The sequence below is a fragment of the Pseudoalteromonas sp. NZS37 genome (assembly GCF_015864265.1).
In the GTDB taxonomy this organism is placed as follows: domain Bacteria; phylum Pseudomonadota; class Gammaproteobacteria; order Enterobacterales; family Alteromonadaceae; genus Pseudoalteromonas; species Pseudoalteromonas arctica.
This window is the reverse complement of record NZ_JADYXL010000002.1, coordinates 461,374-519,044: the sequence shown is the minus strand read 5'-3', so window position 1 is coordinate 519,044 and position 57,671 is coordinate 461,374. Positions and strand designations below refer to the sequence as shown.

At 38.6% G+C, this 57,671-nt stretch carries 52 protein-coding genes and 2 tRNA genes (2 of these 54 only partly in view); 36 read left to right on the top strand and 18 right to left on the bottom strand.

Translation table 11 applies throughout. The annotated features are described in order from the left end of the window. The 3 genes from hrpA to I6F47_RS05600 form a co-directional block, all read left to right on the top strand. Window positions 1–3,550, top strand: partial view of an ATP-dependent RNA helicase HrpA gene (gene hrpA, locus I6F47_RS05610; protein ID WP_197183490.1) — the 3' portion only. The gene continues 338 nt to the left of window position 1, outside the view; the window shows 3,550 of its 3,888 coding nt (coding positions 339–3,888); the start codon falls outside the window, past its left edge; it ends in the stop codon at window positions 3,548–3,550. 75 nt (window positions 3,551–3,625) lie between these two features. Then, complete coding sequence (locus I6F47_RS05605; protein ID WP_007581064.1) at window positions 3,626–4,006, top strand: response regulator; 381 nt, start codon at window positions 3,626–3,628, stop codon at window positions 4,004–4,006. Between the two features lie 9 nt (window positions 4,007–4,015). Beyond that, window positions 4,016–4,312: a PilZ domain-containing protein gene (locus I6F47_RS05600; RefSeq protein WP_007581065.1), complete on the top strand. Its 297-nt coding sequence runs from the start codon at window positions 4,016–4,018 to the stop codon at window positions 4,310–4,312. A 30-nt stretch (window positions 4,313–4,342) separates the two neighbouring features. Here I6F47_RS05600 and I6F47_RS05595 read toward each other — a convergent pair whose 3' ends face one another. Next, a complete protein-coding gene (locus I6F47_RS05595; protein ID WP_007581068.1) occupies window positions 4,343–5,533 on the bottom strand; it encodes a class I SAM-dependent methyltransferase in 1,191 nt (396 codons plus the stop codon). A 64-nt stretch (window positions 5,534–5,597) separates the two neighbouring features. On the opposite strand from I6F47_RS05595, the gene I6F47_RS05590 reads away from it, so the two are divergent. Together I6F47_RS05590 and I6F47_RS05585 are read left to right on the top strand one after the other, a co-directional pair. Beyond that, window positions 5,598–6,329, top strand: a complete 732-nt coding sequence (locus tag I6F47_RS05590) for an HD domain-containing protein (protein ID WP_206006098.1) — start codon at window positions 5,598–5,600, stop codon at window positions 6,327–6,329. Window position 6,330: 1 nt separating this feature from the next. Then, a complete protein-coding gene (locus I6F47_RS05585) occupies window positions 6,331–6,771 on the top strand; it encodes a VOC family protein (protein ID WP_197183489.1) in 441 nt (146 codons plus the stop codon). Here I6F47_RS05585 and I6F47_RS05580 read toward each other — a convergent pair. Together I6F47_RS05580 and I6F47_RS05575 are read right to left on the bottom strand one after the other, a co-directional pair. Then, window positions 6,768–7,760, bottom strand: coding sequence for a response regulator (locus I6F47_RS05580; RefSeq protein WP_169045026.1), 993 nt, complete (start codon window positions 7,758–7,760; stop codon window positions 6,768–6,770). The two genes, I6F47_RS05585 and I6F47_RS05580, sit on opposite strands and share 4 nt — an antisense overlap. Window positions 7,761–7,763: 3 nt before the next feature. Beyond that, window positions 7,764–11,096: an MHYT domain-containing protein gene (locus tag I6F47_RS05575; protein WP_197183488.1), complete on the bottom strand. Its 3,333-nt coding sequence runs from the start codon at window positions 11,094–11,096 to the stop codon at window positions 7,764–7,766. Between the two features lie 343 nt (window positions 11,097–11,439). Between I6F47_RS05575 and I6F47_RS05570 the strand changes: the two genes are divergently transcribed. Beyond that, complete coding sequence (locus I6F47_RS05570) at window positions 11,440–12,072, top strand: M48 family metallopeptidase (protein ID WP_442960271.1); 633 nt, start codon at window positions 11,440–11,442, stop codon at window positions 12,070–12,072. Window positions 12,073–12,205: 133 nt separating this feature from the next. Here I6F47_RS05570 and I6F47_RS05565 read toward each other — a convergent pair. Further along, window positions 12,206–12,290: transfer RNA gene (locus I6F47_RS05565), tRNA-Tyr, on the bottom strand. Window positions 12,291–12,382: 92 nt separating this feature from the next. Further along, a tRNA-Tyr gene (locus I6F47_RS05560) sits at window positions 12,383–12,467 on the bottom strand. Window positions 12,468–12,579: 112 nt separating this feature from the next. Between I6F47_RS05560 and I6F47_RS05555 the strand changes: the two genes are divergently transcribed. The 3 genes from I6F47_RS05555 (at window position 12,580) to I6F47_RS05545 (ending at window position 14,700) form a co-directional block, all read left to right on the top strand. Then, window positions 12,580–13,107 carry a VC2046/SO_2500 family protein gene (locus tag I6F47_RS05555; RefSeq protein WP_197183487.1) on the top strand — a complete coding sequence of 176 codons (528 nt, stop codon included), beginning with the start codon at window positions 12,580–12,582 and terminating at the stop codon, window positions 13,105–13,107. Between the two features lie 179 nt (window positions 13,108–13,286). Next, window positions 13,287–13,589 carry a DUF6172 family protein gene (locus I6F47_RS05550; RefSeq protein WP_002961433.1) on the top strand — a complete coding sequence of 101 codons (303 nt, stop codon included), beginning with the start codon at window positions 13,287–13,289 and terminating at the stop codon, window positions 13,587–13,589. Between the two features lie 193 nt (window positions 13,590–13,782). Then, entirely contained in the window at window positions 13,783–14,700 is a 918-nt protein-coding gene (locus I6F47_RS05545; protein ID WP_024598317.1) for a GGDEF domain-containing response regulator, read from the top strand. 74 nt (window positions 14,701–14,774) lie between these two features. Here I6F47_RS05545 and I6F47_RS05540 read toward each other — a convergent pair whose 3' ends face one another. From I6F47_RS05540 to I6F47_RS05530, 3 genes are all read right to left on the bottom strand, one after another. Next, complete coding sequence (locus I6F47_RS05540) at window positions 14,775–15,254, bottom strand: YchJ family protein (RefSeq protein ID WP_165722458.1); 480 nt, start codon at window positions 15,252–15,254, stop codon at window positions 14,775–14,777. 38 nt (window positions 15,255–15,292) lie between these two features. After that, window positions 15,293–15,727 (bottom strand): SulA-like leucine-rich domain-containing protein, encoded by a 435-nt coding sequence (locus tag I6F47_RS05535; protein WP_007583705.1) that lies wholly within the window; start codon window positions 15,725–15,727, stop codon window positions 15,293–15,295. A gap of 298 nt (window positions 15,728–16,025) precedes the next feature. Continuing rightward, entirely contained in the window at window positions 16,026–16,490 is a 465-nt protein-coding gene (locus I6F47_RS05530) for a tetratricopeptide repeat protein (RefSeq protein WP_007583707.1), read from the bottom strand. A 118-nt stretch (window positions 16,491–16,608) separates the two neighbouring features. Between I6F47_RS05530 and I6F47_RS05525 the strand changes: the two genes are divergently transcribed. Next, window positions 16,609–17,901: an NCS2 family permease gene (locus I6F47_RS05525; protein ID WP_010555089.1), complete on the top strand. Its 1,293-nt coding sequence runs from the start codon at window positions 16,609–16,611 to the stop codon at window positions 17,899–17,901. A gap of 75 nt (window positions 17,902–17,976) precedes the next feature. Here I6F47_RS05525 and I6F47_RS05520 read toward each other — a convergent pair whose 3' ends face one another. Further along, entirely contained in the window at window positions 17,977–18,735 is a 759-nt protein-coding gene (locus I6F47_RS05520; RefSeq protein ID WP_007583833.1) for a hypothetical protein, read from the bottom strand. Window positions 18,736–19,059: 324 nt separating this feature from the next. On the opposite strand from I6F47_RS05520, the gene cysB reads away from it, so the two are divergent. Continuing rightward, window positions 19,060–20,037: an HTH-type transcriptional regulator CysB gene (cysB, locus tag I6F47_RS05515; RefSeq protein WP_002961670.1), complete on the top strand. Its 978-nt coding sequence runs from the start codon at window positions 19,060–19,062 to the stop codon at window positions 20,035–20,037. Between the two features lie 77 nt (window positions 20,038–20,114). Here cysB and I6F47_RS05510 read toward each other — a convergent pair whose 3' ends face one another. The 3 genes from I6F47_RS05510 to pabB all read right to left on the bottom strand — a co-directional run bounded on the left by I6F47_RS05510 (window position 20,115) and on the right by pabB (window position 23,535). Then, window positions 20,115–21,491: an L-serine ammonia-lyase gene (locus I6F47_RS05510; protein ID WP_010555091.1), complete on the bottom strand. Its 1,377-nt coding sequence runs from the start codon at window positions 21,489–21,491 to the stop codon at window positions 20,115–20,117. 103 nt (window positions 21,492–21,594) lie between these two features. Continuing rightward, the gene (locus tag I6F47_RS05505) at window positions 21,595–22,170 is read right to left on the bottom strand and encodes an NUDIX hydrolase (protein ID WP_024590991.1); all 576 of its coding nucleotides are present in this window, start codon (window positions 22,168–22,170) and stop codon (window positions 21,595–21,597) included. Window positions 22,171–22,176: 6 nt separating this feature from the next. Then, window positions 22,177–23,535: an aminodeoxychorismate synthase component I gene (pabB, locus tag I6F47_RS05500; RefSeq protein ID WP_024598320.1), complete on the bottom strand. Its 1,359-nt coding sequence runs from the start codon at window positions 23,533–23,535 to the stop codon at window positions 22,177–22,179. Between the two features lie 155 nt (window positions 23,536–23,690). Between pabB and I6F47_RS05495 the strand changes: the two genes are divergently transcribed. From I6F47_RS05495 to I6F47_RS05475, 5 genes are all read left to right on the top strand, one after another. Next, window positions 23,691–25,217, top strand: a complete 1,527-nt coding sequence (locus I6F47_RS05495) for a fumarate hydratase (RefSeq protein WP_007583843.1) — start codon at window positions 23,691–23,693, stop codon at window positions 25,215–25,217. Window positions 25,218–25,647: 430 nt separating this feature from the next. Continuing rightward, a complete protein-coding gene (locus I6F47_RS05490) occupies window positions 25,648–26,688 on the top strand; it encodes a Leu/Phe/Val dehydrogenase (protein ID WP_024598321.1) in 1,041 nt (346 codons plus the stop codon). A 185-nt stretch (window positions 26,689–26,873) separates the two neighbouring features. Continuing rightward, entirely contained in the window at window positions 26,874–27,512 is a 639-nt protein-coding gene (locus I6F47_RS05485; protein ID WP_024598322.1) for a CatA-like O-acetyltransferase, read from the top strand. A gap of 165 nt (window positions 27,513–27,677) precedes the next feature. Beyond that, window positions 27,678–28,502, top strand: a complete 825-nt coding sequence (locus tag I6F47_RS05480) for a M90 family metallopeptidase (protein ID WP_197183486.1) — start codon at window positions 27,678–27,680, stop codon at window positions 28,500–28,502. A gap of 105 nt (window positions 28,503–28,607) precedes the next feature. Next, entirely contained in the window at window positions 28,608–31,787 is a 3,180-nt protein-coding gene (locus I6F47_RS05475) for an amidohydrolase family protein (RefSeq protein ID WP_024598324.1), read from the top strand. Window positions 31,788–31,984: 197 nt separating this feature from the next. Here I6F47_RS05475 and I6F47_RS05470 read toward each other — a convergent pair whose 3' ends face one another. Beyond that, the gene (locus tag I6F47_RS05470; protein WP_002961684.1) at window positions 31,985–32,326 is read right to left on the bottom strand and encodes a hypothetical protein; all 342 of its coding nucleotides are present in this window, start codon (window positions 32,324–32,326) and stop codon (window positions 31,985–31,987) included. Window positions 32,327–32,476: 150 nt separating this feature from the next. On the opposite strand from I6F47_RS05470, the gene I6F47_RS05465 reads away from it, so the two are divergent. After that, complete coding sequence (locus I6F47_RS05465; protein WP_024598325.1) at window positions 32,477–33,229, top strand: Nif3-like dinuclear metal center hexameric protein; 753 nt, start codon at window positions 32,477–32,479, stop codon at window positions 33,227–33,229. 80 nt (window positions 33,230–33,309) lie between these two features. Here I6F47_RS05465 and I6F47_RS05460 read toward each other — a convergent pair whose 3' ends face one another. The 3 genes from I6F47_RS05460 to I6F47_RS05450 all read right to left on the bottom strand — a co-directional run bounded on the left by I6F47_RS05460 (window position 33,310) and on the right by I6F47_RS05450 (window position 37,798). Further along, a complete protein-coding gene (locus I6F47_RS05460) occupies window positions 33,310–34,074 on the bottom strand; it encodes a YdcF family protein (RefSeq protein ID WP_197111518.1) in 765 nt (254 codons plus the stop codon). A 54-nt stretch (window positions 34,075–34,128) separates the two neighbouring features. After that, window positions 34,129–35,016 carry a LysR family transcriptional regulator gene (locus I6F47_RS05455; protein WP_002961689.1) on the bottom strand — a complete coding sequence of 296 codons (888 nt, stop codon included), beginning with the start codon at window positions 35,014–35,016 and terminating at the stop codon, window positions 34,129–34,131. A gap of 412 nt (window positions 35,017–35,428) precedes the next feature. Continuing rightward, window positions 35,429–37,798: a GGDEF domain-containing protein gene (locus tag I6F47_RS05450; RefSeq protein WP_197183485.1), complete on the bottom strand. Its 2,370-nt coding sequence runs from the start codon at window positions 37,796–37,798 to the stop codon at window positions 35,429–35,431. 290 nt (window positions 37,799–38,088) lie between these two features. Here I6F47_RS05450 and pyrC point away from each other — a divergent pair, with 290 nt between their 5' ends. The 9 genes from pyrC (at window position 38,089) to I6F47_RS05405 (ending at window position 46,968) form a co-directional block, all read left to right on the top strand. Continuing rightward, complete coding sequence (pyrC, locus tag I6F47_RS05445) at window positions 38,089–39,141, top strand: dihydroorotase (RefSeq protein ID WP_197183484.1); 1,053 nt, start codon at window positions 38,089–38,091, stop codon at window positions 39,139–39,141. Window positions 39,142–39,581: 440 nt separating this feature from the next. After that, entirely contained in the window at window positions 39,582–39,785 is a 204-nt protein-coding gene (locus I6F47_RS05440) for a cold-shock protein (RefSeq protein WP_002961702.1), read from the top strand. Window positions 39,786–40,890: 1,105 nt separating this feature from the next. Continuing rightward, window positions 40,891–41,661, top strand: coding sequence for a DUF3450 domain-containing protein (locus tag I6F47_RS05435; protein ID WP_010553386.1), 771 nt, complete (start codon window positions 40,891–40,893; stop codon window positions 41,659–41,661). 6 nt (window positions 41,662–41,667) lie between these two features. Beyond that, window positions 41,668–43,032 (top strand): MotA/TolQ/ExbB proton channel family protein, encoded by a 1,365-nt coding sequence (locus I6F47_RS05430; protein WP_007583865.1) that lies wholly within the window; start codon window positions 41,668–41,670, stop codon window positions 43,030–43,032. Beyond that, window positions 43,032–43,556, top strand: a complete 525-nt coding sequence (locus I6F47_RS05425; protein ID WP_002961709.1) for a MotA/TolQ/ExbB proton channel family protein — start codon at window positions 43,032–43,034, stop codon at window positions 43,554–43,556. Before I6F47_RS05430 ends, I6F47_RS05425 begins: the two co-directional genes overlap by 1 nt. A gap of 14 nt (window positions 43,557–43,570) precedes the next feature. Continuing rightward, window positions 43,571–43,975, top strand: a complete 405-nt coding sequence (locus I6F47_RS05420) for an ExbD/TolR family protein (RefSeq protein ID WP_007583867.1) — start codon at window positions 43,571–43,573, stop codon at window positions 43,973–43,975. Continuing rightward, entirely contained in the window at window positions 43,975–44,592 is a 618-nt protein-coding gene (locus I6F47_RS05415) for an energy transducer TonB (protein WP_197111512.1), read from the top strand. The genes I6F47_RS05420 and I6F47_RS05415 overlap by 1 nt, the downstream gene beginning before the upstream one ends. Before the next feature lie 11 nt (window positions 44,593–44,603). Next, window positions 44,604–45,863 (top strand): tetratricopeptide repeat protein, encoded by a 1,260-nt coding sequence (locus I6F47_RS05410; RefSeq protein ID WP_165725919.1) that lies wholly within the window; start codon window positions 44,604–44,606, stop codon window positions 45,861–45,863. A 61-nt stretch (window positions 45,864–45,924) separates the two neighbouring features. Continuing rightward, a complete protein-coding gene (locus I6F47_RS05405; RefSeq protein ID WP_197183483.1) occupies window positions 45,925–46,968 on the top strand; it encodes a hypothetical protein in 1,044 nt (347 codons plus the stop codon). A 16-nt stretch (window positions 46,969–46,984) separates the two neighbouring features. Here I6F47_RS05405 and I6F47_RS05400 read toward each other — a convergent pair whose 3' ends face one another. Further along, window positions 46,985–47,311, bottom strand: a complete 327-nt coding sequence (locus I6F47_RS05400) for a TraR/DksA C4-type zinc finger protein (protein ID WP_024590816.1) — start codon at window positions 47,309–47,311, stop codon at window positions 46,985–46,987. A gap of 61 nt (window positions 47,312–47,372) precedes the next feature. Next, on the bottom strand, window positions 47,373–48,353 hold the full coding sequence (locus I6F47_RS05395; protein ID WP_007583877.1) for a tRNA-dihydrouridine synthase: 981 nt from the start codon (window positions 48,351–48,353) through the stop codon (window positions 47,373–47,375). A gap of 225 nt (window positions 48,354–48,578) precedes the next feature. Here I6F47_RS05395 and I6F47_RS05390 point away from each other — a divergent pair, with 225 nt between their 5' ends. The 10 genes from I6F47_RS05390 to I6F47_RS05350 all read left to right on the top strand — a co-directional run. Next, window positions 48,579–49,112, top strand: a complete 534-nt coding sequence (locus tag I6F47_RS05390) for an HvfA family oxazolone/thioamide-modified RiPP metallophore (RefSeq protein ID WP_197183482.1) — start codon at window positions 48,579–48,581, stop codon at window positions 49,110–49,112. A 67-nt stretch (window positions 49,113–49,179) separates the two neighbouring features. Then, window positions 49,180–50,037 (top strand): HvfB family MNIO-type RiPP peptide maturase, encoded by an 858-nt coding sequence (locus I6F47_RS05385; protein WP_197183481.1) that lies wholly within the window; start codon window positions 49,180–49,182, stop codon window positions 50,035–50,037. A 36-nt stretch (window positions 50,038–50,073) separates the two neighbouring features. After that, window positions 50,074–50,826, top strand: a complete 753-nt coding sequence (locus tag I6F47_RS05380; protein ID WP_197183480.1) for an HvfC family RiPP maturation protein — start codon at window positions 50,074–50,076, stop codon at window positions 50,824–50,826. A gap of 72 nt (window positions 50,827–50,898) precedes the next feature. Continuing rightward, window positions 50,899–51,021, top strand: coding sequence for a hypothetical protein (locus tag I6F47_RS20665; protein WP_002962301.1), 123 nt, complete (start codon window positions 50,899–50,901; stop codon window positions 51,019–51,021). 170 nt (window positions 51,022–51,191) lie between these two features. Continuing rightward, window positions 51,192–51,737 carry an adenine phosphoribosyltransferase gene (gene apt, locus I6F47_RS05375; RefSeq protein WP_007584093.1) on the top strand — a complete coding sequence of 182 codons (546 nt, stop codon included), beginning with the start codon at window positions 51,192–51,194 and terminating at the stop codon, window positions 51,735–51,737. A 3-nt stretch (window positions 51,738–51,740) separates the two neighbouring features. After that, complete coding sequence (dnaX, locus tag I6F47_RS05370; RefSeq protein WP_197183479.1) at window positions 51,741–54,266, top strand: DNA polymerase III subunit gamma/tau; 2,526 nt, start codon at window positions 51,741–51,743, stop codon at window positions 54,264–54,266. Window positions 54,267–54,326: 60 nt separating this feature from the next. Next, entirely contained in the window at window positions 54,327–54,653 is a 327-nt protein-coding gene (locus I6F47_RS05365) for a YbaB/EbfC family nucleoid-associated protein (protein WP_002962306.1), read from the top strand. Window positions 54,654–54,660: 7 nt separating this feature from the next. Further along, window positions 54,661–55,269 (top strand): recombination mediator RecR, encoded by a 609-nt coding sequence (recR, locus tag I6F47_RS05360; RefSeq protein ID WP_008165968.1) that lies wholly within the window; start codon window positions 54,661–54,663, stop codon window positions 55,267–55,269. A gap of 296 nt (window positions 55,270–55,565) precedes the next feature. Further along, window positions 55,566–57,467, top strand: coding sequence for an MFS transporter (locus I6F47_RS05355; protein WP_197183478.1), 1,902 nt, complete (start codon window positions 55,566–55,568; stop codon window positions 57,465–57,467). Window positions 57,468–57,471: 4 nt separating this feature from the next. Continuing rightward, a protein-coding gene (locus I6F47_RS05350; RefSeq protein ID WP_197183477.1) for an RluA family pseudouridine synthase crosses the window boundary here: on the top strand, window positions 57,472–57,671 show its start. Its footprint extends 526 nt past the window's final position; only the first 200 of its 726 coding nucleotides appear in the window; its start codon is at window positions 57,472–57,474; its stop codon lies off the right edge, out of view.

Below are 57,671 nucleotides of genomic sequence, written 5' to 3'. Positions count from 1 at the left end.
TCGTGGTGTTGATGGCTTAATAGGCCATACTCAACCACGCCGACTCGCTGCGCGAACGGTGGCTAACCGTATTGCTGAAGAAATGAAGTGCGAACTTGGTCAGCAAGTCGGTTTTAAAATTCGTTTTAGCGATCAGGTTTCTAATAATACGTACGTTAAACTCATGACTGACGGTATTTTACTGGCAGAAATTCAGCAAGATCGATTTTTAAACCAATACGACACCATAATTATAGATGAAGCGCACGAGCGTAGTTTAAACATCGACTTTATTTTAGGTTACTTAAAAAACCTACTTCCAAAACGTCCCGATCTAAAAATAATAATTACGTCTGCAACCATCGATCCTGAGCGCTTTTCAAAGCATTTTGATGATGCGCCCATTATAGAAGTATCGGGCCGTACTTTCCCTGTTGATGTACGTTACAACCCAACGGCCGATATTAATAAAGAAGATATGGAAGCCGAGGGCGATCAGCTACAAGGTATTTTTGATGCTGTTGACGAACTGTGCGCGGAAGGTCCTGGTGACATACTGATATTTTTAAACGGTGAGCGTGAAATACGCGATACCGCTGATGCACTTAGCAAGCGTAATTTAAAACACACAGATGTATTGCCACTTTACTCGCGCTTATCTAACGCAGAGCAAAACCGTATATTTGCGCCACATTCTCGTCGTCATATTATTTTATCGACCAACGTAGCCGAAACGTCACTAACTGTGCCGGGTATTCGTTATGTCATAGACCCAGGTACTGCGCGTATAAGCCGCTACAGTTATCGTACAAAAGTTCAGCGCCTGCCAATAGAACCTATATCGCAAGCAAGTGCTAATCAGCGTATGGGTCGTTGTGGACGTGTTGAAGCGGGTATTTGTATTCGCTTGTACTCTGAGGATGATTTTTTATCGCGCCCAGAGTTTACCGACCCTGAAATACTGCGTACTAATCTTGCCTCAGTTATTTTGCAAATGTTGGCACTCGGGCTTGGTGATATGGCGCAATTTCCGTTTGTGCAAGCGCCAGATAGCCGTAATATAAGTGATGGTTTATCGTTATTAGAAGAACTACAAGCAGTAAAACCAGACAAACGTGATAGTAAAACGAGTTTAACCGCTTCAGGTAGAGAACTCAGCCGATTACCGGTAGACCCTCGTTTAGCTAAAATGGTGCTCACAGCTCACAAACTTGGCGCATTGCGTGAAGTGATTGTTATTGTGGCGGCGTTGTCGATTCAAGATCCACGCGAACGCCCGCAAGAAAAACGTGCTGCAGCCAATGAAAAACACGGTCGCTTTGACGACCCAGATTCAGACTTTATCGCTTTTTTGAACTTATGGAATTACTTAGAAGAGCAGCAAAGCGAGCTGACTAACGGCCAGTTTAGAAAGCTGTGTCAAAAAGATTTCCTAGCCTATATGCGCCTGCGTGAGTGGCAAGATATTGTTTATCAAATAAGTACTGTGTGTAACGAAATGGGCATGAAAGCAACCAGCCAAGCGGCTGATGGCGAACTTGTTCATAAAGCGTTATTAAGCGGAATGCTGAGCCATATTGGCTTTAAAGATGAGAAGCAAATATACAAAGGTGCACGTAATAGTCAGTTTCATATTTTTCCGGGTTCAGGTTTATTTAAAAAGAGCCCTAAATGGATCATGTCAGCGGAGCTGGTAGAAACCAGTAAATTATATGCCCGCACAAATGCAAAAATAGACATTAACTGGGTAGAACCATTAGCGCAGCATTTAGTAAAACGTAGCTATACAGAGCCACACTGGGAGAAAAAACCAGGTGCGGTAATCGCGTTTGAGCAGCAAACTTTGTACGGCTTACTTGTCGTAAATAAACGCCGCTGTGTTTATAGCAACATAGACCCTAAAGTGAGCCGAGAGCTTTTTGTGCGCACTGCATTAGTTGAGCAAGAGCTGGGCTTAAACGAGGGCTTTTTAGCATTTAACAGTGAGCTTATTGAAGATATTCAAGTTCTGGAAAATAAGTCGCGTCGTCGTGATATTTTAGTTGATGAGCAAACGTTATTTGAGTTTTACGATAAAAAAATACCCAAAGAAATTAATAACCGCGCTGCATTTTTAAAATGGTATAAAACACAAAAACAACAAAATAAGCATTACCTACACATGACTCGTGAAGAGCTAATGCAGCATGGTGCAAGTAATATCACTGAGTTTGACTACCCTGACACATGGCAGCAAGACAATATTATACTGCCGCTTGCTTATCATTTTGACCCAGGCCAAGCAGTTGATGGCGTTGCGGTACAAATACCGGTAGCACTTTTAAATCAAGTACAAGAGAGTGGTTTTGACTGGCATATACCTGCATTTAGACATGAGCTAATAAGTGGGCTTATAAAGTCATTACCTAAATCGCTTCGCCGTAATTTTGTGCCAGCACCAAATTACGCAGATGCAGTACTTGCAGCTATTGAGCCAATGCAAGGTAGCTTAATTGATGCTTTAGCTATGCGCTTATTAAGAATGACAGGTGTGAGAGTTGATATGGAGGCGTGGGATTTAACCGCGCTTGCACCGCATTTACGATTGCAGTTTGAAGTACGTGATGAACACGATAAGTTACTTGCTCGTGGACTTGATTTAGCCAAACTTAAAGCAGAGCTGCAAGGTGAAGTAACCGAAACACTGTCTAAAGTAGCCGATAAAGGCATTGAAAAATCAGACCTAACACAATGGGACTTTGGTGAGCTGCCAGCGTCATATGTTAAAAAACAAGGTCAATACGAAATAAAAGCATACCCTGCGCTGGTGGATAAAAAATCAGCCGCTGCAGTGGAGCTTTTTGATAGTGAAGCAAAAGCGCAGCAAGCGCATCAACAAGGTTTGCGCCGTTTAGTATTGTTAAATGTGCCGTCGCCAATTAAGTACTTACAACAAAACTTACCGAATAAGGCAAAGCTGGGTTTGTACTTTAACCCATTTGGTAAAATAGCTGATTTAATTGATGACTGTATCGCCGCAGGTGTTGATAGCTTATTAGTGAAACACGGCGATATACGCGATGAAAAAGTATTTGAAACAGTAAAAGAGCAAATACGAGGTGAGCTCGGTGATGCCGTTGTATCGATTGCAACGCAAGTTGAGCAAGTATTAAGTATTGCGCACGCACTGCATAAAAAAATGAAAGGGCGCGTTGATTTAACCATGATAACTGCGCATGGCGATATAAAATCACAGCTTGAGTCACTTATATTTAAAGGTTTTGTGAGCGCGCATGGCGCAGATAAAATAACGGATTTAATTCGTTATTTAAAAGCGATTCAAAAACGTTTAGAGAAGCTGCCTGTGGATCCAAATCGTGATAGGTTATGCGTACTAGAGCTGGATAAAGTTGCTCAAGAGTACAAAAAAGTAGTTAATAAAACGCCTAAAGGCTTGCCTATTCCACAAGAAGTAACCGCTATTTTTTGGATGCAACAAGAGCTTAGAGTGTCGCTATTTGCTCAAACGCTTGGAACTCCTTACCCAATTTCGGCTAAGCGAGTACTTAATGCGATAAAAGAGATAGAATAAAACTTGCATTTTCTATTAAGCTTAGTACCTTAATAGGAGGATTTATTTTTGTTTTGAAAAGGAAGTGACATAGTTATGTCCTCATCGATTGAACATAAAACAAAGCGACTTTTAGTGGTAGACGACGAGTATTTTAATTTTGAAATGCTCAAAGCAGCACTCGCGTCGAAATTTGATGTTAGTTATGCAGATTCAGGGCAAAGCTGTCTTGCATCGGCAATTGCGAGTCCGCCAGATATAATTTTGCTTGATGTTTGTATGCCTGGTCTTGATGGTTATGATACATGCCGAATGCTAAAACACACACCTGAAACAAAAAATATTCCTGTTGTTATGGTATCGGGCCTAGAGTCTCCATCTGAAAAACAAGCAGGGTTTGACGCTGGTTGTAACGCATATGTTGTAAAGCCATTTTCAGTGGGTGCTTTGTTGGAAGAAATTAACACGGTTTTTTAGAGGTAACGTATGTTTACTGATGATAAGCGAAATTTTAGACGCATGCAGATCAATACACCTGCAAATTTAACAACGATAGAACCAATAGCGGGTTTAAGTTTTGCCGCAGAGTGCGTAGATTTAAGTGCAACAGGTTTATCAATTCATTTAGATGAATTACTTGAACCTAATACATTATTGACGGTGAACATTGATTCGACTCACCCAAGTATTGCGCCTTTAAATGCAACAGCTAAAGTAATACGTGCCAGCAAAGAAGATGATGGCACGGTAACAGCAGGTCTTGAAATCATTCAGTTTAACTAAGTTGAATCCAGTTAAACTCAATAGTAGATATTAAAAAACCTTACAGATTAAGCCTTTTAAATAAAAGCCTTCAGGGTAGCTGCCAGCAATTGGGTGATCAGCTGCCTGGTTTAATCGCTCCATTATAAGTAGGTCTTTACCTGCATCAAGTGCTGCATCGGCTACTACTTTTTGAAATAAGTTTTGTTCCATTAAACCAGAGCATGAGAACGTTAGTAATGTTCCACCTGGCTTTAGTATTTGCATAGCAATCATGTTGATATCTTTGTAACCACGACACGCACCGGTTAGCTGCGCTTTATTATCAGCAAACTTTGGTGGGTCCATTACGATGGTATCAAACTGTCTACCTTCGTCGCGGTATTGGCGTAGTAACTTAAATACATCCTGCTTAACAAAACTTACTTTATTTAAATCTAAGTTATTATGCTCAACATTACGTTTTGCTGTATCTAAAGCGGGTTGAGATACGTCTACGTTAGTTACATGCTCACATCCACCACGCAGGGCGTACAGCGAAAATGTACCTGTATAACTAAAACAGTTAAGTACCGTTTTACCCTTTGAAAAACGCTCAAGTGCGGCGCGGCTATCGCGCTGGTCTAAATAAAAGCCCGTTTTATGTCCATCAATTATATCGACTTCAATTTTAAAACCGTTTTCCTCAATAAGTACCGGCTGTGTTGGTTCGTTACCCCAAAGAGCGCCTTTTATTGGCTCTAAGCCTTCTTTAGTGCGTACTTCTACGTCTGAGCGCTCGTATATGCTAGAACCCGGGAAAATAGACATCAACGCGCCAACAATCTCGCCTTTATGACGCTCAGCACCCGCACTTAGTAGCTGACATACTAATACGTTATCAAACTTATCGATTGTAACGCCTGGTAAGTAATCAGACTCCGCAGCACATAATCGAAACCCTGTTAATCCGCCTTCTTCTATTACTTGGCTACGTGCTTCTAATGAGCGACGTAAACGGCGTTCAAAAAAGTTTTGATCGATTACTTCTTTTTCGTCAAAGCTCCAAACACGTGCGCGAATTTGTGAGTGAGGGCTGTAAGCAGCAGTTGCTAAAAACTTACCTTCGCTATCGTGAATCGTTACTGTGTCGCCTAATCCAGGTTTACCTTTAATTTTTTTGATGGCTTTTGAAAATAACCAAGGGTGTTTTCTTTTTAATGATTTATCGCGACCAGCTTGTAGGTAAACGGCAGATGACATAAGGCTTCTCAGTAGTAATAAATAAGCGCTGTATTTTAGTCAAGCAAGGAGCAACATACAATGAATGTTTTGCAAGGGGGGCATAAAGCACGGTAAAGTACGGATAATTTACCGATTCATTAGCTTTTGGAACCTAATAGTGCCTGACGCCGTTTTAAGCCCCGATTTAAAAATACTTAATTCACAATGTAGAGAATTTATAACTTCTTTAGTGCATGCCGATGTAGCTCACGATATTACCCACATAGAACGCGTGGTGCGTGTTGCGATACAGCTATGTAATGCAGAGCAGGCAAACATGTCGGTGGTATTACCTGCAGCGTGGATGCACGATTGCGTGGCAGTTGCTAAAAATCACCCTGATCGCGCAAAAGCCTCTACTATGGCAGCCGATAAGGCATTGGAATTTTTAAAATCTATTAATTATGACGAGTCACTTTTTGATGAGATTCATCATGCCATTGCCGCTCATAGTTTCAGCGCAAATATAAAAATTAAAACAGTTGAAGCGCAAATAGTACAAGATGCTGACAGAATGGATGCATTGGGCGCTATTGGAGTGAGTCGATGCATGAAAGTAGGCGGATCAATTTCTCGGTTATTGTATAACCCAGAAGACCCTTTTTGTATTGAACGCGAGGCTGATGATAAAACATACACGCTTGATCACTTTTTTATAAAGTTATTACATATTGCCGATAGTATGAATACGCCATCTGCTAAAGCAGAAGCGAACAGGCGTACAAGGTATATGCATGACTTTTTAGAGCAATTAAAGTCAGAAATAGGTGAGTAACGTGAATAATACAAGCATACCTAAATTATCTGGGATTGATCATTGCCATTTAAATGTTGATAACTTGGTTGATGCCGTTAAGTGGTATGAGCGTGTTTTAGGTTTTAGTGTAGTACCCGAGCTTGCCTTTTGGGATGAGGACGGACGCGGCCCTTTAACACTTGAAGATGCGAGTTCAACAACTCGTTTAGCACTTTTTGAAGGTGAGGGGCGTAGTAAAGGGATTGCATTTTTGGCCTCAGGGGATCAATTTATTCAATGGCGTATTCATCTTGAGAGTTTAAATATAAAAGTAGTTTTAGCAGATCATGGTGTAACGTTTTCTATGTACTTTAAAGATGAAAGTGGCAATAGCCATGAAATTACGTCACATGACTATCGTTATATAAAATCTTGTTACCCAAATGTTGAGCTTGGCTCTCACAGTGCTAAAAAGAATTAGCTTTCTTGATTTGAATTTTTTATAGCAAGAATATCGTCTAATTCTTTCACAAATAGTTCGATTAGAGCGGGATCAAAATGAGCTCCTGCTTGCTCTTGCATATGCAAAACTGTTTTCTCTACACTCCATGCCTCTTTATAAGGGCGTTTTGAAGTCAGAGCATCAAAAACGTCAGCAACGGCAACAATTCTACCTTCAATTGATATTTCTTCGCCTTTGATCCCGTTAGGATAGCCTGAACCATCCCATTTTTCGTGGTGTTCAATAGCAAGTTTATGAGCGAGTTGTAATAATGGCGATGAAGAATTTGCTAATATTTGTGCACCAATTATGGCGTGTTTCTTCATATGTTCAAACTCTTCAGAAGTTAACTTGCCTGGCTTGAGTAAGATAGCATCAGGGATACCTATTTTCCCAACATCGTGCATTGGGGCGGCTTGGCGTAAAAGCTCTGCACTTTGCTCATCCATACCTAGCGCTAATGCTAATACTTTGCTGTATTGGCTCATACGCACTATATGTTCGCCAGTGTCAGTATCTTTATATTCAGCAGCACGGCCTAGGCGTTGTACTAAATCTACATGTGCTTGTTTTAATTGCTCAGCTTGCACTAGCGATAAGTGAGTTTTAACTCTAGCTCTTACAATAGCAGGGCTTATTGGCTTAGTAATATAATCTACGGCACCAAGTTCAAAACCTTTAAATTCATCATTTTCGTCCCCCAAAGCTGTCACAAAAATAATGGGGATATGAGACGTTTTAGGATTGTTTTTTACCCGCTGGCAGACTTCAAACCCATTCATATCTGGCATCATTATGTCTAGCAAAATTAGCTTTGGTAGTTCTTTTTCAAGTAGTGCCAATGCGGCATCACCCGATTTAGCAAACGACATACGATATTGATTACCTAACACTTCGCGCATTACTTTTAGATTTGCAGGCTCATCGTCAACAATTAATACTCGTGGCCTATCTGTTGTAAAATCCATTAATTAATACTCATTGTTTGTTAGTTTTTCAAGTAAGGTTTCTAGTATTACGTGTGCTTTATCAAAATCAAATTCATCAAAGGCCTCGGCTATATCATCAACTTCATTTTTATAGATTGAAGGTATGCCGCGTTGCAGTTTTGCTAGTAGCTCATCATTTAATTCTGCATTTTGTGCATCTTGATTAAGCGTCTTACACAGTGACTTAATTTCATCAATTGATAGCGTGTCAGAACTATTATCTTCAGGTTTACTACTTGGCTTATCGCAAGTATTAGATGACAGCAGTTGTGAGATGACAAGTAGCTCGTTTTTTATATCGTCTAAAGTACTAATAACTTTAGCGTCACTTTGTTTTTGCTCTAAATCGGTTAATAACTTCATTAATGTTATTAGGCCTAAGTTACCAGCAACACCTTTAAGTGTGTGAATGGTGCTATCGACATCTTTTATGTTTGATAATTTATCACTGAATAATGTTTCGAACCGTTTATTACTGTCACTAATAAATTTAGTAATCTCTGTAAGTTGCTTACATTTAGAACCCCAAAGGGCTAACCCTTTTTCAAAATCTATATGCTGCGCTTTAGGATCGCTTTGCGATATAACCATTTCTTTTGCAATACCAAGACCAAGCACTTGTGCTATTTCTTGGTTTAGCTGATTTATATCGACGGGTTTATTTGCAAAGCCATTCATGCCTGCTTTTTTAGCCGTAAGCTTATCTTGTTGTAATACACTGGCTGTGAGCGCGATAATTGGCGTGTATTTAATTTGTCTTTGATTTTCTATTGCTCTTATTTTTTGTGTTGCCTCTATGCCATCACACAATGGCATATGTATATCCATTAAAATGACATCAAAGTCTTGTTCTTCAAATACTTTAATCGCTTCAAGTCCGTTAGATGCCTTGGTAACTGCATGTTGATCGCGTGACAGGAGTAAAGAAAGTAGTTCTGTATTTTGCTCTATATCGTCAACTACTAACACCCTAAGTGCAGGCAGTTGTGTGTGTAGACCATCAAAATGATCTATTTTAGTTTCGTCACCTAAAGTAAGCGGCAATGAAAAGTAAAAGCAGGTGCCTTTACCTAGCTCACTTACTAAGTTTATTGTTCCGCCCATAAGCTCTACAAGTTGTTTGCTTATGGTAGTACCAAGACCTGTACCACCAAAACGGCGAGTAGTAGTACCATCGGCTTGTTCGAAAGGTTGAAACACTGCTTGAATACGATCTTTTGCAATACCAATACCGGTATCTTGCACTTCAAAAAACAGATGCTGATTTTGTGTTATAGCAACAGTTACGGTAACAGAGCCTTTTTCGGTAAACTTAATAGCATTACCAATTAAATTAGTAAGTACTTGCCTGAGTCGATCTGGGTCACCGTAATAAGTAGCACTTACTGATTCTTTAATATGAAGTTTAAGTTCTAAATCTTTCTTTTTAGCTTCTAGCCAAAAAGTAGAAATAATACTGTCTATTACTGGCTTTAAACTAAAGTGTATTGGCTCAATAGTGAGCTTACCGCGATCTAGTTTTGCGGAATCGAGAATTTCATTTAACAATCTAAGCAATGAACGCGCTGCATTATTTACGGTAACTAAATGCTTTTGTTGTTCTTGATCAAGTGGGGTATCCATTAACAAGTCACTAAAACCTATTATAGAATTCATTGGGGTGCGTATTTCATGGCTCATATTAGCCATAAAAGATTGCTTTGCATAAGCAGCTTCTTCAGCTTTAAATTTAGCTTGCTCTAGTTTTTCTTCATATTCTTTGCGTTCTGTAATATCGACTAAAACACCATCAATCCACTTTGCTTGGCCTTGGGTATCAAAGTCGATGCTGCCTTTATCTAAAAGCCATAAGATTTTACCGCTTCTGTGGCGAATTCTGTATTCGATTGAATACTGACGTTTCTCTTCTACGGCTTTTGTGACGGCATCTACAATAGGTTGCTGGTCTGATTTTAAAACTAGATCGTTAAATTCAATGCAATGTTCAGTAAATTCATTAGGGTTATAACCCGTTAACTCGTTGATGCTCGGGCTGATAAAAAGCATAGTCCAGTTATCATCAAATTTACACCTAAAAGCCACACCTGGCATGTTATCCATTAAAGAGCGGTATTTTTGCTCTTTTTCTTCAAGGCTTTTTTGTAAAGCTCGTTGCTCTGATAAGTCGGTTATGAAGCCTACGTATAGAGGATTTTGCCCTGGCTGATTAACTTCTCCAATCCCCAAACGAATCGGGAATAAGTGGCCATTTTTATGCTTTGCAAAAATTTCACGGTTAACACCGATTACTTTACCTAAATCAATATTTTTAGCTTTAGAAAGGTAGCTATCGTGATGCATCGCGATAGCATCATCCATTAGCATTTTAATATTATGATTTTGTACTTCATTTTCGTGCCAGCCAAAAATTTTACTGGCTGATTCGTTAAAGCTCAAAATAATGCCGGTGTGATCAATCGTTACGATTCCATCAATGGCTGTGCCTAAAATTGCGTTTAAGCGAGACTCGTCGGCTGACTTTTCTTCAAGTAACATTTTATATCTGACCATGCCATTAAGTACCGCTACTACGCTTGTAATGGCAATTGTTGCAGTTGCAACCGCGATGGCTACAAAAGTGAGCCCAGCAGAAGCATTTGCGTCGTCATATAAAAGAGGAGATGTTGCAACAAAGCGTGTAGATGCCATGCCCATATAATGCATAGCAGCAACAGCAAAGCCTAATATTATAGCGCTGATGGCTCTATTTTGTAGGTATGATAGTTTTGGAAAAAATTTTTCAAGATTAAAGCGGCTATATAACGCTATAAACGAAAGAGCGACAGCAACTAAAATTGAAAGGCCAAAGGTCAGTGGGTCATAGCGCAACATTGGGGAAAGCTCCATTGCAGCCATACCGCTGTAATGCATTGTACCAATACCAGCCCCTAGTAAGATGGAGCAAATGCTGAGCACTCTAAAGTTTCCATCACTATTTACAAGTATTGATACCGCATACTGACATGCTAATAAAGCAGGAAGAAAAGAGAGTAGTGTGATTGTTGGATCGTAGCTTATATTAGTACATAGCGAAAAAGCTAACATACCTATAAAGTGCATACTCCAAATACCAGAAGAAAATACAGTTGCTGCAGTTATATTTGCTAAACGTTGATAACGAGGGAATTTAGTCTCTTTTGCTAAATCAATGAGCTTAGTAGTAAAAAAAGCAGCAAAAATGGCTATTAATACAGACATTGAGACTAGAAGAGGGTCGTAAACCCCATTGAGTATTAGGCTTGGATCTTGGTCTGTAATGAAGAAAGCTGATAGCATAACGGCTCGAAATATAATCTTTATTTTACAAGTTTAATCTAATTTACTAATAAATGAACCGTTATTTCTAATCGCGCCATAAAGTGACGAATTTTAACCAAGTTTATTTATTTTTTGTTATTGAAGTAAATAAAATATTTTAACTTTCAATTCAAATAAAACAGACGGCTCAATCTATAGCTTATTATAATAAAGTGGATTAGGAGTTAGGTGCGACTGTATGCCTAAGAGTTTAAAATTGATGGTAATATGGATTATATAAACGGATGCTATATTTAGAGTTTAAGTCGTGTTTGAATATCAACTAAAAAAGAGTACTAGACGCAAAACAGTCGCAATAAAAGTGCATAGTCAAAAGGTAACTGTGTATGCGCCACATTTTGTCGCAAAAAAACACATTGATACTTGGTTATTTGACAAACAAGAGTGGGTTGCAGAACAATTAAAAAAACAATTGTCAATTGATGACACTAAGCAGTACCCTTTTGAATCTAAAAAAATAAGTGTTTTTTCAGAAACTATTTATTTGAAATTGGACTCAGGCCAAGATTCCAAAGTAACCCCGTATGATGACCACTTACTTATTACAATATCTCCTCGAGTTAAAAACACTAATCAAAAGTATCGACAGCTATTAGAGACTTATTTAAAAGAGCAGCTTATTGCATACATAGAGATGCGTTTAGCGTATTTCTGTACTCAAATGGGTGAAGAGTTGCCAAATGATTTAAAAATAGGTGTTTATAAACGAAAGTGGGGGAGTTGTAATAGCAAGCGAGAACTCACTTTTAATTTACATCTTATAGGTGCTCCTTACCACGCTATAGATTATGTGATTGTTCATGAGCTTGCCCACTTAAAGTATTTAAATCATAGCAAAGCTTTTTGGCAGCGAGTAGAGGCGTTTTTCCCCGATTACAAAACATCATCTAATTGGTTAAAACAAAATGGTATGAGTTTACAGTGGGTGTTTTGATGTTGCTGAATATAGGAATATAGGAATATAGGAATATAGGAATATAGGAATATAGGAATATAGGAATATAGGAATATAGGAATATAGGAATATAGGAATATAGGAATATAGGAATATAGGAATAGTAGAGAAGTGGTGGAGGGAGCTGGATTCGAACCAGCGAAGGCTGAGCCGTCAGATTTACAGTCTGATCCCTTTGGCCGCTCGGGAACCCCTCCACACTAATTTTATTGCATTTGGCCCCACTTAACTTAGCGGTAAGAAAAGTGGTGGAGGGAGCTGGATTCGAACCAGCGAAGGCTGAGCNAAGTGGTGGAGGGAGCTGGATTCGAACCAGCGAAGGCTGAGCCGTCAGATTTACAGTCTGATCCCTTTGGCCGCTCGGGAACCCCTCCAATGCAACGGCGCTGATAATAGCAAATTGCGTATTTAAGTAAAGAAAAAAGCTAAAGAAAATTGAAATAAAGCCGATAAATATCTATCAGTTACCACAATCGGCTAAAGACTATGCAAATAGATGATTTGTTAATCACAGAGAGTCAGTTAAACAGTAGACTCAATAATAGTGTGCATGAAAATCGCCGTGGCGAATTTGCACTATTATTAGCGATGCTGTCACATGACGCACTCGACTTTAGTCAATTTCATTTACCAAAAACTGAAACAGATAATTTAGTTATAGAAGAAGAGGCGTTAAGAAAGCAATTTGGCGCAGGTCCAAAGCAACTTTTAGCCCCTGATGCATATAATATGTTGGTTGGACAATTCAATGCATCATTAATATCTCAAGAAGGAGAGCACTGTGGTATGGCTAGTATTAAGTTAAGACAATGCTTAAGCCCTGAACCACTTGCGATTAGAAATGATGATAAGCATATTCCACTTAATATAATAGATAACTGTGAGCTTGCCGTCAGAAGAAGAATTAAAAGCGAACAAACCCAACTAGCTAATCCCCCTATAGATGCAGCTGCTTTTTACGACAGCCTTAATAATGATGCATTACATCAACCACTTCAGCTCATTGCGGTGTGATATATGATTGTAATAATCACCAGTTAATATATGCTTTATAACGGGTCTGCTTTATATATTTGCTAATAATTGATTTAATGAAAAAAAAGCATCCAAAAATTAAATGCAATTGCTATAATGGCGTCAAATGGTATGACATGAAATGCCATTATCATTAAACCAAGGTAATTAGGAACGTAATGAAGAAAACATTCACGCTAAATCACGAGAAAATCAAATACCCTCGTATGGTTGATGCTGCAAAGCACGAAGTGAAAAAATATTTGAAAAGAGAGCGTAATAAAACGCTACCTGAAGATGCTGACTATTGGGCATTTGACTGTAAGTTTGGTAACACAGCTGAAGATGCGCAAGTTGTGCACGTTGCTGAATTAAGTAACCAAATTGGCGAAATTGAAAAGCAAGGTTTGACCTCTTTCTATGTAGAGATTTTAGCTCGACCTGCTCAACGTCAACAGTTAGATTTAGATGATGACGAATAACACTTAATTTAATTAAGTGTTCGAAGTTTTAAAATGAGCCCAAGTGGCTCATTTTTTGTTTTTATGCATTAAAGATTCACCTTAAATCATTTTTATTAATAACTAATAAGTAGAATTTTACTTTATTAACATTTGCATAACAAAATGTAGTGATATAGGGTGTGTTTAATTAAAAAAACAAAACAGTTGTACCATGCCGATAAATTACTCTGACCACCAATTGAAATTAAGCTTAAAGAGCTCTAAGGTACTTGTCGTTGACGATCAGCTATTAAGCTTAATTGTATTAAAAAAAATATTATCAGAGCATTTTAGTGTAACAACAACGAGCTGTGGTGAGGATGCGATTGAAATTTGTAAACATAATCCGCCAGATATAATACTACTCGATATTAATATGGAAGGAATGAGTGGTATTGAAACATGTCTAAAATTAAAAAATATATCTGAAACACAAGATATCCCCGTTATTTTTGTAACCTCATCTGAAAATCAAGAAGAAGAGTGCTGGGAAGCAGGGGCTGTAGATTTTATAAAGAAACCAACTAACTCGGAAACTTTATATAGAAGAGTGCGCGCCCATATTACGATGAAACTGCAACATGACTTACTCAATCAAAAAGTATTTCTAGATGATTTAACAAAGGTATTCAATCGTCGTTATTTTGATGCGCATTTTTCTAAAATGGAACGAAGCGCCTTACGAGAAAAAGTCGACTATGCACTATTACTCATCGATATAGACTACTTTAAGCAATACAACGATCTTTATGGTCATGTGCAAGGCGATACGGTTTTAAACCTTGTTGCACAAACTATTACTAATAGTTTGCAAAGGCCAACCGATTTTGTTGCGCGTTACGGCGGCGAAGAGTTTGTAGTTGTTCTACCGCATACAAGCACTGAAGGTGCAATTTGTGTTGCTGATAAAATTAAACAAAATGTGGTCGATTTAGGAATATTACACAGATATTCAGAATATGACTTTGTGACTATTAGTATTGGCGGTGCAACCCTACAACCGTACGTAAATAACAAAAACACCTTGCAGATCGCAGATGAAAAAATGTATGAGTCCAAAATGCAAGGGCGTAACCAAGTGTGTTTTTAAGTTTAGCTAGCTAATAAATCACTTTGCCACTTAAAAACACCTTGTAGGTGATAAATATTAAATAAGATTATTTATTACACGCTATGACATTTTTTGTACTTTTTATTGCTACCACATGGGCAGTCATCATTTCTGCCCACTTTAATATCTTCAACAGGATATATAGTGCCATCTAAATAACACCATTGAGTATTTTCTTTAATAAACTGCGATTTTTCGTGAAGCTCACAAAATAAGTTTTGATAAAAATATTGGGCTTTAAATTCTACAGTGCCGGTATCTCCATCATGGCTTGACCCAATTACATCAAGATTTATAAATCGACAGCTGTTAGCAAAATCATTGATTTCTTTAACCGGATTTTCAGCTTGTTTTTCTTTTGCGTAGGTTTGATAAACATATTCTGCATTTTTAATAACATAAGCACTGAATCGTGAGCGCATAAGTTGTTCAGGAGAATCAGCTTGCTTAACAGATAAGTGAAGCGGCTCACAGCAATCGGCATAATTGTGCCCACTGCTGCAAAAACATAATGTGGTATTGAGTGAAGTCATAATAATAATACAAAGTCTAAAACATTAGTTTAACAAGCTTATTGGGCGAGTGATATCTCTGTTGTTTGAGACTTTTTAGTAAAACAGTATAGTTTTGTATTCGTTTTACTTAAATCGAACGATAGATTCGTAAGTAGTTGGTTATTAACTATATCGGTCCAGGTAATTACCGCTGCAAAGTTTCCGTTATGTAATGCAGAATTTAATACATACTCTAAATTTACTAGGTGCTTTTGTCTAATAACAAGTAATTTACTTGTATCAATAGAGCATGAGTCAAGTAAAGCTTTGCTAGGTACATGATCTGGAGCAATTAGTAACGTCCATGCATTAGAGCTATTGTATTGGTGTAATACTTTTAAAAGCTCAAAGGTCGCTGAAATTTCATCTTCAATTTGAATCAAATTCACGCAATCGCTTTGCTCATCTTGTTGGTAACTTTTAACTGTTCTTACGGTAATAGGCTGTAACATAATTTCACTCACTGGGTTTTTATACAGTATTCATATACAGTAGTTTATACAGTGCTTTCGTGCAAGCCTTTTATGCTATTTATTTGTACAGTTATTCAGCTTTTGATCATTGTTTTTATTTTTTTAATTTATAATTCTTTATTAATCAGATTGTTATGGAATTATTTTTGAGAGGGTATTCTAAAAATAAATTTTTGAGCAGTGTCTTCATTTTGGGGTTTTATACTGTATAGGATTATCTTTGTAACCATATACAGTATTTTTTTACACTGCATACAGTACTTCTATCATAGTTAGCTTATGTGTTTTCACTCGTGCGAGGGATCATATGAGAAAACTGGAGTTGGTGGATTTGTTCGTACAAACTTGCCGCATAACATTGAGCATCTTTAAATCGCTTAGTTTCGATATGTTTGCGTATATCTGTAACCGCTGCAGTGGCAGGGGCGTACCCTTGGCTACTTGCTAAGCTTAACCAAGCTACAGCATGAAATACACTTTGTGGCACGCCTTCACCTTTCACAAAGAATAAACCTAAATAAAACTGTGCTCTATGGTTTCCCGCCATTGCAGCAAGTCGCATCCATTTTGCAGCCAATGGAGCTTGATTATTTTTTAAATAATATAGGGCTTTATTTAACGTACTTTGCTCATCTTTTTTATTATCAACGGGCACAGAGGTATTTTCGGGTTGAGTAACAAAACCTAAAATATTATCTAGCTGTTGCTCTAAGTCTTGCTCACAAGGTGTTGTTTTAAGCATATTGGTTCATTTATTATTTTAACTACTCTAACAGTTTAGTATATAGCAAGGTAAAATGTCCTGTAAAAGATAATTTTTATGTTAAAATCTCGCCACTTTTTACTATCACAAGTTTATTATGTTCGAAGCCTTATTTAAACTGAGCGAAAATAATTCAACAGTTAAACGCGAATGCGTTGCTGGCCTAACTACCTTTATAACTATGGTATACATTGTATTTGTAAACCCGGCTATGCTCGCAGAGGCTGGGATGGATCAAGGGGCTGCATTTGTAGCGACATGTATAGCAGCTGCGATAGGCTGTTTTATAATGGGTTTATGGGCTAACTATCCATTAGCATTAGCGCCTGGTATGGGACTAAATGCCTTTTTTACGTATGGTGTCGTATTAGGAATGGGTTATACCTGGCAAGCCGCGTTAGGGGCTGTATTTATGTCCGGTTGTATATTTTTGTTTTTAAGCTTATTTAAAGTCAGAGAGTGGATTATTAATGCCATACCTCTGGTGCTCAAGCGAGCAATCGCAACGGGTATAGGTGCTTTTTTAGCATTAATTGCCCTTAAAAATGCAGGCATTATTGTCTCAAGCCCGGCAACATTAGTACAGTTGGGCGACATTACTTCTCCAGGACCGTTATTGGCTATATTAAGCTTTTTTGTAATTGCAGCGCTTTTATACCGCGATTTTAAAAGTGGCGTGCTTATTAGTATTTTATTAGTGACTGGCATTGCTTTAAGTTTGGGGCTTGTTGAATATCACGGTGTTATGGCTATGCCACCATCAATAATGCCTACTTTTATGCAGCTAGATTTTGCAGCCGCTTTTGATATATCAATGATGAGTGTTATTTTTGCTTTCTTGTTTGTCGATCTTTTTGATACTTCGGGTACATTAGTTGCGGTAACTCAAAAAGCAGGTTTAGCTGATGAAAAAGGTAACATGCCTCGTTTAGGGCGCGCATTAAGTGCTGACAGCTCAGCAACAATTGCAGGTGCGATGCTAGGTACGTCTACGACCACATCGTATATAGAATCGGTTGCTGGTGTATCTGTTGGCGGACGTACTGGCTTAACAGCTGTAGTTGTAGGCATTTGCTTTTTACTAATGATGTTTTTTGCACCGCTTGCACAAATGGTACCGGCTTATGCTACGGCAGGCGCTATTTTATATGTCGCTGTGCTGATGCTGCAAAATTTAAAGTTTGTAAACTGGGATGATATGACCGATGCAATTCCTGTTACTGTGGTATTACTAATGACACCATTAACGTTTTCGATTGCGCACGGTATTGCACTTGGTTTTATATCTTATACGGCGGTTAAAGTCTTGTGCGGTAAGCAAGATCAAGTCAGTATTAGTGTTTGGATATTAACAGCCTTGTTTGTTTTCAAGTTTGCATTTTTGTCTTAATAGCTAACAAAAAATACAAAAAAGCCTGCACAAATTTTAATTTGTGCAGGCTTTTTTAATGCTTTTATAAAAGCACTACCATTTCTTTTTAGGAGCAAACAGTATATCTAAGTCGTCTTGCTCTTCTTCTGTTTTCTTTTTAAGTGCGCTTGCATTAGAAGCTCTCAGTTCAACACTAATTGCCTCTAAGTAACCCTCAACTTCTAGCCGTTTTGTTGTTACATATTCATCAGAGTAGGTAACTGCGCTGAGTGTTGCCTGCGCTTTTTCAAAGTACTGTCTTGCAGAGCCAACCATACTGGCTGAGCGGGCAGACAAGCCACGTTTTATTTGGCTTTCAATATTAATACGCAGTTGTAGTTTTTCGAGACGTTTATCTTCTAAAACAAAAACTTGGCTATCAATACGACCTTTGCTGTGTTCAGAGCGTAAAATTGAGCGTAATTTTTTAATGCCCTGAATTAGGCCTACAAGTTGTTTGTCATTACTCGGTAGCGTTAAAGCTTCACTGCTATTATCTTGAACTGGATTAGATAAGTGCGTTTTTGCTTCACTTAAGCGGCTTTTAAGTGCTTTAGATGTTTGCGAGTTAGTAACCATTGTATTTAAGGCTTCGTAAATACGGCGCTGTAATGTACGAATTAGATTTTCAGAAAGGGGGATGTTAGCACTATTCATTAGTGCTTCTTCTGTTTCTTCTATTATAGCTTTTTGTTTTGTAAGCTCTTTACGGCGTTCTGCCTCTTGTTTTTCTTTGTGTTGTTGTACAGCACTTACCCAAAGTGCAATCACAATCAATGCAACTATAAGCACTATTATAATAGAAACGATCATGGTGTAATTCTCGGATATATAACCTAATTATTTAATCTTACATTAAATATACGTTAACAGGGTAGCTTTGCGCCGATTAACTTAAAAAATATACCAAAAAATTGATAGGTTGAGCTCTTTATAAACTGCAGTAAGCCTAAGGGCTTATAAACTAAAGCTGAATAATCATCGCTACCTGAAGCATATTTATTATGCTAGCCTTGAGCTCTAATCAGATAATTGCACACCTAAAGACCTAAAGTGCTATTTTACGTAAATAACACTTGGTTTTAAGCGGTATTGCCTTTATAAATAATATGAATAATAACGTTAAAATTTGCAGCCATGAAATTACAACAACTCAGATACATCGTAGAAGTACAAAATCATAAATTAAATGTTTCAGCGACTGCTGAGAGTTTATTTACCTCGCAGCCAGGAATTTCTAAACAAGTACGCATGTTAGAAGATGAGTTGGGTGTGCAAATTTTTGGTCGCAGTGGTAAGCATTTAACGCATGTAACCGGTGCCGGCGAAGATATTATTAATATTTCTCGTGAAATACTCTCTAAAGTAGAAGGTATTAAAGCCGTTGCTAATGAGCATACGCTACCTGATCAAGGTAAGTTAAATATTGCTACAACACATACCCAAGCTCGTTATGCTTTGCCTAACGTAATTCAAGGGTTTATGAAAAAATACCCTGCGGTATCGCTTCATATGCACCAAGGTACTCCACAGCAAATATCGGATGCTGCAGCACGCGGTGATGCCGATTTTGCTATTGCAACAGAAGCACTGCATTTGTATTCAGATTTAGTTATGCTGCCTTGCTACCATTGGAATCGCAGTATTGTTGTCGCTAAAGACCATCCGCTCGCTAAAAAGGCAAATAGTTTAACTGTGGCTGATATTGCTCAATATCCACTTATTACATATGTATTTGGTTTTACGGGCCGCTCAGAGTTAGATAAAGCGTTTAGCGCACACGGGCTTGAACCACACATTGTATTTACCGCAACCGATGCTGATGTTATAAAAACATACGTACGACTGGGTTTAGGAGTTGGTGTTGTTGCTTCAATGGCGATAGATCAAGTAAGCGATACCGATTTAGTGTGTATTGATGCAAGCCACTTATTTGAAGCTAGTACGACCAAAATTGGTTTTAGAAAGGGCAGCTTTTTACGTACTTATATGTATGATTTTATCGAACGTTTTGCACCGCACTTAACTAAAGAGCGAGTAGAGCGAGCAAGCTTATTACGTAACCAAGATGACGTAGATAAGTTATTTGCAGATATAGAGTTACCCGTTAAATAATGTCACTACATTAAACGAATAATAAAAAAGCCGCCTATTTTAAAAATAGGCGGCTTCTTCTTTTTATAGCGAGCTGATTAACATTCGATAATATTAACAGCCAATCCACCGCGAGCGGTTTCTTTATATTTAGTTTTCATATCGTTACCAGTTTCAAGCATGGTTTTAATCACTTTATCAAGTGATACCTTTTGCTCGCCACTGCCACGTATAGCTAAACGTGAAGCGTTAATTGCTTTAATAGCGCCCATTGCATTACGTTCAATACACGGCACCTGTACTAAGCCACCAACAGGGTCGCACGTTAGGCCTAAATTATGTTCCATACCAATTTCTGCTGCGTTTTCTACTTGCACAACATTGCCACCAACAATTTCTGTTAATGCGCCTGCAGCCATAGAGCACGCAACGCCCACTTCACCTTGGCAACCTACTTCGGCACCCGATATAGAGGCATTCTTTTTATATAAAATACCAATAGCAGCAGCGGTTAATAAATAACGCGTGGCTATATCGCGGTCTACTTCTTTCACAAATGTGTGATAGTACATAAGCACAGCTGGTAAAATACCCGCAGCACCATTAGTTGGTGCGGTAACTACACGGCCACCTGCCGCATTTTCTTCGTTTACGGCAAGGGCAAATAAATCAACCCAGTCCATTGCACGAAGCGGGTCGTTACTGACCTCTATATTTAGTTTTAAGTATAAGCTGGGCGCACGGCGCTTTACTTTTAAGCCGCCAGGTAAAATACCTTCGGTGCGCATACCACGGTCAATACAAGCCATCATTACTTTCCAAATATGGAACAATGTGTCTTTTACTTCGTCTTCAGTGCGCAGTGTTTTTTCGTTTTTCATCATCAAGGTAGAAACACTAAACCCAGACTCTTTACACATCTCTAGTAGTTCTTTTGCGCTACCAAATGGGAAGGGGGCTGGATTTTCTTCTCTAATATCGAGGGCCGCCTGTTTTTCGTTTTCAAACTCTTCGTCGGTAACAATGAAGCCACCGCCAATAGAGTAATATACTTTGCTGTAAACTTTTTCGCCGTTGTTTGAGGCGATAATTTCCATTGCATTAGAATGCTTAGGCAGTGTTTTACGACGATGAAAAACAATAGCACCTTGTTTTGGAAACTTAGCTTTGTGTGTTTTGTTTAGATAAATAACCTGATCTTTTTCAATGGTTGCTAAAATGTCGTCGACTAAATCGGCATCAATTGTTTCAGGATCGTAACCGGCTAAACCAAGAATTACGGCTTTACCCGAGCCATGGCCAACACCTGTTTGACCAAGAGAGCCATAAAGCTCTACTTTAATATCGGTAACATTTGCTAATAATTGTTGTTCTTGTAGGTCATTAACAAATAAGCGTGATGCGCGCATTGGGCCAACGGTGTGTGATGACGAAGGGCCAATACCAATACTAAACATATCAAATGCACTGATCATAATGTGTGTGTCTCTACTTTGTTTTATCAGCACGAAGCTGCTCTTTGAACGGTCGAGCATGATAACGTGGAATTGTGATTGTGTAACTACTAATAACGAAGATTTAAACTGGTAAGGCGAGTTGTTTTGTAAAGTTTTTTATAATGCTTGCCGTCGCACCCCAAAGTAAACCATGCGGCGTTTTAAAACCTTGCAAAATAACCGTTTTCCCAAATCGTTGAAAAGGTAAGGGTTGCCAGTTAGCTTCGTTATTTAATTCAGTGACAGAGAGCAAAAAGCTCGCTTGTACTTCATTATAGTCATTTTCCCAGGTGGTGTTTTTTTTGAGTAAACCCACATAGGGGCTAATACTAAAACCCGTTAAGGTTGAATACTCAGGTAAGTGACCTAATACATTAACGTTGCTTTGGGCAATATTTAGCTCTTCTTTTAGTTCGCGAAGTGCTGTGGTGCGAAGGGTAATGTCGCTTACTTCAAACTTGCCTCCGGGCAAACAAATCTCCCCAGGGTGATGGTGTAAATAAGTAGGGCGTTTACACAGTAAAATATGTGCATGGTTATCTATATCAATAATGGGTAGCATAACAGCGCTAGCGCGTTTTTTACGTGTGTCTTTTAACTGATTTGGCGCAGCTGTAGGGCTTAACAGAAACCGCGCCATAATGTGTTCACTATTCAAAACGACCTACTGTTTTAATAAAGGGAGGATTTTATTTACTTTATCGTAAGTTTCTTGATATTCCAATTCGACTTTAGAATCAGCGACTATTCCGCCACCTGCCCAGCAGTAAATTTGCGCTTTGTGGCACACCAAGGTGCGAATAGTGATACTCGTATCCATATTTCCACATGCACTTAAATAACCAATTGAACCACAATAAATGCTGCGGCGATGCGGTTCTAATTCTTCAATTATTTCCATCGCTCTAATTTTGGGCGCACCGGTGATTGAGCCACCCGGGAAAGCCGCTTTTAGCTGATCGACCGCTGTTTTACCTTCATCAAGTTCTGAGGTTACCGTGCTTACTAAATGATGCACTGCCGGAAAGCTTTCAATAGCAAAAAGGGAAGGGACGTGAACGCTGCCAGGTTTTGCCACTTTGCCTAAGTCGTTACGCAGTAAATCAACAATCATTACATTTTCAGCGCGATCTTTAGCTGATGCTGCGAGTATTTTCGCTTGTTGTTGATCCTCTAGTGCATCTGCTTTTCGCGGCAGTGTGCCTTTAATTGGCTTGGTTTCTACAACGTTATTGTTTACAGATATAAAGCGCTCAGGAGAAATTGATAAAATAGCCCCTTGAGGGTGATTTATAAAGCTTGAAAACGGCGCTTTATTTGCCTCACGCAGTTTAATATAAGCTGCCCAAGGGGAGCCTTCAAACTGAGCGTTAAAGCGCTGCGCTAAATTAATTTGGTAACAATCGCCACTTTTTAAATACTCCTCAATTTGGGCAAACTTTGCAGCGTATTCCGTTTCGCTCATATTTGATTGCCAGTCGCTGTTTAGGGCAAAGGACTGCGTATTAACTCGGGAGTTAACGTGTGTATTTAAGTATTGCTGATAAAGCGCTAATCGATCGGTGTTTGGCTGCGATACATAAAACCAGCTTTGTTGCTGCTTGTCGTAAATAAGGGCATCTAAGTAAAGGCCAATAGCCATTTGGGGAAGGTTAATGTCTTCAATAGCATGAGTGGGGATGTTTTCAATTGTACGGCCTAGGTCGTAGCCAAAGTAGCCAAGCCAGCCGCCGTTAAAGGGTAAATCGTAACCGGCTTTTGTTTTATCAAGATGTGAAAGCTCATTGTTCATAATTTCAAAGCAGTTATCACTACTTTCTATATTATTTAAAAAGCTTTTATTATTTTTTACTTCAAGGGTACTTTGCGGCTCAATGGCAATAATATCAAAACGGCTGTTTATATGATTACTATTTGCAGAATCTAATAGAATTGCATAAGGCAAATGTGAAAAATGCGCAAAAACGTCAATGCAGTTTTGTGTTATGCCTAATTTAATACAATTTTTTTTATTGTTTAGCATTTACTGCCCCTTTAAGAACTGGCTCGAAACGGGCTGGGAGGGTATCATAAGTCAAATTTTTTGGCAGCACTAAGCTGTAAAAAACAGTGCAAACCACCGTCACCGGTTTGATTTAGATTACGCGACAACGCGTAACGGTAACTTAAGGAACCACTATGAGTACAATTTGTCAGCAAGACTTTATTGATAGCATTGAAGATGCATTGCAATATATTTCGTTCTATCACCCACTTGATTTTGTTCAAGCTCTCGAAAAAGCTTACAACAAAGAACAAAGTAAAGCGGCTAAAGACGCCATTGCACAAATTTTAATTAACTCACGCATGTCGGCTGAAGGCAAGCGTCCACTTTGCCAAGATACCGGTATTATTACCTGTTTTGTTAAAGTAGGTATGGATGTTAAGTGGGATAAAACAGATTTAACCGTTCAACAAATGGTTGATGAAGGTACTCGTCGTGCATATTTGAATCCAGATAACCCTTTACGTGCATCTATTGTTGCAGACCCTGCTGGCACGCGTAAAAACACGAAAGATAATACGCCTTCGGTTGTGCATATTGATTTAGTAGCGGGCGGTAAAGTAGAAGTAATGGTTGCGGCTAAAGGCGGCGGCTCTGAAAACAAAAGTAAAATGGTTATGTTAAACCCGTCAGATGATGTTGCTGAATGGGTAGAAAAAACACTACCAACAATGGGTGCTGGTTGGTGTCCGCCAGGCATGCTAGGAATAGGTATTGGTGGTACGGCTGAAAAAGCGGCAGTAATGGCTAAAGAGTCGTTAATGGACCCGGTTGATATCCATGAACTAATGGAGCGCGGCGCAGAAACGACTGAAGAAAAGCTACGTTTAGAAATTTTTGACCGTGCTAATAAATTAGGTATTGGCGCACAAGGCTTAGGCGGTTTAACAACGGTTGTTGATGTTAAAATTAAAACAGCACCAACGCATGCGGCTTCAAAACCTGTAGTAATGATCCCTAACTGTGCGGCAACTCGCCATGTACATTTTACACTTGACGGTTCTGGCCCTGCTAATTTAAAAGCACCTAAGCTAGAAGATTGGCCACAAGTAACATTTGAAGTGGGCGAAGGAACACGTCGTGTTGACTTAAATACACTGACTAAAAAAGATGTTCAAGAATGGAAAATGGGCGAAACCGTTTTACTTTCGGGCACTATTTTAACAGGTCGTGATGCAGCGCATAAACGTCTGCAAGATATGATCAATTCAGGTGAAGGTTTACCAAAAGGCGTAGACTTTGATAATAAATTTATTTATTACGTTGGACCAGTAGACGCGGTACGCGATGAAGCAGTAGGTCCTGCAGGCCCTACAACAGCTACTCGTATGGATAAATTTACCGATATGATGCTAGAAAAAACAGGCATTGTAGGCATGATTGGTAAAGCTGAACGTGGACCTGCAACTGTTGAGTCTATTAAAGAGCATAAATCTGTTTATTTGATGGCTGTAGGCGGCGCAGCTTACTTAGTATCTAAAGCGATTAAAAAAGCACGCGTAGTTGCTTTTGAAGATTTAGGTATGGAAGCTATTTATGAATTTGAAGTAGAAGATATGCCAGTGACCGTTGCAGTAGACAGTGAAGGCGCCAATGCGCATACACAAGGCCCTGCAATCTGGAAAGCTAAAATAGAAGAGCTTGATAGCAAGCTAAAATAACGTACGTTTTGTATTTTTAAAAAGCGAGCCTAGTGCTCGCTTTTTTGTTTTTTTAAATAGAGTCATTACCAAGTTTACAGCTCTGACCAGTTTGCGAAAAAGCTCACTTTTTACTGGAAACCTATAGGCAGCAGTACGTGGCGGGCAAGCAGCACTTGTATATTAAACTTTACACGCAATAGTTGTATTACGTTCACGTAAACGTAAGTTGGTGTGGTTGTTCTATTTATAGTTTTTAAAACTTACAAATGACGATTTTGTGAATTTTTTATCTATACAATAGTTTTAATCCGGTTATTTAATTTAAGCTTGATGTTTTCATTGGTTTTATCTTCTGCGAGTATAGCGAACTCGAATATGAAGTGATAAAGTCTCGGCAATTTCCAGCGCGCATACCCTCTCACGGGTTAACTATTTCGGAGTATTTTAAGTGGCTGTGTTTAATCGAGTTGAATTTGATAACCATGAACAAGTGGTTTTTTGTTCTGATGAAGAATCGGGTTTAAAAGCAATTATTGCTGTACATAATACCAACCTAGGTCCTGCTGTTGGCGGATGTAGAATGTGGGATTATGCGAACGACGAAGATGCTGTTTACGACGTGCTACGTTTATCAAAAGGCATGACTTATAAAAATGCAGTTGCGCGCTTACCATTTGGTGGCGGTAAATCTGTAATTATAGGTAATGCGAAAGAAATTAAATCTGAGCAATTATTCCGTGCATTTGGCCGCCAATTAGAGCGATTAAATGGCAGTTATTACTCAGCAGAAGATGTAAACATCACATGTGCTGATGTAGCTATTATGAATAAAGAAACTAATTACGTACTGGGCCTTGAAGGTAAAAGTGGTAACCCATCGCCATTTACAGCATACGGTACGTTTTTAGGAATTAAAGCAGCGCTACAGCATCAACGTGGTCATCAAGATTTTGCAGGTGTGAAAGTGGCTGTTCAAGGTTTAGGTGCTGTTGCTTATGGTTTATGTAAGCATTTAGCTGATGCGGGCGCTGAGTTGTTTGTAACAGATATTAACCAAGTTGCAATTGATCGCGTAGTTAATGATTTTGGCGCGACTGCGGTTGGCATTGATGAAATTTACGACTTAGATGTTGATGTTTATGCACCGTGTGCATTAGGTGCAACTATTAACGATTTAACGATACCGCGTTTAAAAGCGACTATTATTGCAGGCTGTGCTAATAATCAGCTGGCAGAGTCTCGCCACGGTGAAGTTATTCGTGAAAAAGGCATTTTATATGCACCAGATTACGTAATTAACGCTGGTGGTATTATTAATGTTTATTACGAAACAGCGCCAGAAGGTTACAGTGCAGCAGCGTCTAATAAACATGTTGAAGGTATTTTTAATACGTTAACTGAAATCTTTGCCCGTAGCGAAAAAGAGCAAAAATCAACGCATTTAATTGCTGACGAATTAGCGCAAGAGATCATTAAAAACGGTCTGTGATCTAAGTTCTAATTTATATAAGGGTGTGCAATTGCACACCTTTTGTTTATCTGTAAGTTAAGGGGTGTTGATCTTTGCGGATTTAACCTTGAAAGATCAACAGACCCTGATGCAATTGTTACTGAACAGCGGTACACTTTATTTTTAATTTTGTGCGGCAAATTATGACTCCCTCAACTTCTCTCATGCAGCCTATCGATTTAGATAATTGGCCTAGAAAGCAACACTTTGAATTATTTAAACACTTTTCTCAGCCTTACTTTAATGTGTGTGTGCGTTTAGATGCTCAAGCACTTTACGACTATTGCAAAACCAATCAATTTTCTTTTTTTCAAGCGTATGTATATTGCACCTTAAAAGCGTGCCATGAGTACGATTCAATAATGCTACGTATAATAGATAATCAACCATGGTTACTTAATAGTGTTCGCGCAAGTGTGGTTGAGTTGTCTGAAAACGATACGTTTGTTTTTAGTTATTTTAACAGCACAGGCGAGTTTAAAGAGTTTGCAAATCATGCAAGTGGCGTAAGCAAAAAAGCGAAATTACAGCCGTTATTTTCTGATGCATTTGCTCAAACAGAAGGGCAGGCTGATTTAATTCATATATCTGTTTTGCCGTGGCTGAATTTTAGTGCGTTTTCGCATGCATTTAGTGAAGGGCAGAGTTTAGGCATTCCTAAATTTGTATTTGGTCAGTTTGATAAACACACAGGCACAATGCCTTTAGCTATCGATGTACACCATTCATTAATGGATGGTTTGCACGTAGCGAAATTTATAAGCACATTGCAAGGTACATTTGATACCTTTTGCAAAAATTAACTTTAAACACATCAGTAACGGCAGTGCAAAGCAGTAAACAATTTATAAGTAATCTATAAGCAATGCGATGTGAATTACTTTATATTCAAATACATAACCTTGTATGCTTGAAAAACACGTGTGCTGGACATATTTATATACCATACCTTAGCTCAGGAAATCCCCATGATAAATGGACTGTTAATTGTTGTTTTAATTCTTTTTGTGGTGATTTTCTGGCGTTGGCCATCAATTCAAGACCGATTATGGCGCAGTAAATATAAAGACTTTGCTTTAAATTCGCAGCAAAAAGATATTTTACTGCGTTGCATGCCCATCTATAAAAAAATGACCGACGCCGACAGAGAAAAATTAGAGCGACATATTACGTGGTTTTTAAACGAAAAACGCTTTGTCGGTTGTGATGGCTTAAGGCTAACGTCTGCAATGAAGTTAATTGTTGCCGCCGATGCGTGTGTATTAGTACTTAATAAACCGTGGCCGTTATATAGAAATGTAAAAGAAATTTTATTATATCCAAGTGCTTATTACGCTGCGCAATCAACTCGCGATAGTGCAGGACTTGTGAGTTACCATAATACGGTAAGACTAGGCGAGTCATGGCCTGGCGGCACGCTCGTTTTAAGCTGGCATGATGTACTTGAGGGTAATCGTTTACCAAGCGATGGACATAACTTGGTATTTCATGAGTTTGCGCATCAACTCGATCAAGAAACAGGTAAAACAACGGGTACGCCCATTTTAAAAAGCTCAGCAGATTACAAAGAGTGGGGCCGAGTATTTAGCCGTGCTTTCACCCAGTTAAAAAGCCATGTTGCCTATAGCATGCCGCATGTTATTCACAGCTATGGTGCGACTAACGAAGCTGAGTTTTTTGCTGTACTCACCGAAACCTTCCTCGAAAAACCCGCAGAGCTTCGCCGATACGATCCTGAAATTTACAGTATGCTCGTTAATTACTATCAATTTGACCCTATTGTTTGGCATTAAACCTACATAAACCGCGCTTTATCATATAACGCTGGCAAGTTGCGTTTGTTTTTGTTGCAATCATGTGAAATAGTTTTTACTGCAACAATAACAAGCGAGAAACGCATGAAAAAAATGCTTCATACAGTATTGGCGCTGTCGGTGTCATTAGCGATAGGGCAGGTAAATGCCGCTGAAAAAGACGAACAAAAATGGCAAGTAGATTCACCTAAGGGGCAATTTGTTGACGCTGCAATTAGCGTTGATCAGGGCACATGGATGAATATAGATATTAGCCCTGATGGTAAAACCGTGGTGTTTGACTTACTTGGCGATATTTATACGATGCCAATGAGTGGTGGTACAGCCACAAAGCTCACCTCTGATATTGCATGGCAAATGCAACCACGCTTTAGTCCTAACGGCAAAAGTATTGCGTTTACCTCCGACCAAGGTGGTGGCGATAACATTTGGATAATGGACTTAAATGGTGAAAATCAACACGCTGTTACCGATGAAACCTTTAGATTACTAAATAGTCCTGCATGGAGTCCTGATGGCGACTACTTAGTTGCGCGTAAACACTTTACAGCTAGCCGCTCATTGGGAGCAGGTGAAGTGTGGTTGTATCACAAAGCGGGTGGCAAGGGCGTACAGCTTACAAAACGCGAGAACGATCAAAAAGATTTAGGTGAGCCAATGTTTTCACCTGATGGTCGTTATGTATACTTTTCGCATGATGCAACACCCGGTAAAACCTTTCATTATTCAAAGGATTCTGTAGCGGGCATTTATAAAATTAAGCGCTACGACCGTGAAACGGGTGAAATTGAAACCATAATCGATACGATGGGCGGTGCTATTAGGCCTACACCATCACCAGATGGTAAAAAGCTTGCTTATATAAAGCGTGATGACTTTCAAACTAGCTTGTATTTATATGACTTAACTAGCGGTGAGCACACTAAGCTTTACGATAAGCTTGAGCGAGATATGCAAGAAACATGGGCTATTCATGGTGTATACCCAACTATTGCATGGACCCCCGATAACGAAGAGTTAGTATTTTGGGCTGGTGGTACAATTCACAAGCTAGATGTTGCAGACAAATCTGTAAAAACCATTCCTTTTAAAGTGCAAACCACTAAAAAAATTCAAAAAGCAGTGCGCTTTACACAAAACTTAGATACTGATGAATTTGATGTAAAAATGCTGCGTAATGTGCAAGTAAGCCCAGATGGCGAAACGGCAATTTTTGAAGCGCTTGGGCATATTTATAAACGCGATTTAGAGTCGGGTAAAATTAAGCGTTTAACAAAGCAAACTGATCATTACGAATTATTTCCACAGTACTCTCGCGATGGTAAAAAAATAGTTTACACCACATGGGATGACAACAAACAAGGGTCTGTAAGGGTTGTGTCTGCGCGCAGTGGTCGTGGCGATACAATAACTAAAGAGCCTGGCAAGTACGTAGAGCCTACGTTTAGTCCAGATGGGAAAACGGTTGTTTATCGAAAAGCCACGGGGGGCAGTATTTTAAACCCTAAGTGGTCACTTAATCCGGGGGTTTATAGCGTAAGCGCAAAAGGCGGTAAAAGTGAGCTTATTTCAAAAAGTGGTTATCAACCACAATTTGGAGATGCAAACGATCGCGTTTTTATAATGAGTCCTTGGCCAAAACCAACGCTTAGTGTAGTTGAGCTTGAAAGTAAAAAAGTTCGCAAACTATACGAGTCAGAGCATGCGACTGAATTTAGAGTATCACCAGATGGGCAATATCTGGCTTTTGCTGAGCGATTTAAAGTATTTGTAACGCCGTTTGTTCAAAGTGGTAAAACAATTAATATTGGGCCTAAAGACAGTCAATTCCCAATAGAGCAGTTATCAGTGCGTGCTGGTGAAAACATTAGTTGGAGCGCTAAGAGCAACACGCTTTATTGGACATTAGGGCCTGAGCTTTATCATGCAAGCCTTGAGGGGATGTTTGCCATTAACAAAGCCGAAGATGCCGACTTTAAAGTGAAAAGTGGCGATAATATCGGTTTCAGTAAAAAAATGGCAGAGCCTAAAGGTATGATTGCGCTCACTGGTGCAAAAATTATAACTATGGACGGCGAAAAGGTTATTGAAAATGGTGTCATTATTACTGATGGCAAGCATATTAAAGCTATTGGTACAGCCAGCGATATAAGCATTCCTAAAGGTGCTGAGGTTATTGATGTAACAGGTAAAACTATTATGCCTGGTATTGTTGATGCTCATGCACATGGCTCGCAAGCAAGTGACGAAATTATACCTGAGCAAAACTGGAAAAACTTTGCAGGTTTAGCGCTAGGTGTTACTACAATTCACGATCCATCAAACGATACCTCAGAAATATTTACCGCAAGCGAAATGCAAAAGGCAGGCATGATTGTTGGCCCGCGTATTTTCTCAACCGGTACTATTTTATATGGCGCAAATATGCCAGGTTATACGTCGCATATTGACTCGTTAGACGATGCTAAATTTCATTTAGAGCGCCTTAAAAAAGTAGGGGCGTTTAGTGTTAAATCGTATAACCAACCACGTCGTGAGCAGCGCCAACAAGTTATTGAAGCAGGCCGGATGCTTGAAATGATGGTAGTACCAGAAGGTGGATCATTATTACAACATAACTTAAGTATGATTGTAGATGGACACACAGGTATCGAGCATTCAATCCCTGTAGAGAACATATACGACGATATAAAGCAGTTATGGTCGCAAAGTGATGTTGGCTATACACCAACACTTGTAGTGGCTTATGGTGGCATTTGGGGTGAAAATTACTGGTACGATAAAACTGATGTGTGGAATCATCCGCGTTTAAGTAAATTTGTGCCTAAAAACCAATTATTACCACGCTCTATGCGCCGCATTAAAGCGCCCGATCATCACTATAATCACTTTAATAACGCACGCGTTGCTGCTGAGCTGCAAGACCTAGGTGTATTAGTTAACTTAGGTGCTCACGGTCAGCGTGAAGGCTTAGGTGCACACTGGGAGATGTGGATGTTTGCACAAGGCGGAATGACATCACTTGAAGCTATACGTGCATCGACAATTGATCCGGCTAAGTATTTAGGGCTTGATAAAAACGTAGGCTCGCTTGAAGTGGGCAAACTGGCAGATTTAATGGTTATAGATGGCGATCCGCTTAAAAATATTCGAGATTCGGATAAAGTAGATTACACCATGATCAATGGTCGCTTATTCAATGCAGAGACAATGAGTGAAATGGGTAAAAAAGAGCGCGAACCACTTTACTTCGAAAAGTTATAATTTATTTTGATCTTTTGAAAGCGGCTACATAGCCGCTTTTTTTAGTCTTACTCAACTTATAAGGCTCTATTTTTTTGATTAAATGTGCAATTAAGGTTGGAAGACGATAATTAATATAATTTTTAGATATTTTTTAGCAAATCGCGCACATAAAAAAACCGCTTAACGCGGTTTCTTTTAAAAATCATAAATGTTGATTAAACAACACCGCGCGGTAAGCGACAGTCATGATCTTTACGAGCTAAAATTACAATCCAAAGTTCTTCCGCTGTGTAACCTTCTTCGTTTTCGGTAACAACAGTGAATGGCGCTTTTTTCTGTGCTTTAACAGGCGCAGCTGCTTTTGGTTTTTTCGTTTTAGTTGTTTTACCAGAGTTTAACTTTTTAGTAAGCTCTGCTACGTCAGCTAGGCGTAAATTTTTACCGCCATCAATGCTGTACCAACCAGGTTTAGTTGTGATTTCAGGTTTTTTACCATTGGCAGTTTCGTACGCTGCTTCAAAGGCAGATAACACTTCTGTTTTGTCTAGTTTGCTCATCAGAGACCCTATACGTTGTGAACACAGATAAAGAAGAGGTATTTATACCTATTTTAAAACAGTTTTTCAATTTTTTGCGATTTTCCTTCCATTTTAGGGCTATAAACGCCAAAATTTGCACAAAATTCAGTGCTAAGTAAGGTAAGTTATATGCAACGTAGAGAATTTAACCAACTCCTAAATGACATTTTAAAACCTCAATTAATTAAAGATTTTTGCCCAAATGGCTTACAAGTTGAAGGTAAAAACGAAATTAAAAAAATTGTGACGGGTGTAACCGCAAGTCAAGCATTAATAGATGCTGCCATTGAGCAACAAGCAGATGCTATTTTAGTTCACCATGGATTTTTTTGGAAAGGGGAATCCCAACCAATAACGGGAATGAAAAAGCGTCGTATAGGTGCGTTATTAGCACACGATATTAATTTATTTGGCTATCACTTACCACTCGATATTCATCCAGCAGTTGGCAATAACGCGCAACTTGCAAAGTTATTGGATATTGAAATTGAAACAGGGCTAGAGCCAACTTCAAATAGCGTAGCAATGAAAGGGCGTTTAAAAACACCATTAAGTGGTGAAGATTTTGCAGATAAAATTGCAAAAGTGCTAAATCGAACCCCACTCACAAGTTTAGTACGTTCAGCTAAAATTGAAACCATTGCACTGTGTACTGGTGGTGGGCAAGGGTATATTGATTTAGCTGCAGAGCAAGGCATTGATGCTTATTTAACGGGTGAGGCATCGGAGCAAACAATTCATAGTTCTCGTGAGCAAAACATTGATTTTTTTGCCGCAGGGCATCATGCAACAGAGCGCTATGGTGTAAAAGCTCTGGGTGAGTTACTTGCTCAAGAGCATGGTTTTGATGTGACATTTATAGACATAGATAACCCAGTTTAACTAGGCTATCTATTAATTAACCTGAACGCTACTTGAGATAGATTTATTATCTAGAGTTCAGGTTAGTTAGACGAAATGAGCTACAGTGCCTCTGGATCTATCCAGCGGCGTAAACTTATCCATGTGTTTCCTACTACTTCGTGACTGTATTGCGTAACCACAAGTAAGGCATGAGCATTGGGAATAAACTGTTTGCTCCATGGAAGTGCAGCAAAATTATGATAATCAGTGGCTGCGGTTATGACTTCAATACCTTGAGCATTAAATAAGTCTTTTGCGCGTGGCATGTGCAGCACAGATGTTACTAGTGCAACTTTAAAGTCGACTAATTTTGATGCCAGTAACTTAGCTTCTTCACCTGTATCCATTGCTTTTGGGTTTTGGGATATACGACTCTTATTAACGCCTAAACTAATTGCCGTTTGATACATAAGCCCGCTATTAGTGATATTTTGATAACCCCCGCCTGACACTATAAGCTCTGCATTAGGGTAGTGCTTTGCTAGCTTTACACCTTCTACTAAGCGCGTTAGTGCACAATTACCTAATTGATTATTAGCACTGAGTGCAGGGTTTGGGTTTATATCGCAACCTAGTACAACTATTTTGTCTATTTTTGGATGCTTTAGGGTATTAAATGCAAGCGACGCAGGTTCATTATTTTGGATAATTAAATTGGCGATAAAGGGTGTGCTCAATGCAAGTAATACAATTAAGCTTAAAGTAGATAAGAAGAGAGCTGATTTGCGGCCTTTAAATGCGAGTAGGAGCATCAGGCACGCAAATAAACCAAATAGAGGCAGTGGCATAAGTAAGCCACCAATCATTTTTTTAATAACAAACATAAGAGTTAAACGCTGTAGAGTTAATTACAGCGATATTACTCATTATATTGATGATTATCGACCGTTATTTAGCTTACACGTATTTAAAAAGTGACGATAAACAGGGTTATCTTTCATGTCTTTTTTCATCGCTAAATACATAGGACGAGTAAGGCCAAGAGCGCCCAAAGGAATTGATTTAATTAAGCCTTGGCTTTCATAAGGTGTAACTAGCCAATCAGGTAAAGCGGCAACGCCCATGCCGGCACTTACTAGTTGAAAAATAAGTAATCCTTGGTCAACCGTTTTTAACGTACCGTCAAAACGTGCATTTTGAATGAAATGCTTAAATATATCTTGGCGTTCACGCGGGATAGGGTATGAAATAATAGTTTCGTTTTTTAAATCAAGCGCTGTTACATACGCTTTTTTAGCAAGTTCATGATCCGGTGCCACAATAAGCTTCAATTTAAAATCAAATAAGTGCGCGTACTCTAATGTGTCGGGTTCACGTATGTCAGATGTTAAAACTAAATCTAGCTCATCGCTTAGTAAGTCAGGAATAGCGTCGTAACTAAAGCCGCGCTCGTAATCAATTTTTATATCAGGCCAAAAGTTATTAAATTCTTTAATAGTAGGCAACAACCAATGAAAACATGCATGGCATTCCACACTTAAACGCAGTTGAGAAATAGGCTGATTTAAGCTTTCTTTCAAACGGCATTTTGTCGCTTCCATTTTTGGTAATATTTCGTGAGCCAACTCAAGTAATAGCATTCCCTGAGGGGTAAAGCGGACTGGTTGAGTTTTACGCTCAAATAATTGGCAATCTAATTTATTCTCTAAATCTTTGATTTGATGAGATAAAGCAGACTGTGTCAAAAATAACTCTCGTGCTGTATTAACCAAAGATCCTGTTTCTTTTAGGGTTGCTATGGTTTTTAAATGTTTAATACCAATCATCTTTAAAAATTCTCATGGGAAAAGTGAGTTCAGCTCAGATTAACCACATACTACGCCTATACAAAAAACGTTTCAACGTCTAGATGGCTAAAAGTTTGCGATTTATTGTGGTTTATTGCAGTTTGTTGTTATGAATCGCGAAAATATTAGAATTAGTAACGATAAAAGTCATTCAAAAACTGGTTTGATGAGTTTTAGATGAGTTTGCTTCATGTTGTATTTTAAGTATATCGATTGCGGTGTGCTTCACCTCAGTGTGAATTTTGACTATATAAATAACTGTGTGGGGTGGGGAATGGTTACTTTAGGTTGTGGTTTAAAAACTAAAGTCATTTTGCTTTTTAGCTTTAGTTTAGGTCAATGAATGAGTATATACGTAATACCTAAGCCAGCGACCTACTCGCTGGCTTTTTTATAAGGGCTTATTAATAAGTAATATGGCTTCTTTGGCTGTGACCGGTTTTGACTTTAAAAAACCTTGGCCATAGTCGCACGCGGTGGATTGTAAAATGGCTAATTGTTCAAGTGTTTCTATCCCTTCAGCAACAACCTCAAGTTTTAATGATTGCGCAAGTGATAAAATGGCTTCAACAAGTGGATTGGTGGAATCTTGTAGGTGGTCAATAAAACTTTTATCTATTTTTAAAATATGAATAGGCAGTTGGTGCAAGTAGCCGAGTGCCGAGTAACCCGTTCCAAAATCGTCAAGGCACAATTTTACTTTTAAAGGTGAAAGACCTTCTATTATTTGAGTGGCGAGTTCTAGATTTTCTATTAAGCCTGATTCGGTAATTTCTAAACATAAAGAACCCAGAGGTAATTGGTATTTATTATAAATAGAATGTATTTGCGCTACAAAATCGAGGCTTGCAAAATGCCGTGACGATACATTAACCGTTACTTTCAAAAAGCGATGACCTTGCTGGTGCCAATTAGAAATCTGCTGAGCGGCTAAATCAAGTAAATGTAAATCAAGATTTATAATTTGCCCTGTAGTTTCAGCTATCGGTATAAAGTCATTAGGTGGTACAAATCCTTTTTTAGGATGATGCCAGCGCACAAGTGCTTCAAAACCAATAACCTCACTTGTGGTAATTGTAAAAATTGGCTGAAAATAGAGTTCAAATTCGTTGTGTTCTATACCGTGTTGCAAGTCGTTTTCGATATCGGCATGGGTTTTAAGTTTTTTACGCATCGTGTTATTAAAAAACTTAACTTGTCCACGCCCGGTGGATTTTGCTTCATACATAGCAGCATCAGCTTGTTGCAGTAATATATAAGCTTGATCGTTTATGTTGTCGGTATAGGCAATACCAATACTAGTAGAGGCTTGAAGTAAGTGGCTATCTACATTAAGAGGTTTTGATAATGCGCTTTTAATTCGGTTTAAAGCTTCATTAACTTGGTTTTTATGTGTGATATTTTCCATAAAAATAGCAAATTCATCACCGCCTAAACGAGCAAATGTATCGGTGCTTCGTACTGTACTTTTAATTAAGTCGCATATTTTTATAAGAAAATGGTCTCCGACTTCATGCCCTAGCGAATCATTAATACTTTTAAAACGATCAAAATCTAGATACAGCAGGGCATGGCTAGTACTTTTTTTAGCACGCGTTAAACGTAAAATAGCATGCTTTATTCTCTCAATGAGTAATGAGCGGTTAGCAAGGCCGGTAAGCTCGTCATGCAATGCTTTATGCTCGAGCTCTTGTCGGGCTAGTTGTCTATCAATTGCCATACTTATTTGGCGACTTACGTAAGTTAGAAGAGCGCTGTCGTGTTCGTTGTATTGCAGTGTTTTATCGTAGCTTTGTACAACAATAACACCGCTTATACGATCACTTGTTTTAAATGGAACACCCAACCAAGACTCTGATTGTCTGCCTACCATTTTAAAATCACCGTTATCTATATGACTTTGAAAGGCATCTTTATTGAGTAATAAGGTTTGCTCTGTTTGCAGTAGGTAATATGAAGCAGTGTCTTTTAGCTGTTCTTTAGATATTTTTTGATGTGTTTTGGTGTTTATGCCTTCTTCGACTATATAAACAAGGTCAAGTATATCTACTTTTTTGTCATATAAAGCGATAAAAAAGTTATCAGCACGAAGTAAGTTATTGATAATTGAATGCAAGGCTTCAAAGAAGGTATCTAAGTCGTTAGCTTTGTAGGTTAGGTTGGCTATTTGTAATAAGCTATTTTCTAATTTTTGTGCGTTGTTAAGTTGCTCAACTGTTTTTTGTAAGTTATTTACCGTATTTACCTGGTTAATTTTAGCACTGAGTAAGTGGGCAACTGTTGTAAGAATTTCAAGGTGTGCGTTTGTAAAGTAGCCTTTAATAGGGTGCTCACAATCAATAACACCTAAAACTTGTTCTTTATATATAAGAGGGACGCATAGTTCTGATTGGGCAGGGCGCTCATCTGCGATATAACGGCTATCTTTTGTTACATCATCGATAATTACGGCTTTACCAGTAGTTGCAACAGCCCCAGTAATTCCTTCACTAAAACGTATTACTTTACGTTCGGCTTGATATTTGTCACGGGCGTGAGCAATACCCATCGAGGCAACTTGATTTAATGTATAAGCATTGTTATCGGCAAGGTAAATAACGCAATCAACAAATCCTAAACGGTTAACAACGTGCGTTGTAACATACTCAAATAGCTCGTCTAGTGTGTCTAGTTGCAATAAGCTCGATGAAAATTGATTGATAATACTCAGTTGATCAGTTTTTATCTCAAGTGCTCTTGAGGCATCATTTTTGTAAGACATAGGCAATTTATATTATTCTTTTTATTTTTAAATACGTAGCTAAGTTAACCTAATCTTAGATTTTGTACAAAATAAAGCGATGAGTGGTTTTAATTGGCTGTAAATTATTATGACGAATGACTTTAATTAATTGTAAGTAATAACATTGGCTAATCCCAATTGAATTGGAGTATTAAGCTTTAATTACACAACTCGGTAATGTCATCAACATATGCATTATTTTTAATAAAATCTTTACTCGAAAACATCATATGCCTATGATCGGATAAATTCAGCCTTGGAACAAAGTAATGACAAGCAATAATACAAACTCTGTAACAACCCTTACTATCACTCGCCCAGATGACTGGCATGTACATTTACGTGATGGCGACCAGCTAAAGGATACTGTACGAGACATTAGCAGATACATGGGTCGCGCTATTATTATGCCAAACCTTGTTCCGCCGGCAACATGTACTGATACCGCTCTCTCTTATCGAGAACGTATTATGGCAGCAGGCCCACAAGGTGCCTTTGAGCCTTTAATGGTACTTTACCTTACTGATAAAACGACACCAGATGAAATAAAGAAAGCAAAAGCAACGGGTAAAATAGTAGCTGCAAAGCTGTATCCTGCTGGCGCTACAACCAATTCTGATTCGGGTGTTACATCAGTCAAAAATATTTACCCGGTTTTAAAAGCAATGCAAGAAGTAGATATGTTGCTGTTAGTACACGGAGAAGTTACTGATTCATCAATTGATATTTTTGACCGTGAAAAAGTATTTTTAGATACGATTTTAGGGAATGTGGTAAGTGACTTTCCTGAACTTAAAATTGTACTAGAGCATATTACAACTAAAGATGCAGTAGAGTTTGTAGTTAATGCACCTAGCAATGTAGCAGCAACAATTACAGCTCATCATTTACTTTATAATCGTAATCATATGTTAGCGGGTGGAATTCGCCCACATTATTACTGTTTGCCAATCCTCAAACGTAACATTCACCAGCAAGCATTAATGGCCGCAGCTATAAGTGGAAATAAAAAGTTTTTCTTAGGAACTGATTCTGCACCACATTATAAAGATAAAAAAGAAGCTGCTTGTGGTTGTGCTGGTGCATATACGGCTCATGCCGCTATTGAGTTATACGCTGAAGCATTCGAAGATGCAGGAGCTTTGGACATGCTTGAAGGATTTGCAAGCCACTTTGGTCCTGACTTTTATGAGTTACCGCGTAATGCCGATACAATAACATTACAAAGAAAACCATGGGACGTACCTGCAAGTTATACCCTAGGCGACTCTGAAGTTGTGCCTATAAAAGCAGAAGATACTATTGATTGGTCTGTTAAATAGTTAATACTCTATATTTAAACCAAAAGCCGCTTCATTTTTAAAGCGGCTTTTTTGTTTGTATTTTTGATGTTATTGAAGCGTTGTTTGACAGTATTGCTGTTGTAGAGGGCTTTTATACGCGTTTATAGCAATATATATTACAATAATACTTTATAGTTTTTGCTTGGAAATTAGTCAGTTAAAGGCGATTTGAAACAAATTTATATTTTTAATAAATAATTCCCAATTAATAGAGCGAAAAAAAATATAATGTGTTAATCTTACCTTGCTTTGAGTTTTTATGTATTGAATTTACGGATATTGTGCTGCGTTTAAGGTTACCGGTTAGGTTATTACTTGTTCCTGTACTGTACCTCCATATTTTTGAGCATTGACTCAGGGAGGATATTGCCATAATAATATGGCTGAATTTTAATTATTGACTTACAGGAAAATTTAGTATGTCGGTTACTGGTAAAGTAAAGTTTTTCAACGAAGCTAAAGGCTTTGGTTTCATTGAACAAGAAAATGGTCCTGACGTGTTTGTACATTTCAGCGCAATCACTGGTTCTGGTTTTCGCACTCTTAGCGAAGGTCAAGCAGTGACATTCAGCATCAAACAAGGTCAAAAAGGCCCTGAAGCTGAGAACGTAGAAGCAGCATAATTTATTATGTGAACTCTAGTTCATCTTGGTGAAGCAGGTCTCTGTTTCACCATAATTCCTCTCTATGTACATAATTAATAAAATCCTTCTTTTTAAATCCTTGAACACAAATTTCATATATTCATATATTTTTAAATCTTCTATTTTAATACACACCCAAAATTCAATTATCTGAATAACTTATACAATCGAACCACTTTCTATCGCATTTAAAACATCCCTTACAATTTATCCAACTGATCTGATACTTATATACATAAAAATGATGCCAAATAACAATCTTTGTAAATTTTAGTGTAAGTCTTGCTAGTGCAATCAGGTTGAAGTTTTGTACTTTAACTATAAATGGGCAAGGGAACCTCTATAGGCCTCTGATAGCTTATTATGGAAGCGTTAGGCATCATTTATAGTCCATTATTATTAAAGTTGAGCAACTTTTTGTGATTAACTTTGTTACTAAATAAATTTAACTGTTAAATAGTATTAATGAGCACTCTAAAGCGGTAAATGTAACTCGTCTAATTATCGAAAGCTATTTGGCTATTTCAGGCCTTGCTAAAAGAAACTTATTATTACTATTTATGGGAAACACGTTTTATAAATGGCTTTAGGTATTGCGTGCATAAAGCAAGGTGAGCGGTATTAGAGATTATCCAGTGTTGTTTTTTTGTGCGACAAATGGTTTGTTTTTTCAGATGAAGTGTTATTGGGGAGATAAAATGTGCTGAAATCGTTTAAAAAATAACTTTTGTTATATCTATCTATATTTTTTTTTGTTTTTTTTCAGTGCGAATTCAGCTTTGGCTAAATGTTGCAATAATGTTGTTTTATGTCAGTACAATGCGAATAAATACACCCCTCAAAAGGCTTTAATCGAAATATTAAGCAAAAGCTTAGTTGCAATAATGTTAACAGTTGTGTGCTAGTACTTTTGTTTAAGCATTAACTTAGCTATTTATTTGCAGAGATTAGTAAACATCAAGTTGACAGCGCTAATTGCATTTAGCATTATTGGAAGGTTGATATCTATTAAAAGATATCAGGGTTGTTCTCTTCGGAGGATAATTAAATTATAAAAGTAACATTACTTAATTGGTTGGGAACTATGTCTGTTAAAATCAGAAAGAGTCTTGTAGCAACTGCGTTGGTTGGCGCATTTGCATTTGCAAGCAGCAATGTGATTGCAGATCCTTTGAATGACGTGCAAAAAGCAGGTCAACAAATTCAAAAGGCTGCGGTTAAGTCTCAAACTAAAATTGACAATGTATATGGTCAAACTCAGGAGCTAATCGCTGAGTACCGTAGCGTTGTTGATGAGACTGAACTTATGAAAGTGTATAACGATCACGTGTCGCGCTTGGTTGATAGCCAAAACGCGTCTATTGAATCGTTTGATCGTCAAATCGCTACGATTGATAACACGAAACAAAACGTTGTGCCTTTGATGTATCGCATGATCGATACGCTTGAGCAATTCATCAAAGCGGACGTTCCATTTAATCTAGAGACGCGTTTAGGACGTGTTGAAAGACTACGTGAAATCATGGTTTCTGCGTCTGTAACGACGTCTGAAAAATTCCGTCAAGTACTTGAAGCTTACACTATTGAAACAGCATACAGCTCACTTGTATCTGCTTCACAAGGTACACTAGAAGTTGATGGCAAAAGTATTAACGTTGATATCGGTCAGTTAGGTCGTATTACTTACGTTGCTCAGTCTTTTGACTTGAAACATGCTTGGGTGTGGGATAACAACACTAAACAGTGGAAAAAATTAGGTGAAGAATACCTAAAACCTGTTAAAGAAGTTATTCGTATGGCGCGTAAGCAAGCGACATTAGAACTTGTTAAACTACCTATCTTTGGCGCGGAGTAATCAATAATGAAGAAACTATTTAAAGGTTTTGCTGTTGCCGCAGTACTAACTGTTTCTGCAGGTACCGCGTTAAATGCACATGCAAATACTGGAGCTCTAGATAAAATACTTGAGCAAGTAAAGCAAGAGCGTATCTCTGAAGGTAAAATCGATAAGAAACGTGAACAAGAGTTCTTATCAGATCGTGCTGACAAGCAATCTTTACTTAATAAAGCTAAAAGCCAACTTGCTTCTGAGAAGTCTCGTGGTGAAAGCTTAACTAAGCAATATGCACAAAATGAAAACACGTTAGCTGAAAAAGAAGCAGCTCTTCAAAGTGCTCAAGGTACTTTGGGTGAGATGTTTGGTGTTGTACGTCGTGCAGCTCAAGACGCTATCGGTTCTATCGAAGCATCACTAGTTAGTGCTGAGAAACCTGGCCGTGCAGAAATCTTACGTTCATTAGCTGCTGCTAAAGAACTTCCTACAGTTCGCGAACTTGAAGAACTTTGGATTTCACTTCAAACAGAAATGACTGAATCAGCTAAAGTTTCAACTTTTGAAACTGAAGTTGCTGGTCTTGACGGTAACCCGTCAATGAAGAAAGTAACGCGTATCGGTAACTTTAACTTAGTTACAGACGATGGTTACTTAATTTATTCACCAGAAACTAAGTCTATTCAGCCTCTAGGTAAACAGCCTGATAGCTATATTTTAGACGGTATCACTGATCTTGAAAATACATCACCAGATAACTACGCTGGTGTTTATATCGATCCGACTCGTGGTGCTATCTTACGTATCAACACTCAAAAAGCGACACTTATGGAATACTTCCATCAAGGTGGCGTAGTTGGTTATATCATTACAGCTTTACTAGCTTTAGGTATGCTAATTACTCTAATTCGCTTTGTTGACCTTACACTTACTACTAGTAAGATTAAGAGCCAGCTTAAAAATGTTGCTACACCGAATACAAATAACCCACTGGGTCGTATTCTTAAAGTGTACCATGACAACAAGAATCAAGATGTTGAAAACCTTGAGCTTAAACTTGATGAAGCGATTCTACGTGAAACGCCACGCATCGAAGCTGGTATCAACATAATTAAGATTCTTGCTGCAATCGCACCGTTACTAGGTCTACTAGGTACAGTAATCGGTATGATCTTAACGTTCCAAACAATCACATTGTTCGGTACGGGTGATCCGAAGATCATGGCAGGTAACATCTCTCTAGCACTTGTAACTACAGCGCTAGGTCTAATTGCTGCATTACCACTAATTCTACTTCATGCTCTTGTAGCTGGTCGTAGTAAGTCGGTATTACACATCCTTGATGAGCAAAGCGCGGGTATCGTTGCTACTCACGCGGAGAAGGAGAAAGCCTAATGCTAGTCCTGATGGAGATATGGGAATCTATCAGGGATTTTGTTGGCACAGGCGGCCAGGTTTTATACGTGGTCGCGATAGCACTCTTTCTGATGTGGGTTTTAATGATTGAGCGCTATTGGTTTCTACTTGCAGAGTTTCCTCGCACAGCGAAAGAAATTGTAGCAAAGTGGGATGCCCGCCAAGACACTACGTCTTGGTACGCACACAGAATCCGTGAAGCATGGATTTCTGAAGCGTCTGAAAAATTAGATCAGCGTATGTTGTTGATTAAGACATTAGTAGCTGTTTGTCCTTTAATAGGCTTACTTGGTACTGTTACTGGTATGATCTCGGTTTTTGAAACCATGGCCAACCAGGGTACGGGTAATGCACGCTTAATGGCATCAGGTATTTCAATGGCAACAATCCCAACAATGGCTGGAATGGTTGCGGCACTATCTGGAGTATTTTTTAGCTCACGTCTTGAGACAAAAGCTAAAATGGTGAAAGCCAAACTTATTGATAGTATGCCTCATCACTAGAGAGAGAATTAAATATGGCACGTAAACAACGTTTTCGTGAAGAAGAAGAAGCAGCGGTTGATATGACGCCAATGCTTGACATCGTATTTATCATGCTTATTTTCTTTATCGTAACTACATCGTTCGTTAAAGAGGCTGGTATCGAGGTCAATAAACCAAAAGCTGCCCAAGCTACTAAGCAAAAAAATGCTAACATTTTTATTGCTATTCGTAGTAACGGCGAAATCTGGGTTGATAAACAACAAATTGATGTTGAACGTATTTCAGCAAAAATCGAAAGTTTATTAGCAGAACAACCTACTGAAGTTGTGATTATACAAGCTGATAAAGAAGCTAAACACGGCACAGTGGTTAAAGTTATGGACCAGATTAAAGCGACGGGTGACAACCTTAGAATTTCAATAGCTGGAGATCAGTAATGATTCGTTTTCTGTTTTCACTGATTGCAGGTGGGGCAGTTACTTTCGGCTTGTTCTACTTCATGGCCTTCCTCATCTCTGGTGGGGCTGACCGTAATACGGAACAAAAAGAGCAGATCATAGTCGAAATAATGACGAATCCGCCTGAATCTAAGGTGCAGGAGAGGAAGCGTGTACCGCCTCCTCCTCCACCACCGCCAAAGCAGCCGCCTAAACCGCAGCCGCCACAGCCGGAAAATAATAACCCTAATCCTGGTGCTATGTCATTTAATATGGGTAGTATCGATATAGGTAGTTCAGCTGGTGGATTAAGTGGTCCTGGTGCATTTGGACGAGATGGTGATGCGACACCTATCGTTCGTATAGAACCAAAATATCCAACGCAAGCAGCACGTGATGGCAAAGAAGGTTGGGTACAACTTTCATTCACAATTGATGAGTTAGGTGGAGTGATTGACGTTGAAGTAATTGACGCAGATCCGAAACGTATCTTTGACCGTGAAGCTAAACGCGCATTGCGTAAATGGAAGTACCGTCCTAAGATCATTGACGGAAAACCACAGAAACAACCAGGTTTACAAGTTCAATTAGACTTTAAACTTAACCAAGGCAACTAAGGAGGCGAGTAATGAGAAATTTTTCTAAAGTAACTGCTCTTGCGATTCTTATGTCTGTGACTGGTGCTACTTTAAGTGCATCTGTTTTAGCAGCGCCAGATTACGCAAAAATTGAAGAGCGTAAAAAAGCAAAAACTAAAATCATGGGCGAGCGTACTGGTAAAAAGGTAATTAAAGCATTTGACTTGTACAATGAAGAAAAAGTTGATGAAGCAATTGTGTTGCTTAGAGAGATTGATGCTTCGAATGACTTTGATAAAGCGACTGTAAATCGTTACTTAGGTAGCATGTACGCGCAAAAAGAAAAGTATGACGAAGCAATTAAATATTCTAAACAAGCAGTTGCCCCTGATGTTTTAAACTTTGCTGATCAAGAACAAACTCTAAAACTGTTAGGCGATTTATACGCCGGTACTGAAAAGTATCAAGAAGCCAAAAAAGCTTATGTAGCTTGGATGGACTTCACTGGCCAAGAAGACCCTACGGTTTACACACGTATTGCCCAAGCTAATTTCCAGTTAGAGCAGTTTCGTGATGTTTTTGAACCAGCAGATAAGGCAATTAAACTTCAAAAAGAGCCAAATAAAGGCCCTTTCCAACTAAAACTAGCTGCATACTTTGAACTTAAAGATTATGCAAGTATGGTTAAAGTTGGCGAAGAGATTGTTCGTGTATGGCCTGATGATAAAAAAGCTTGGATTGGTTTAGGTAAATATTACCTACAAACTGAGGATTATTCTAAAGGTTTAGCAACGATGGAAGTTGCTTACAAGAACGGTTACTTTGAAAATGAAGTTGATTATAAAGTCTTATCTAACTTTTACTCTCTAAACGAGATCCCTTTTAGAGCAGCTGTAACGCTAGAAAAGGCCATTAAGAGTGAAAAAGTAAAACGTACAAAGCAGAATATTAACGCGATTGCTAGTAATTATCATCGCTCTAAAGATCTAGAAAAAGCTGCTAAGTACTACGAAGAAGCTGCTAAATTTGATGACGACGCTGAACTTTATCGTAAAGCTGGTTCATTACTTTTACAATCTGAAAAATTCAGTGCTGCTGTTGTTCGTTTGAACAAAGCATTAGAGCTTGGCTCTGACAAAAAAGGTACTATTTATTCAGATTTAGCTGAAGCGTATTATTATCAAGGTAAGTATAAGCAAGCATATGCTGCAATTACTAAAGCTATGGATGACCCTCGCACACGTAAGTTTGCAAAAGGTTGGTCTACATATATTAAAGATAAAGCCGCTCGCAACGGTGTTAAAATTTAATTTTAATTAGCTAAAGCAACTTATAAAAAGCCCCTCTGGGGCTTTTTTTATTGGAACTACTATGTATAAAAAGCTCTCTTTTTCATTACTACTGTGCTTATTTTTAGCTGCATGTTCAAAGCAGCCTCAACCTTATGAGTCATTTGAAGACGCACAAGTTGCTTTAAAAACTTTAAACATGGCACTTGTACAACCAGACGCTAAAAAAATCGATAGGATTACTAAAGAGCAATTGGTATTTTCTGATGCGTATTTAGTTAAACGTCATACTATTTATCAGAACCTAATGGGTATGGAGCTTAATCTCAATCAAATTGCACAAGTAAACTACTTGGTTATTGCAGAGCGCTTTCCTGAGCGCTATTTTAATTGGCCGGCTCAAGTAGACGTATTAAAAAACATGCTTGCTTTTGAGGGGTCAAAAAGTACGCCGGATAATATTATTACTTGGCTTAAGTTAACCCAAGATACGCTAGACAGTGCTAAACAAAGCAATTTAAAGCTGAATAAAATTGAGCTCACACTACTACAAAGCTATGTATTGAGTGCGATAGGTAGTAATGACGTTCAACCAGCGCTTAAGAGTCATATAAGAGCTTTTAGCGATTATTTAACTAGTTATAAGCCTAGAGGTAGTGTTGGTCTGAGAGGCCTGCCAAATGGGTCACAGTGGTATCAGAGCAAACTTAATTACTTCAGTGGCGAAGTACATTCACCGCTAGAGTGGGTTACTATTTTAAATGAAAATATAAAAGTATTAGATCGTGTTGCATTCGACAGTAAATTGTCTATTTCTCATAAAAAATCGTTTTTAGTGCAGTATCTATCGGATGAAAAATTAATTGAAGGGCTTGATTGGCAGGCTGATTATCAAGACTTACCTGCAATGGCGAGCAATATGAACATGTCTGATAAAGATAAAACATTGATGCTTGTAATGATGGAATCAGATATTGGCATTCATTACCATGCGTGGACTTTGCCACAGGCGAAGGTAAACCTTATGAAACGCTTAGAAATCACCCAAGAAGAGGCTCAATATTTAGTTGAAGATATCATACTCTACCCAGGGCAATCATTTAGCTTTATACAACAAATTATATAATGATTTGAAAGTGCGCTTATTGTGCGCACTTTGTACACCGTTGAGTTGCGGGGTCTAGTTCAAGTGATTTGGCTGGTATTTTTTCTTCACAGTCGCAGCAGTAGCCATATTGCCCAATTTCTATTTGGCTGACCGCCGCTTCTAATTTAGTCATGCGACTGATCAAAAACGCATACTCAGGACCTAGCTTCTCTGCTGCACAGTCTAACCATTCATTGTTTGCTGTATTATCTAAAATTTGTATTAAATGCTGATGTGTAGGGTAGGCTGATTTAGAAAGCATAGTTAATATATTTAATTTAATTTGTGCTATTTCATCGTTTAGTCTTTTTTGATGATGCATTATCAGTACAACCTTATTAAATTGGCTTCACGTTATACTGATATTATCTAGAGGCTTTAGGTTAGCCGTTATGATTTGAATCAAGTTGCGGTGCTTTGGCGTATTTATTTAATACGCTTGCCACATCTTCTTTACTTTTTAAACGCCTGATTTCATCAAATAAATCGATCGCTTGCGGGTATTGGCGTTTAAGGTAACCTAGCCATTGCTTTGTACGAGAAGCAAAATACTTCTCATCTTTTGCAGGGTCTTGATGAATAGCAGAGTGGATTAAGTGATAAATAATATGCTCCCATTGAAGGCCATCATATTGTTCATTATTTACATGAGCTTTAATTTTTTTTGCTAAATCAGGGTGCGAAAGGGCGCCACGACCAAGCATCAAATCAGTACATCCACTTCGTTTTTGGCAAAGCATTGCGTCCTCAACTTGCCAAATTTCACCATTGGCAACAACGGCAATATTTTTATCTTTTATTATTGGTGGAATTTTTTCCCAATAAGCTGGCGGGTTATAACCATCACGTTTGGTTCTGGCGTGTATAGCTACACTATTTGCGCCTGCGCTTACCACAGCATCAACAATTTCTTGGCTGTTACTGTCGTCATCAAAGCCTAAGCGAATTTTTGCACTTACTTCATGTTTATCATCTACAGCATCTCGGACTGCTTTAATAATCGTATACATGTGGTCAGGATCTTTAAGCAGTACAGCACCCCCTCGACTACGATTAACGGTTTTTGCTGGGCAACCAAAGTTAAGGTCGACCCCATGAGATCCTAAAGCAATTGCTCTTACTGCATTTTCGGCTAACGGATTTGCTTCTTGGCCGAGTAATTGAACACGCACAGGAGTACCTGCTCGCGTAAATCCATTATTATGTAGTTCAGGGCAAAATCGATGAAAAACTTTATCAGGTAAGCATGTTTCAACCACTCTTACAAACTCGGTAACGCACAAATCGAACCCACCAATGTCTGTGAGTAATTGGCGCATTTTAAAATCAACGACACCTTCCATAGGTGCTAAAACAAGTTTCATAAAGTGATTAATTTTGATAAAAAACTGGACGCATAGTTTACCTGTAAATCACACATTGATAAATCTGTAATTACCAACCATATTTAATGTAGAAACCGCAAAAGTAAATATTATGAAAATAAATGAAAGTTTTTATTCTCGTACAGGTCTACTTAAGCATACAAGCAATTTAAAATACATTTTTATTGCTGAGATTTACAATACTTGATTAAAGAGAGTCACAAAATGAATACAGTTAAAAAAAATACAATCGCGTTAACTTTAGGTGCAGTAGTTGTTGGCTCTGCAAGCTTTGTATCTGCAGATGTACAAGCCAACCCATTTGAGTTTCAACAATTAGTGACAGGTTACCAACTAGACGCTAAAGAAGGTAAGTGTGGTGAAGGTAAATGTGGCGGCGATGCTAAAGATGTAAAAGCTAAAACAGAAGGTAAGTGCGGCGAAGGTAAATGTGGCGGCGATGCAAAAGATGCAAAAGCTAAAACAGAAGGTAAGTGCGGCGAAGGTAAATGTGGCGGCGATGCTAAAGATGCAAAAGCTAAAACAGAAGGTAAGTGCGGCGAAGGTAAATGTGGCGGCGACGCAAAAGATGCAAAAGCTAAAACAGAAGGCAAGTGTGGTGAAGGTAAATGTGGCGGCGATGCAAAAGATGCAAAAGCTAAAACAGAAGGCAAATGTGGTGAAGGTAAATGCGGCGGCGATGCTAAAAAAACTAAAAAAGAAGGTAAGTGCGGCGAAGGTAAATGTGGCGGTCGTTAATATCTTATTCTAAATAAGTTATGCTAAAAGGGCCTTAAGGCCCTTTTTTGATAAGTTAGAGGTAGTTATGACACAAATCCAGAGTACAGATTTCGGGATGGTGGGCCTTGGCCTACGACGAGAAATGCTTGATGAACTGCTTGAACACGTACCTAATCAAGTAGATTTTTTGGAAGTTGCGCCAGAGAATTGGTTAAAACTAGGTGGACGCTTTAAAAAGCAATTTAGAACATTAACAGATGCAAATAATTTTGTGTGTCATGGATTATCACTGTCTATCGGTTCACCCGAACCACTGGATGTCGAATTTGTTGAGTCTTTAAAAGTTTTTTTTGAAGAGCACAATATAAAAATTTTCAGTGAGCACTTAAGTTACTGTTCCGGTACAGGCCATATGTATGACTTAATGCCTATTCCGTTTACACAAGATGCTATAGCACATGTTGTCCCTCGTATTAAACAAGTACAAGACATACTTGGGCAGCAAATTGCGATAGAAAATGTTTCTTACTATGGCGCTCCTGGACAGCAATTATCAGAGCTGGAATTTACAAATACCATTTTAGAGCAGGCAGACTGCAAGCTTTTACTGGATGTGAATAACATTTATGTGAATTCGATTAATCATGGCTATAACGCACAATCGTTTTTAACTGGGCTGCCTTCTAATCGTATTGCCTATGGGCACGTTGCAGGCCATTATAATGAGGCTGATGACTTAATAGTTGATACACATGGTGCTGATGTCATTGATCCTGTGTGGGAGCTACTGGATAAAGCATATGAAGTGCATGGCGTATTTCCAACCTTGCTTGAGCGCGATTTTAATATCCCTACCATGAATATTTTAACCAAAGAGTTAGATATAATTCATGAGCTACAAGCTAAACACATTACTTCAACGGTTTCAAAACAACGAGCTTAATATAAGCCTTTATAAATATTAAAAGAGTGCCTGGTTATGAGCTTTATTGAAATACAAAACGAATTTATGGCGCATATTCGCGAGCCTAAAAAAAATAAAAAGCCCAGCGGTATCGAAGACAGACGTATGGCCATTTATCGCGACCTATTTTTTAATAACATTGAAGGTTTTATATCATCAGGCTTTCCGGTATTAAAAACCTTATATACAGACAAGCAATGGCTGGTCCTTGTACGCAAATTTTTTAGCGAATATGATTGTTATTCGCCGTACTTTTTAGATATAGCAGGGGAGTTTATTAATTACTTATCAAGTGATTATAAAATGAAAAGATACGATCCCGTGTTTATGCTAGAACTTGCACATTATGAGTGGGTAGAGCTAGATGTATCGATTGCACACGAAGATGAGCAAGAGCAAAAATTACAAACAACAGCGCTTACTAGTTCTGCTTTGTATTTATCGAAAACGGCAAGAAATTTAAGTTATCAATTTCCGGTTCAAAATATTAGCAATCGCTTTATACCAAAAGAGCCATCACCTCAGCCTAATTATTTTGTTGTATATAGAGATGAAGATGATGACGTTCAATTTCTGGCTACGAATGCGATGACTGCTTTGTTGCTATCAATTATTGAGGCAAGTGATGGAGCGACATTTGACGACGTTTGCCAACAGGTATTCGCTCATGCACCACAGTTTAATGCAGATCAAATTGCTCAAGGCGCATTGGTTACCCTCAATGCAATGGTTGAACGCGGTGTAATTGTGACAAAAAATCAAGATTAAGGTCTTTATTGATGATTTTACATCGTCTATTATGGCAGCCTTATTTGTCGTGCTTAATAAAAGGTTGTACCAATGTCAGATGATAAAGACTTTAAAGATCCGTTCAATGCTACTTATTTTCTTGCTTTCTTAGCTGTATTTGCAGGGATTGGTTGTTTAAATGCAATATTAGGCTGGATCACTAGCTTAACTTAAAATGCATAGCGTTTATTAAGGCTGTTGCTTACTTCAGCCTTGAACCACTTTATTTTAATTACACCCCCATAGTTAATACTTCTTTTATAGTAACGCCAAACTCGCAATTAAAGGTTAGTTAAGGTTATAATCACCTGCTTTGTAATATAAACAATTGAGCAGTTAAAATTATGACTCAAGTAACACCAGCAATTATCAAAAACAGCATAACTACAATTGCTGATTATCCAAAGCCGGGCATCATGTTTCGCGATGTAACCACTTTAATGGCAAATCCAGAAGCCTTTAAAGCAACTATTGACGCGTTTATCGCAGAATATAAAGATCAGGGTTTTACTAAAATAATTGGCACAGAATCACGTGGCTTTATTTTTGGTGCGCCACTGTCTTACGCATTAGGCATTCCGTTTATTCCAGTTCGTAAACCAGGTAAGTTACCACGCGAAGTTATTCGTCAAGATTACTTACTTGAGTACGGTGAAGACACGCTAGAGCTGCATGTTGATGCAATTGTACCTGGCGATAAAGTATTATTAGTTGATGACTTATTAGCAACTGGCGGCACAATTGAAGCCACTGCTAAATTAGTTCATAAACTAGGTGGCGAAGCCACAGATGCTGCATTTGTTGTATCACTACCAGAACTTGGTGGCGAGCAGCGCATCAAAAAAATGGGTATTAAAATCCTAAAATTGGTTGAATTCGAAGGCGAGTAATCGATGAGTTATCAGGTTCTAGCGAGAAAATGGCGTCCTCAAACCTTTCATGAATTGGTTGGGCAGTCTCATGTTAAGCAAGCGCTTGTAAATGCGCTTACACAAAATAGACTGCATCACGCTTATTTATTCACTGGAACCCGCGGTGTAGGTAAAACGACTATTGCGCGTATTTTTGCTAAAAGCTTAAATTGCGATGAAGGTATATCTGCAAATCCGTGTGGCCAATGTAGCAGCTGTTTAGATATAGAAGCAGGGCGCTACATTGACTTGCTCGAAATAGATGCGGCTTCTCGAACAAAAGTAGAAGACACCCGCGAAATACTCGATAACGTTCAATATGCGCCAACACGTGGACGTTATAAAGTATACCTAATCGATGAAGTTCACATGCTTTCTAAGCACAGCTTTAATGCGCTTTTGAAAACGCTTGAAGAGCCACCAGAGCATGTGAAATTTTTATTGGCGACGACCGATCCTCAAAAACTACCAGTTACTATTTTATCTCGCTGTTTACAATTTAACTTAAATGCCTTGTCGCAAAGTGAGATTAAAACACAGCTTGAACACGTACTTACTCAAGAGCAGCTTAGCTTTGATACCGATGCACTTAGTATTATTTCAAAAGCCGCTGATGGCAGTATGCGTGATGCACTTAGCTTAACCGACCAAGCTATCGCACAAACAAATGGTGATATTAATAACCAAGCAGTACAAACTATGCTTGGTTTAATGGATACTCATTATAGCCAAAGCTTGCTTGCAGCATTACTTGCACAAGATGGCGCTGCGCTAATGGATGAGATTGCACAGGTGGCAAGTCGTAATCCTAATTATGTTGCATTGCTTGATGATTTAATTGCACTTACGCATTTGACCCAACTAACCCAGTTAGTGCCAGAAGCGGCAGGGCTAGATGAAAAAAATGTAGATTATATTGCTCATGTTGCACAACATACGAGCCCACAACAAATTCAAATTTATTATCAGTTACTGTTAAATGGTAAAAAAGATTTACAATGGGCACCAGAGCCTCGCTTAGGTTTTGAAATGATAATGCTAAGATTATTAGCATTTAAGCCTACAGACGCTCAACAAACTGTACACACAGTAAACGAAGAGCCGGCCCCAAATAAACAAGGCCGTGCAAATGCACTGCGAGATATATTAAATAAAAATAAAACATCGCAAAACACTGTAGCTAGCCAAAGTAGTGTCCCTGTAAATAATACTAAGCCAGTTAGCAATACAGAGCAGCCTAAATCCCTTGAGATAGAGCCTTTACCAAATGTTGCCGCTCAGACATCGAATAATGATGTCGTACAAAGTAATAATGAGCCTGCCCAAGTTGCAGTAGAGCAACCGGTTCAACAAAGTGAAAACGCTTTTGAACAACAGGCTTCAGCTAATGATCAACCACAAACCAATGTTGTTTCGGATGCTCAAGCCCAGCGCCAAAGTGAAGATGAAGCTTACATGCAACATAGTGATGCTGAGCAAACGTTAGCTTCGCAGTTTGATGATATAATGAGTAGCGCTGTAGATCAGGGTTTTAAACCTGCACCTACTGCAAACTCAGAGTCTTCACCAGAGCCCTTAGCAAATCACAATGCAAGTACGCCAATAGCTGAACAAGAAGCGCAGGCGCAATCTGCCATTGCTCGTATTTTACGCGACAGAAACATATCGGGTGCGGGTAGGTTATCAGGCAAGAGTACAAGTACATCTGCAAATAATGTAGCAGTCCAGCCAAGCCAAGCGCCTGCTAAAAAGCCAGAACAGCATCCAAGAATGCCTAAAGCCCAAAGTGTTCATCAAGGTAGTGCAGATACAAGTGCAAGTGAGCTTAATAGCCCTTCAGGTAATGCGTCTGGCGATATCCCTCCTTGGGCAACTGATAGCGAAGGTGAGAGTGAAAAAAAGCATGAGCTCCCAGTAACAGGGGGCCAAACTCAGGCACATAATCACTCCAACATAAAGCCAACTAGTAAGATTGATTTTAAAGCAAAGCACCAAACAATTACTGAAAATCTTGCGCCAGAATTACTTGAGCAAATAAACCCTCAAAAAGCGCCTGAAATAGTGCCAGAGGAAGTAAGTATTCCTGCCCCTGATGATTTTCAAAGCCCAATTAGTGAAATTAGATTTGCACATCAACAAGATGAATGGGCTTATTTAATTAAACGTATGGGACTGGGTGGTCGTATGCGCCAATTTGCATTGCATTCAATATTTACCAAGCAAGGCAACAGTTTACATATAGACGTTGATGAATCACAAAAGCATTTAGATACACCGATGCTTCGCCAAAGATTAGATGCCGCATTGTCGAGTATTTATGAGCATAACGTGTCGTTAAGTATTAATTTTGCTAAGGGAGTTATTGACTCTCCTTATCTTATTCAGCAAAAAATTGATGCAGGTCGTCATCAACAAGCAATCGATGTGATCACATCTGATGAAAACATAGTACAATTTCAGCAAGTATTTAGCGCCGAAATTGACGAAAACAGTATTCAGGCATTGTAATTACTTACAATCGCCCTTATGTTCATGTTAATTAATGTATTAAAAGAAAGAGAGAAAGTTATGTTTAAAGGTGGAATGGGCAACATGATGAAGCAAGCGCAGCAAATGCAAGATCGCATGCAAAAAGCCCAAGACGAAATCGCAACATTAGAAGTTGTTGGCGAAGCCGGTGCCGGTTTAGTGAAAGTAACCATGCTTGGTAACCACAATGTACGTCGTGTTCAGCTTGATGAAAGCCTTATGGAAGACGACAAAGACATGATTGAAGACTTACTTGCAGCAGCATGTAACGATGCTGTACGCCGTGTTGCTGAAGAAACACAAGAGCGCATGGGTAAAGTAACTGGCGGTATGCAATTACCACCAGGTATGAAAATGCCGTTTTAAGTAAATAATGCAACTTTCAGATAGTTTAAATCAGCTTATAGAAGCACTGCGCTGTCAACCGGGCATTGGTCCAAAGTCAGCGCAACGTATTGCTTTTCACTTGCTTGAGCGCGACCGAAAAGGAGGCACTCAGCTGGGCAATGCATTGACTAAAGCAATGACAGCCATAGGGCATTGTCAGTCTTGTCGTACTTTTTGCGAACAAGCTCAGTGCGATATTTGTTTAAGTACAAAACGCCAAGACAGCGGCATATTATGTGTTGTTGAATCGCCTACTGATGTGCTTGCCATTGAGCAAACAGGTCAGTATTTAGGGCTATACTTTGTTTTAATGGGTCATTTATCGCCAATTGACGGTATCGGCCCTAAAGAAATTGGCTTAGACGTTTTAGAGCAAAAACTTGCTCAAGGCGGTATTAATGAGGTTATTTTAGCGACTAACCCTACCGTTGAAGGCGATACTACAGCTCATTATATTGCTCAGCTTTGTCATAAATATAAAGTAGGTGCTTCGCGTATCGCTCACGGTATTCCTGTGGGGGGCGAGCTTGATTTAGTAGATGGTAGAACGCTTATGCATGCTTTTAGCGGCAGGCGTTTAGTTACACAAGACTAACTCTAAGTCACTATTTGAAAAGATATTATAAAAGCCTACATGATTAAATTATGTAGGCTTTTTTGTTTTTAAGGTAAGCTTAGAAGCAATCTAATACCAATCCGCAATAATACTTAATCATTTTGCGGGGCTAAACGTGTCGCTACCTGCGTTAAAAAATTCTCATTTAGAACAACTAAATAGCGAATTTTTTGCCTAGCTATCAACACGTTTTTTCGCCCTCAAAATAGATCATTTAATTAAACAAATTGATATAATATATTTTTGGGCTATGTCTCTAATTAGTAAGGAATACAATGAAAGATAATCACCCCTACCAAGGTACATTACTGGGTAGTAAGCGTTTTTTACCGCTTTTTATTACGCAGTTTTTCTCAGCGATAAACGATAACGTGTATAAGCAATCAGTGCTTATTTTATTGATATTCCAGGCTGCAACGCTTGCTGATGGCGCACTTTATTCAAATATTGCTGCTGGGTTATTTATCCTACCTTTCTTTTTATTTTCAGGGATAGCGGGGCAGTTAGCTGAAAAAACAGAAAAATCCAAACTAATCAGAATCGTAAAGCTATGTGAAATCCCTATTATGGTTGTAGGGGCAGTCTCGATTTTAACGCAATACGTTTGGCTGATGTTAGCCACCGTGTTTTTAATGGGCGTACAAAGTACATTTTTTGGTCCATTAAAATACTCTATTTTACCGCAGCACGTAGCCCCTAACGAATTAACAAAAGCGAATGGCTTGGTTGAATCAGGCACGTTTGTAGCGATACTAATGGGTACAATTTTTGGCACCTATTATATTACTCAATCAGTAGGGCCTACGCTTATAAGTATTGCCGTATTAGTACTGGCTGTTATGGGTTATGTGAGCAGTCGCTTTATACCCATTAGTGAGGCAAACGAGCCTAACTTAAAATTTACCTATAATATATTTTCATCCACGAAAAATGTATTTTCAGCACTTAATTCGCAAACAGAATCGGTTGGTAAATCAGTCCTCGGGATCAGTTGGTTTTGGTTAATTGGCGCAATTATTTTAACGTCCCTACCAAATTATGTAAAACACACAATGGGCGGCGATGAACTGGTTGTAACTAGCGCGCTTGTTGTGTTTTCACTAAGTATTGCTATTGGTTCGTTATTGTGTGAAAAGCTTTCTCGCTCTCGAATAGAATTAGGAATTGTGCCTTTTGGCGCTATTTTAATTACCTTGTTTTTATACTTACTGAGCCAAGAGCCAGCCATTAGCTCTTATTTACCTCAAAACCTTGAATTATTGACGCTTGATCAGTTATTAAAAACAGGCGACATGTTGTGGCATTTTGTATGGATGGCAGGCATTGGTATTGGCTCTGGTTTTTACACTGTACCGCTGTATGCGCTTATTCAACAGCGTACTGAAGAGTCGAGTCGCTCACGAGTTATAGCGGCTAACAATGTATTAAATGCACTGTTTATGGTGGGCAGTGCTGTTTTAAGTATTGTAACGCTGTCTGTTTTTCAGTGGAGTATTTCAGAGTTGCTACTGTTACTTGCTGGGCTAAACTTACTTATATCTGTTTATATTTATACCAAAGTACCAGAGTTCTTTTTACGATTTATTATATATATTTTAGCTATTTGTATGTACAGAGTGCGTACAAAAGGTGAAAGTAATATTCCAGATGAAGGCGCTGCCGTTATAGTGTGTAATCACGTGAGCTTTGTCGATTGGATGTTTATTTTAGCAGCATCACCAAGGCCTATCCGATTTATGGTATTTGCCCCTATTTATTATTCGCCAGCCCTACATTGGTTATTTAAAATGGCCAAAGCTATTCCCATTAACAGTGAAAAAACCAATCCGGAAGCGTTTAAAAAAGCCTTTGACGAAGTGGCTGCTGCGCTTAATAAAGGCGAACTTGTTGGTATTTTCCCTGAAGGAAAACTAACCAGTGACGGCTCTATCGATATTTTTCGCCGTGGAATCGAGCGCATTATTGAGCGCTCACCTGTGCCTGTTATTCCTGTGCATTTAGGGGGCCTGTGGGGAAGTATGTTTAGCCGAAAAGCTAAGTGGCAACTACCACGATTAAAATGCTCTTTAGTGTCGGTTGCAGTAGGTACCCCGATTGCTGCTGACAAAGTAGTAGCAGACGATTTGCGTGAGCAAGTATTGGCTTTAAAAGCGCTTCATTCAAAAGATATTGATTAATTTAATGGCTAACTCAATATTGGATACACCAGTAGAGTCACAAATGATTGTTGATGACTTTGTAGCGCCTAAGTGCGACGGGTTTATTGAAATATTATATCAAGATGATGATATTTTACTGATCAATAAACCCAGTGGGTTATTAAGTTTGTCTGGTAAGAATCCGCTTAACTGGGACTCAGTACATTACCGTTTAGTACATGG

Bases quoted from the DNA above. Each gene is read 5' to 3' on its own strand.
- I6F47_RS05480 (WP_197183486.1), top strand. From the start codon at position 27,678: ATGATAAATGGACTGTTAATTGTTGTTTTAATTCTTTTTGTGGTGATT.
- cysB (WP_002961670.1), top strand. From the start codon at position 19,060: ATGAAATTACAACAACTCAGATACATCGTAGAAGTACAAAATCATAAA.
- I6F47_RS05590 (WP_206006098.1), top strand. From the start codon at position 5,598: ATGTTTTGCAAGGGGGGCATAAAGCACGGTAAAGTACGGATAATTTAC.
- I6F47_RS05420 (WP_007583867.1), top strand. From the start codon at position 43,571: ATGGCACGTAAACAACGTTTTCGTGAAGAAGAAGAAGCAGCGGTTGAT.
- I6F47_RS05435 (WP_010553386.1), top strand. From the start codon at position 40,891: ATGTCTGTTAAAATCAGAAAGAGTCTTGTAGCAACTGCGTTGGTTGGC.
- I6F47_RS05605 (WP_007581064.1), top strand. From the start codon at position 3,626: ATGTCCTCATCGATTGAACATAAAACAAAGCGACTTTTAGTGGTAGAC.
- I6F47_RS05380 (WP_197183480.1), top strand. From the start codon at position 50,074: ATGAGCTTTATTGAAATACAAAACGAATTTATGGCGCATATTCGCGAG.
- I6F47_RS20665 (WP_002962301.1), top strand. From the start codon at position 50,899: ATGTCAGATGATAAAGACTTTAAAGATCCGTTCAATGCTACTTATTTT.
- I6F47_RS05470 (WP_002961684.1), bottom strand. From the start codon at position 32,326: ATGAGCAAACTAGACAAAACAGAAGTGTTATCTGCCTTTGAAGCAGCG.
- I6F47_RS05395 (WP_007583877.1), bottom strand. From the start codon at position 48,353: ATGAAACTTGTTTTAGCACCTATGGAAGGTGTCGTTGATTTTAAAATG.
- I6F47_RS05405 (WP_197183483.1), top strand. From the start codon at position 45,925: ATGTATAAAAAGCTCTCTTTTTCATTACTACTGTGCTTATTTTTAGCT.
- I6F47_RS05600 (WP_007581065.1), top strand. From the start codon at position 4,016: ATGTTTACTGATGATAAGCGAAATTTTAGACGCATGCAGATCAATACA.
- I6F47_RS05400 (WP_024590816.1), bottom strand. From the start codon at position 47,311: ATGCATCATCAAAAAAGACTAAACGATGAAATAGCACAAATTAAATTA.
- I6F47_RS05575 (WP_197183488.1), bottom strand. From the start codon at position 11,096: ATGCTATCAGCTTTCTTCATTACAGACCAAGATCCAAGCCTAATACTC.
- I6F47_RS05495 (WP_007583843.1), top strand. From the start codon at position 23,691: ATGAGTACAATTTGTCAGCAAGACTTTATTGATAGCATTGAAGATGCA.
- I6F47_RS05390 (WP_197183482.1), top strand. From the start codon at position 48,579: ATGAATACAGTTAAAAAAAATACAATCGCGTTAACTTTAGGTGCAGTA.
- pyrC (WP_197183484.1), top strand. From the start codon at position 38,089: ATGACAAGCAATAATACAAACTCTGTAACAACCCTTACTATCACTCGC.
- I6F47_RS05475 (WP_024598324.1), top strand. From the start codon at position 28,608: ATGAAAAAAATGCTTCATACAGTATTGGCGCTGTCGGTGTCATTAGCG.
- I6F47_RS05425 (WP_002961709.1), top strand. From the start codon at position 43,032: ATGCTAGTCCTGATGGAGATATGGGAATCTATCAGGGATTTTGTTGGC.
- recR (WP_008165968.1), top strand. From the start codon at position 54,661: ATGCAACTTTCAGATAGTTTAAATCAGCTTATAGAAGCACTGCGCTGT.
- I6F47_RS05550 (WP_002961433.1), top strand. From the start codon at position 13,287: ATGAAGAAAACATTCACGCTAAATCACGAGAAAATCAAATACCCTCGT.
- I6F47_RS05540 (WP_165722458.1), bottom strand. From the start codon at position 15,254: ATGACTTCACTCAATACCACATTATGTTTTTGCAGCAGTGGGCACAAT.
- I6F47_RS05355 (WP_197183478.1), top strand. From the start codon at position 55,566: ATGAAAGATAATCACCCCTACCAAGGTACATTACTGGGTAGTAAGCGT.
- I6F47_RS05530 (WP_007583707.1), bottom strand. From the start codon at position 16,490: ATGCTTAAAACAACACCTTGTGAGCAAGACTTAGAGCAACAGCTAGAT.
- I6F47_RS05510 (WP_010555091.1), bottom strand. From the start codon at position 21,491: ATGATCAGTGCATTTGATATGTTTAGTATTGGTATTGGCCCTTCGTCA.
- I6F47_RS05465 (WP_024598325.1), top strand. From the start codon at position 32,477: ATGCAACGTAGAGAATTTAACCAACTCCTAAATGACATTTTAAAACCT.
- I6F47_RS05555 (WP_197183487.1), top strand. From the start codon at position 12,580: ATGCAAATAGATGATTTGTTAATCACAGAGAGTCAGTTAAACAGTAGA.
- I6F47_RS05440 (WP_002961702.1), top strand. From the start codon at position 39,582: ATGTCGGTTACTGGTAAAGTAAAGTTTTTCAACGAAGCTAAAGGCTTT.
- apt (WP_007584093.1), top strand. From the start codon at position 51,192: ATGACTCAAGTAACACCAGCAATTATCAAAAACAGCATAACTACAATT.
- I6F47_RS05460 (WP_197111518.1), bottom strand. From the start codon at position 34,074: ATGTTTGTTATTAAAAAAATGATTGGTGGCTTACTTATGCCACTGCCT.
- I6F47_RS05545 (WP_024598317.1), top strand. From the start codon at position 13,783: ATGCCGATAAATTACTCTGACCACCAATTGAAATTAAGCTTAAAGAGC.
- I6F47_RS05450 (WP_197183485.1), bottom strand. From the start codon at position 37,798: ATGTCTTACAAAAATGATGCCTCAAGAGCACTTGAGATAAAAACTGAT.
- I6F47_RS05485 (WP_024598322.1), top strand. From the start codon at position 26,874: ATGCAGCCTATCGATTTAGATAATTGGCCTAGAAAGCAACACTTTGAA.
- I6F47_RS05455 (WP_002961689.1), bottom strand. From the start codon at position 35,016: ATGATTGGTATTAAACATTTAAAAACCATAGCAACCCTAAAAGAAACA.
- I6F47_RS05430 (WP_007583865.1), top strand. From the start codon at position 41,668: ATGAAGAAACTATTTAAAGGTTTTGCTGTTGCCGCAGTACTAACTGTT.
- I6F47_RS05385 (WP_197183481.1), top strand. From the start codon at position 49,180: ATGACACAAATCCAGAGTACAGATTTCGGGATGGTGGGCCTTGGCCTA.
- I6F47_RS05580 (WP_169045026.1), bottom strand. From the start codon at position 7,760: ATGGATTTTACAACAGATAGGCCACGAGTATTAATTGTTGACGATGAG.
- I6F47_RS05365 (WP_002962306.1), top strand. From the start codon at position 54,327: ATGTTTAAAGGTGGAATGGGCAACATGATGAAGCAAGCGCAGCAAATG.
- I6F47_RS05595 (WP_007581068.1), bottom strand. From the start codon at position 5,533: ATGTCATCTGCCGTTTACCTACAAGCTGGTCGCGATAAATCATTAAAA.
- I6F47_RS05535 (WP_007583705.1), bottom strand. From the start codon at position 15,727: ATGTTACAGCCTATTACCGTAAGAACAGTTAAAAGTTACCAACAAGAT.
- I6F47_RS05410 (WP_165725919.1), top strand. From the start codon at position 44,604: ATGAGAAATTTTTCTAAAGTAACTGCTCTTGCGATTCTTATGTCTGTG.
- pabB (WP_024598320.1), bottom strand. From the start codon at position 23,535: ATGCTAAACAATAAAAAAAATTGTATTAAATTAGGCATAACACAAAAC.
- dnaX (WP_197183479.1), top strand. From the start codon at position 51,741: ATGAGTTATCAGGTTCTAGCGAGAAAATGGCGTCCTCAAACCTTTCAT.
- I6F47_RS05525 (WP_010555089.1), top strand. From the start codon at position 16,609: ATGTTCGAAGCCTTATTTAAACTGAGCGAAAATAATTCAACAGTTAAA.
- I6F47_RS05520 (WP_007583833.1), bottom strand. From the start codon at position 18,735: ATGATCGTTTCTATTATAATAGTGCTTATAGTTGCATTGATTGTGATT.
- I6F47_RS05415 (WP_197111512.1), top strand. From the start codon at position 43,975: ATGATTCGTTTTCTGTTTTCACTGATTGCAGGTGGGGCAGTTACTTTC.